This is a genomic window from Burkholderia sp. Ax-1724 (assembly GCF_011752995.1).
Lineage (GTDB): Bacteria > Pseudomonadota > Gammaproteobacteria > Burkholderiales > Burkholderiaceae > Paraburkholderia.
The window spans coordinates 170,452-212,914 of the sequence record NZ_VWWL01000012.1; the positions used below are offsets into that span (position 1 = coordinate 170,452).

General features: G+C 65.4%; 36 protein-coding genes (1 of these 36 cut by a window edge). 14 read left to right on the top strand and 22 right to left on the bottom strand.

Features of this window, described 5'->3' with window-relative positions; translation table 11 throughout:
* The 5 genes from iolD to F3J19_RS16510 form a co-directional block, all read right to left on the bottom strand.
* A protein-coding gene (iolD, locus tag F3J19_RS16490) for a 3D-(3,5/4)-trihydroxycyclohexane-1,2-dione acylhydrolase (decyclizing) (protein WP_167043179.1) crosses the window boundary here: on the bottom strand, positions 1-235 show its 5' portion. 1,769 nt of this gene lie to the left of the window's left edge; only the first 235 of its 2,004 coding nucleotides appear in the window; the start codon lies at positions 233-235; its stop codon lies beyond the left edge, outside the window.
* Entirely contained in the window at positions 232-2,268 is a 2,037-nt protein-coding gene (gene iolC / locus F3J19_RS16495; protein ID WP_167043181.1) for a 5-dehydro-2-deoxygluconokinase, read from the bottom strand. Before iolC ends, iolD begins: the two co-directional genes overlap by 4 nt.
* A gap of 73 nt (positions 2,269-2,341) precedes the next feature.
* Complete coding sequence (locus F3J19_RS16500) at positions 2,342-3,148, bottom strand: ATP-binding cassette domain-containing protein (protein ID WP_167043249.1); 807 nt, start codon at positions 3,146-3,148, stop codon at positions 2,342-2,344.
* A gap of 22 nt (positions 3,149-3,170) precedes the next feature.
* Positions 3,171-4,376, bottom strand: coding sequence for an ABC transporter permease (locus tag F3J19_RS16505; protein WP_167043183.1), 1,206 nt, complete (start codon positions 4,374-4,376; stop codon positions 3,171-3,173).
* A 120-nt stretch (positions 4,377-4,496) separates the two neighbouring features.
* A complete protein-coding gene (locus F3J19_RS16510) occupies positions 4,497-5,543 on the bottom strand; it encodes a sugar ABC transporter substrate-binding protein (RefSeq protein ID WP_167043185.1) in 1,047 nt (348 codons plus the stop codon).
* Positions 5,544-5,822: 279 nt separating this feature from the next.
* Between F3J19_RS16510 and F3J19_RS16515 the strand changes: the two genes are divergently transcribed.
* The 4 genes from F3J19_RS16515 (at position 5,823) to F3J19_RS16530 (ending at position 9,201) form a co-directional block, all read left to right on the top strand.
* Positions 5,823-6,707 carry a MurR/RpiR family transcriptional regulator gene (locus F3J19_RS16515; RefSeq protein ID WP_167043187.1) on the top strand — a complete coding sequence of 295 codons (885 nt, stop codon included), beginning with the start codon at positions 5,823-5,825 and terminating at the stop codon, positions 6,705-6,707.
* The gene (iolG, locus tag F3J19_RS16520) at positions 6,700-7,716 is read left to right on the top strand and encodes an inositol 2-dehydrogenase (RefSeq protein ID WP_167043188.1); all 1,017 of its coding nucleotides are present in this window, start codon (positions 6,700-6,702) and stop codon (positions 7,714-7,716) included. The genes F3J19_RS16515 and iolG overlap by 8 nt, the downstream gene beginning before the upstream one ends.
* The gene (locus F3J19_RS16525; protein ID WP_167043251.1) at positions 7,716-8,762 is read left to right on the top strand and encodes a Gfo/Idh/MocA family oxidoreductase; all 1,047 of its coding nucleotides are present in this window, start codon (positions 7,716-7,718) and stop codon (positions 8,760-8,762) included. The genes iolG and F3J19_RS16525 overlap by 1 nt, the downstream gene beginning before the upstream one ends.
* Before the next feature lie 211 nt (positions 8,763-8,973).
* Positions 8,974-9,201: a sulfurtransferase TusA family protein gene (locus F3J19_RS16530; protein ID WP_075301700.1), complete on the top strand. Its 228-nt coding sequence runs from the start codon at positions 8,974-8,976 to the stop codon at positions 9,199-9,201.
* A 206-nt stretch (positions 9,202-9,407) separates the two neighbouring features.
* On the opposite strand, the gene galU is transcribed toward F3J19_RS16530, so the two are convergent.
* Positions 9,408-10,289, bottom strand: a complete 882-nt coding sequence (galU, locus tag F3J19_RS16535; protein WP_167043190.1) for a UTP--glucose-1-phosphate uridylyltransferase GalU — start codon at positions 10,287-10,289, stop codon at positions 9,408-9,410.
* A 68-nt stretch (positions 10,290-10,357) separates the two neighbouring features.
* Positions 10,358-13,237 (bottom strand): valine--tRNA ligase, encoded by a 2,880-nt coding sequence (locus F3J19_RS16540; RefSeq protein ID WP_167043192.1) that lies wholly within the window; start codon positions 13,235-13,237, stop codon positions 10,358-10,360.
* An 819-nt stretch (positions 13,238-14,056) separates the two neighbouring features.
* Between F3J19_RS16540 and F3J19_RS16545 the strand changes: the two genes are divergently transcribed.
* Both F3J19_RS16545 and F3J19_RS16550 read left to right on the top strand, forming a co-directional pair.
* Positions 14,057-16,408: a UvrD-helicase domain-containing protein gene (locus F3J19_RS16545; protein ID WP_167043194.1), complete on the top strand. Its 2,352-nt coding sequence runs from the start codon at positions 14,057-14,059 to the stop codon at positions 16,406-16,408.
* Complete coding sequence (locus F3J19_RS16550; RefSeq protein ID WP_240158997.1) at positions 16,405-17,289, top strand: 5'-methylthioadenosine/adenosylhomocysteine nucleosidase; 885 nt, start codon at positions 16,405-16,407, stop codon at positions 17,287-17,289. The genes F3J19_RS16545 and F3J19_RS16550 overlap by 4 nt, the downstream gene beginning before the upstream one ends.
* A 289-nt stretch (positions 17,290-17,578) precedes the next feature.
* Here the strand turns inward: F3J19_RS16550 and F3J19_RS16555 are convergent, their stop codons facing one another.
* Positions 17,579-19,495, bottom strand: a complete 1,917-nt coding sequence (locus F3J19_RS16555) for a propionate--CoA ligase (RefSeq protein WP_167043196.1) — start codon at positions 19,493-19,495, stop codon at positions 17,579-17,581.
* 490 nt (positions 19,496-19,985) lie between these two features.
* Between F3J19_RS16555 and F3J19_RS16560 the strand changes: the two genes are divergently transcribed.
* Both F3J19_RS16560 and F3J19_RS16565 read left to right on the top strand, forming a co-directional pair.
* Positions 19,986-20,375, top strand: coding sequence for a tlde1 domain-containing protein (locus F3J19_RS16560; RefSeq protein ID WP_167043198.1), 390 nt, complete (start codon positions 19,986-19,988; stop codon positions 20,373-20,375).
* 1 nt (position 20,376) lies between these two features.
* Complete coding sequence (locus F3J19_RS16565; protein WP_167043200.1) at positions 20,377-20,628, top strand: hypothetical protein; 252 nt, start codon at positions 20,377-20,379, stop codon at positions 20,626-20,628.
* Positions 20,629-20,766: 138 nt separating this feature from the next.
* Here F3J19_RS16565 and F3J19_RS16570 read toward each other — a convergent pair whose 3' ends face one another.
* From F3J19_RS16570 to F3J19_RS16595, 6 genes are all read right to left on the bottom strand, one after another.
* A complete protein-coding gene (locus F3J19_RS16570; protein ID WP_167043202.1) occupies positions 20,767-21,336 on the bottom strand; it encodes a lysozyme inhibitor LprI family protein in 570 nt (189 codons plus the stop codon).
* A gap of 257 nt (positions 21,337-21,593) precedes the next feature.
* Entirely contained in the window at positions 21,594-22,844 is a 1,251-nt protein-coding gene (locus tag F3J19_RS16575) for an MFS transporter (RefSeq protein WP_167043204.1), read from the bottom strand.
* Positions 22,845-23,208: 364 nt separating this feature from the next.
* Complete coding sequence (locus F3J19_RS16580; RefSeq protein ID WP_167043206.1) at positions 23,209-24,084, bottom strand: HlyD family secretion protein; 876 nt, start codon at positions 24,082-24,084, stop codon at positions 23,209-23,211.
* 13 nt (positions 24,085-24,097) lie between these two features.
* Entirely contained in the window at positions 24,098-24,298 is a 201-nt protein-coding gene (locus F3J19_RS16585; RefSeq protein WP_167043208.1) for a DUF1656 domain-containing protein, read from the bottom strand.
* A complete protein-coding gene (locus F3J19_RS16590) occupies positions 24,288-26,507 on the bottom strand; it encodes an FUSC family protein (RefSeq protein ID WP_167043210.1) in 2,220 nt (739 codons plus the stop codon). Before F3J19_RS16590 ends, F3J19_RS16585 begins: the two co-directional genes overlap by 11 nt.
* A gap of 8 nt (positions 26,508-26,515) precedes the next feature.
* A complete protein-coding gene (locus F3J19_RS16595; protein ID WP_167043212.1) occupies positions 26,516-28,210 on the bottom strand; it encodes an efflux transporter outer membrane subunit in 1,695 nt (564 codons plus the stop codon).
* A 255-nt stretch (positions 28,211-28,465) separates the two neighbouring features.
* Here F3J19_RS16595 and F3J19_RS16600 point away from each other — a divergent pair, with 255 nt between their 5' ends.
* Complete coding sequence (locus tag F3J19_RS16600; RefSeq protein ID WP_167043214.1) at positions 28,466-29,404, top strand: LysR family transcriptional regulator; 939 nt, start codon at positions 28,466-28,468, stop codon at positions 29,402-29,404.
* A gap of 151 nt (positions 29,405-29,555) precedes the next feature.
* Entirely contained in the window at positions 29,556-29,798 is a 243-nt protein-coding gene (locus F3J19_RS16605; RefSeq protein WP_167042892.1) for a hypothetical protein, read from the top strand.
* Positions 29,799-29,870: 72 nt separating this feature from the next.
* Here F3J19_RS16605 and F3J19_RS16610 read toward each other — a convergent pair whose 3' ends face one another.
* The 4 genes from F3J19_RS16610 to wrbA all read right to left on the bottom strand — a co-directional run bounded on the left by F3J19_RS16610 (position 29,871) and on the right by wrbA (position 33,509).
* Entirely contained in the window at positions 29,871-30,683 is an 813-nt protein-coding gene (locus F3J19_RS16610) for a metallophosphoesterase (protein WP_167043216.1), read from the bottom strand.
* Positions 30,684-30,734: 51 nt separating this feature from the next.
* A complete protein-coding gene (locus tag F3J19_RS16615; protein WP_167043218.1) occupies positions 30,735-32,153 on the bottom strand; it encodes an FAD-binding oxidoreductase in 1,419 nt (472 codons plus the stop codon).
* A gap of 60 nt (positions 32,154-32,213) precedes the next feature.
* Entirely contained in the window at positions 32,214-32,636 is a 423-nt protein-coding gene (locus F3J19_RS16620) for a DUF2069 domain-containing protein (protein ID WP_345889879.1), read from the bottom strand.
* Positions 32,637-32,906: 270 nt separating this feature from the next.
* Entirely contained in the window at positions 32,907-33,509 is a 603-nt protein-coding gene (wrbA, locus tag F3J19_RS16625) for an NAD(P)H:quinone oxidoreductase (protein WP_167043222.1), read from the bottom strand.
* Positions 33,510-33,664: 155 nt separating this feature from the next.
* On the opposite strand from wrbA, the gene F3J19_RS16630 reads away from it, so the two are divergent.
* Positions 33,665-34,978, top strand: a complete 1,314-nt coding sequence (locus F3J19_RS16630) for a YihY family inner membrane protein (RefSeq protein WP_205192931.1) — start codon at positions 33,665-33,667, stop codon at positions 34,976-34,978.
* A gap of 86 nt (positions 34,979-35,064) precedes the next feature.
* Here the strand turns inward: F3J19_RS16630 and F3J19_RS16635 are convergent, their stop codons facing one another.
* The 3 genes from F3J19_RS16635 to F3J19_RS16645 all read right to left on the bottom strand — a co-directional run bounded on the left by F3J19_RS16635 (position 35,065) and on the right by F3J19_RS16645 (position 37,852).
* Entirely contained in the window at positions 35,065-35,385 is a 321-nt protein-coding gene (locus tag F3J19_RS16635; RefSeq protein WP_167043226.1) for an Mpo1-like protein, read from the bottom strand.
* Positions 35,386-35,639: 254 nt separating this feature from the next.
* Entirely contained in the window at positions 35,640-36,464 is an 825-nt protein-coding gene (locus F3J19_RS16640; protein WP_167043228.1) for an alpha/beta hydrolase, read from the bottom strand.
* Positions 36,461-37,852 carry an O-acetylhomoserine aminocarboxypropyltransferase gene (locus F3J19_RS16645; RefSeq protein ID WP_167043230.1) on the bottom strand — a complete coding sequence of 464 codons (1,392 nt, stop codon included), beginning with the start codon at positions 37,850-37,852 and terminating at the stop codon, positions 36,461-36,463. Before F3J19_RS16645 ends, F3J19_RS16640 begins: the two co-directional genes overlap by 4 nt.
* A 287-nt stretch (positions 37,853-38,139) precedes the next feature.
* Between F3J19_RS16645 and F3J19_RS16650 the strand changes: the two genes are divergently transcribed.
* From F3J19_RS16650 to aroC, 3 genes are all read left to right on the top strand, one after another.
* Positions 38,140-38,604 carry a CBS domain-containing protein gene (locus F3J19_RS16650; RefSeq protein WP_167043232.1) on the top strand — a complete coding sequence of 155 codons (465 nt, stop codon included), beginning with the start codon at positions 38,140-38,142 and terminating at the stop codon, positions 38,602-38,604.
* 154 nt (positions 38,605-38,758) lie between these two features.
* On the top strand, positions 38,759-40,696 hold the full coding sequence (locus tag F3J19_RS16655) for an MFS transporter (protein WP_167043234.1): 1,938 nt from the start codon (positions 38,759-38,761) through the stop codon (positions 40,694-40,696).
* A 216-nt stretch (positions 40,697-40,912) separates the two neighbouring features.
* Positions 40,913-42,013, top strand: a complete 1,101-nt coding sequence (gene aroC, locus F3J19_RS16660; protein WP_167043235.1) for a chorismate synthase — start codon at positions 40,913-40,915, stop codon at positions 42,011-42,013.
* 262 nt (positions 42,014-42,275) lie between these two features.
* Here the strand turns inward: aroC and F3J19_RS16665 are convergent.
* Positions 42,276-42,463, bottom strand: a 188-nt coding sequence (locus F3J19_RS16665) for a 4Fe-4S dicluster domain-containing protein (RefSeq protein WP_205192933.1), incomplete at its 5' end; no start/stop codon positions are given.

A 42,463-nucleotide genomic window follows, 5' to 3' on the forward strand; every position in this document is an offset into this window, starting at 1 on the left:
CGACGTTGCCGTGGCCGAAGATCGCGAACACGCCGCCGAACAGCGGCTCGGTGCCGCTGCCGTCTTCGCTGGCGACGCGTTGCGCGGCGAGATAGCGCACCAGCGCCTGGGCCATCGTCAGGCGCAGCGTGGCGCCGGCATTCGCGTGCGCCTGTGCTTGCTCCTGTGTTTGCGCATGGGTCTGCGCGGCGCTGCTCGCCGATAAGGCGTCGTCCTGCATGATGCGTTCGTTCATGCGGCCTGCTCCTGATGAACCTGATGCGGCGTGCCTTGAGCGGCTTGCCAGGCGGCGATCAGCGTTTCGAACGTATGGCGCACGCGCGCGATCAGTTCGTCATCGCCGATTTCTCCGGCCAGCCACGCCTGACTCGGGTCGTGAAAGATCGTGCGGCCGACCGTAAAGCCGCGGCACGTCGCCGACCGCGCGGCCGCGCGAAAGCCCTCGCTCAACTGCTCGACGGCCGCCGACAAACCGAGCAGCACGACGCCACGGCAATACGGGTCGCGCTCGGCGATCAGCGTATCGATGGCGTGCCATTGCGCGGCGTCCATCGGTTCGAGCTTCCACCACTCGGGATAGATGCCGAGGTTGTAGAGACGCTTGAGCGCGCGATACACGATGTCGGGCCCCTGCGGCAGCGACGCGTGCTTCGGCGGAATCACCTCGAGCAGCAGTTCATGGCCGCTCGCCTGGGTCGCATCGTAAAGCGCGCGCAATTGCGCTTCCTGTTCGAGGCGCTGCTCGATCGGCTCGTCGGGATGAAACTGCACGAGGCACTTCGCAACGTGCTCCTTCGGCCACGCGAGCAGCGTCGTGCCGATCGAGCGGCCCTGATCGAACACGAGCGGCACCGAACCCGGCAGCTCGACCGGGCGGCCGATCCACCAGCCGCGGCCGGTCGCGGCATTGAGCGCGTCCTGACCGTAGCGGTCGTCGATCAGCACGCCGATGCGGCCTTGCAGATGCAGCGCGTGTTCGGTCTGCGCGACCGCTTCGACGAACAGGTTCTTCAGATGTGCAACGCGCGCTTCGTCGGCGCCGGTTTGCTGCGCCAGTTCGAAAAACTGATTGCGATGATCGAACGCGAAGCCGAGCACTTCATGCCAGGGCTTGCGTGCCGGCGATACGCGATGCAGGCGCGCGAGCTTCGCGTCGCGGTCGGGCCGGCGCATCCGTTGCGGATCGGCTTGTGCTTCGCCAAGGAAGTAGTCGAGTTCGGCGGGCGTCGGCATGGCCGGGGCACAGCCGTGCCGCGAGACCACCAGCGCGCCGCTCGCGTTCGCGGCGCGCGCGCAGGCGTCGAGCGGCCGGTCGCGCAGCCAGCCGGACAGAAAGCCCGACGCGAATGCATCGCCCGCGCCGAGCACGTTCAGCACCTCGACTTCGACGCCGCCGTGAACCGGCATCTCGTCGAGCGAAGCCGGCACGTTGCCGTCGATGATCTGGCAGCCGAGCGGCCCGCGCTTGAGCACGAGCGTGGCCGGTGTGACCGCGCGTACCATCGCGAGCGCGTCGATCAGCTCGCTCTTGCCGCCGGCGATGCGGAATTCTTCCTCGGTGCCGATCACGAGATCGAACAGCGGCAGAATGCGCTGCAAATGCGCGGTGACGCCTTCGCTCGCGACGAAACGCGTCTCGCCGTCGGCCTTGCCGGTGAGTCCCCACAGCACCGGACGATAGTCGATGTCGAGCACCGTGCGCACCTGGTTGCGGCGCGCGTAGTCGAGCGCGCGGCGGCTCGCGCGGTTCACCTGCTCCGTCGAGAAGTGCGTGCCGGTAATCAGCAGCGCTTTCGACGAGGCGATAAAGGCCTCGTCGAAATCGGCCGCGTCGATTGCCATATCGGCGCAGTCGTCGCGGTAGAAGATCAGCGGGAACGTGTCGCGGTCCTTGAGGCCGAGCAGCACGAGCGCGGTCAGCCGCTGGCGATCGACGCGCACGCGGCTCACGTCGCAGCCTTCATTCGCGAGCGTTTCGGTGAGAAAGCGGCCCATGTGATCGTCGCCGACGCGCGCGAGCATCGCCGCATCGAGTCCGAGCCGCGCGCAGCCGAAGGCGATATTCGCCGACGAACCGCCGAGATACTTCGCGAAGCTCGATACGTCTTCGAGCCGCGCGCCGACCTGCTGCGCGTACAGATCGACGGCGAGACGGCCGAGGCAGATGATGTCACGCGCGCGTCCCGGCGCGAAGCGGCTGCCGCGCGCGGTGCCCGCACCGGTATCCGAACCCGGCGCGGTCGCACGCGATATGCTGGAATGGTTCATGAAGAATCCTGAATAACGGGGCGCGGTGGAAGGCCACGCGGGTTAGGCGGACGACGTGCGATCCGCGCGAAGCTCAGATGGTCGCGCCTTCGAGTTCACCCATCATTTTCTGCATCTCGGCACCGCCGGCCATCATGTCGAGCACCTGGTCCTTGCTGATCGTTTCCTTCGTGAACGTGCCGAGCGATCTGCCGCGATTGAGCAGCGTGAACGAATCGCCGATCGGATAGGCGTGATGCACGTTGTGCGTGATGAAAATCACCGAGATTCCCTTGGCGCGCGCCTTGTGAATCAGCTTCAGCACGTTGAAGCTCTGCTTCACGCCGAGCGCGGCGGTCGGTTCGTCGAGAATCAGCACGCGCGCGCCGAAGTGGATCGCGCGCGCGATCGCGAGACATTGCCGCTCGCCGCCCGACATCGTGCCGATCGGCTGATGCGGGTCGCGCACGTTGATGCCCATTTCGGCGAGCTTGTCGCGCGCGGTGCTCGCGCAGGTGTCGAGGTCCATCACGTTCAGGAAGCCGAATAGTTTCCTGTTCGGCTCGCGGCCCATGAAGAAGTTGCGCGCGACCGACAGCAGCGGCACCAGCGCGAGGTCCTGATAGACGGTCGCGATGCCGAGATCGAGCGCGTCTTTCGGCGAGGTGAAGCGTACCGGCTTGCCGTCCACCAGATAGGTGCCGGCGCTCGGCTGATGGACGCCCGCGAGCGTCTTGATCAGCGTCGATTTGCCGGCGCCGTTGTCGCCGAGCAGGCAGTGCACCTCGCCGCGTTTGAGGCGCAGCGTGATGTCGTTCAGCGCGATGATGTTGCCGAAATAGCGGCTGACGTTTTCGAGCGCGAGGATGGTGTCGTCCGCGTTCTGTTCGAGGTCGGTCATCATGAACTCCTTGCCGGGCGCGTTAGCGCGATGCGGCGACGCGGCCGCGCACGTAGTGATTGAACAGCACGGCGAACAGCAGCATCACGCCGAGGAACACGCGGAACCAGTCCGAGTCGACATTGGTGTAGGTGATGCCGATCTGCACCACGCCGAAGATCAGCGCGCCGAAGCAGGCACCGACCACCGAGCCGTAGCCGCCCGTGAGCAATGTGCCGCCGATCACGGCCGCGATGATCGCCTCGAATTCGGCTTGCAAACCACGGTCGGCGGCCGCCGAGCCGATATCGCACACCTGCAGCACCGCATACAGGGCCGAGCAGAACGCGGTCAGCACGAACAGCGAGATCTTCACGCGGCGCACCGGCACGCCGACGTTCTTGGCCGCGTTGGCGTCGCCGCCGACCGCGAAGATCCAGTTGCCGAAGCGCGTTTTCGCGAGCGTGAACGCGCAGACCACGGCCAACGCGAGCCACCACAGCAGGACCTTGGGAATGCCCGGCACGAGCGGCGTGCCGTTGTCGAGCATCTTCACGAGGCCGAGATGGCCGAGCGAGACGAACAGCCCTTTGAAGGCGACGCCCTGGAAGAACGTGTGCGCGAACCAGTCCTCGCGCGCGACGTCGCCGACGCCGGAAATGATCGTGCGGTCGGCGAACATCACCGAGAGCGCGAGCGTGAGGCCGCGCAGAATGAACAGGAACGCGAGCGTGACGATGAACGACGGCAGCCGCGTGCGCATCACGAGGTAGCCGTTGAGCGCGCCGAGCAGCATCGAGCCGGCGAACGCGAACAGGATCGCGAGCCAGATCGGCCAGTGGAAGTACATGGTCGGCAGCGCGACCATCATGCCGGCAAAGCCGATCATCGAGCCGATCGACAGGTCGAACTCGCCGGCGATCATCAGCATGCACGCGCCGACCGAGATCAGGCCGAGATAGGCCGCGACCTGCGACCAGTTCATGATGCCGTCGAGGTTGAACATCCCCGAGTTGCCGGCCGCGAGGCCGAACACGAGGAACACCATCACGGTGCCGGCCAGCGCCGCGAATTCGGGGCGGTTCAGCAGGTGCCGGAACCACGATTCCTCGCGCACGCGTTCGTCCGGCGCGGTGGCCGACGTGGCTGCTGAGGTGGCCCCTGAGGTGGCCGCTGATGCAGCCGGGTCCTGCGGATCGGACGCGGGCGGTTTGCGGTGATTGGGATGGAAAAGATCGGCGACACCCATTGAAGCTCTCCTTGATACGCCGGCAAGCCGATCGACGCGGCACCGCGGGCGTTGGAACTGATGAATTCAACCGTGGGCCGCCGGCGCGGCGGCCTGCTCAGGCGCTGCGTTGCCGCGCAGTCAGCGATATTGCCCCGCGTATTTGAGTACCTTGTCGACGTTGGCCTTCGTGATGAAGCCCGGACCCGAGCCGATATTGCGCGGCCCATACGACGGCGCGAGCCCGTAGGTGTCGAGCCGCTCCTTGAACTTCGGATTCGCCTGCAGAATCTCGCGGATCTTCACCGGATCGGTCGTCTGGTTCTTCTTCGCGATCGCGAGCACGGCAACCGGGATATAGCCCTGCAAATACGGCTGCTGGTCGATCGCGAACTGGATCGTGCCGTTCTGGATGCCCTTCGCGATGTCGCTGTCGAAGTCGAACGTGGCGAACCAGAGCTTGCCGGCAAGGCCCATCTGTTGCAGCGCCTTCAAGGTCGGATCGGCCGACAGCGGGCCGAGCGCGAGCACCGCCTGGGTGTCCGGATGATTGCGCAGGAACGCGCTGACTTTGGACTGCACGCCGGTCGGGTCCTGGCCCGCGTCGAGCGTCGAGGTCTTGACGTCGGCGCCGATCGCCTCGGCGAAACCGCGGCAGCGTTCGAACGAAGCCGGGTTCGTCGCATAGTGGTTCACGCACAGGAACGACTTGATGCCGGCGGCCTTGGCCTTTTCGCCCGCCGCCTTGCCGGCCGCGTATTCGGGCTGGCCGACGTGCATGAGCGCGCCGAGCTTGGCGCTCTGTTCTTCGGTGCCCGAATTGATCGTGACGAGCGGAATGTGCTTTTCGGTGACTTTCGCAATCGAGCTCTTCAGCACGTCGAAGTCGGCGATCGAGACGATCACGCCGTCGTAGTTGCGCGCGGCCGCCTGTTCGACGAGACGCGCCATGTCGGCAATGTCGCCGTTCGGCGGATTGCGGTAGTCGGTCTGAACGTTGAAGTCCTCGTCGGCCTGTTTGATCGCGTTCTTGATCGTGTTCCACCACGAATCCGAATCGGGCGCATGGCTGATCAGCACGAAGTGAGCGTCCGCCGCGCGGGCTGCCGTCGCCGCGCCGAATCCCGTTGCCAATGCCAACGCCGTCGCCAGAATCCTGAGCGCCGCCTTGCCTTTGCCAAGTCTCATGGTCTCCACCTTTCTCGATCTGTCGTTTGTCATTGAAGGCGCGCCTCGCGGATGGTTGCCCATTTCCGTGTAAATCCGCACAACAGGGCCGAAGCGGCACCGCTCAGGACCAAGAGTAGGCCATCTTTCGATGTCTTGCAAAGAAAATTTCACGAAAAATAAAAATGGAAAATATGTTCCATTTGCTTGGGGCGCTGCCTATAATCGGCAGCGTCGGAAGCACGAGCGGGAGGCCGCGAGTGCTTCTGCCGCATAGCAAAAAACACTCGAGGGGCAGACATGGCGGAACCGAACACCGAAGAAACGTTGCCGGGCGTCGAGGATTTGATGCGGCGCATCGCGGACAACTACGAGACGCTGCCGCGTCAGCTGAAGAGCGTCGCGACCTATATCGAGCAGCATCGTTCGAGCGTGATGATGGACCGCACGAGCGACATCGCCGCGAACTGCGGCGTGCATCCGTCGGCGGTCGTGCGCTTTGCGCAGCGCTTCGGCTTTTCCGGCTTCTCCGATCTGCAGGCGGTGTTTCGTCAGGCTTATGCGGAGCAGGGCGTGTCGTCGCCGAGCTATCAGCAGCGCATTCGCCGGCTGATCGACGAGAAGCCCGGCACCTTGTCGGGCGGCTCGGTCGCGCGCGAGTTCATCGCGGCGTCGCGCGGCGGCCTCGAAGAACTCGAGGCAGGCCTCGACGACAAGCAGTTCGACGCCGCCGTGAAGATGCTGCAGCAGGCCGACAACATCTACGTGGTCGGCGTGCGGCGCTCGTTTCCGGTCGCGAGCTACATCGTCTACGCGTTGCAGCACACGCCCAAGCGCGTGCATCTCGTGTCGGGCTTCGGCGGCATGTACCGCGAGCAGATTCGCAGCGTGAAGAAGGGCGACGTCGTGATCGCGATCAGCTTCGCGCCATATGGCAAGGAAACGCAGTACTGCCTGCGCGTCGCGCATCATCTTCAGGCGAAGACGCTCGTCATTACGGATAGCCAACTATCGCCGCTCGCGCGCTACGCGAGCACGCTGTTGTATGTGAAAGAGGGCAGCGCGTTCGCGTTTCGCTCGCTGACCAGCACGATCTGCCTGTGCCAGGCGTTGTTCATTGCGCTCGCGTACAAGCTCGAACTGAACGTTGAAGAATCCCACGACCCTGGAGGCTACGATGACTGACGCGGTAAACACGATCGACGTCGCGCTGTTCGGCGCGGGGCGCATCGGCAGGATTCATGCGGCTAACCTTGCGCGGCAGCCCGGCGTGCGGCTCAAGTACGTGGTCGACGTGAATCGCGAGGCCGCCGGGGCGCTGGCCGAGCAGCATGGCGCGCGGGTTGCCGATATCGATGGCGCGCTCGGCGACGCGTCGATCGGCGCGTCCGTGATCTGTTCGAGCACCGACACGCATGCGGACCTGATCGTGAAGTCGGCGGCGCAGAGCAAGCACGTGTTCTGCGAGAAACCGGTCGATCTCGCGCTCGAGCGCGCGCGCCTGTGCGCGCAAGCGGTGGAGCGCGCGGGCGTGGTGTGCATGATCGGTTTTCAGCGCCGTTTCGATCCGACGTTTGCGTCGCTGAAAGCGCGCCTCGACGCGGGCGAGATCGGCACGCCGGAAATGCTCGTCGTCACGAGCCGCGATCCGGGCGCGCCGCCGCTCGAATATATCCGGCACTCGGGCGGCATCTTCAAGGACATGCTGATTCACGACTTCGATATTTTCCGCTGGATTCTCGACGACGAAGCCGACACGCTGCACGCCACCGGCAGCTGCCTTGGCGATCCGGCGATTGCCGAGGCGGGCGACATCGATTCGACGGCGGTCACGATCCGCACGAAGCGCGGCCGGCTGTGCCAGATCAACACCGCGCGCCGTGCCGCTTACGGCTACGACCAGCGCTTCGAAGTGCTCGGCAGCGGCGGCATGCTGCAAGCCGGCAACGTGCGGCCGACCGAAGTCACCGCGTACTCGAAAACCGAGGTGTCGACCGACGTGCCCGAGGCGTTCTTTCTCGAACGCTATCGTGCGGCCTACGCGCTCGAAATCGCGCATTTCTTCGATGGGGTCAGGCATGGCAAGCCGGTGCGCACGACCGTCGCCGATGGTCTGAAAGCGCTCGAACTCGCCGAAGCGGCGACGCGTTCGTGGCGCGAAGGCCGCGCGATCCAACTCGGCGAGGTGGCGTGATGAAGCCGGCTACGCAGCAGGTGCGCCTCGGCGTGGTGGGCCTTGGGCGGCTCGGCAAGCGGCACGCCGAAAATCTCGCGTATCGCGTGCCGGGCGCCATGCTCGCGGCCGCCTGCAGTCCGTTGGAAGACGAACTCGCATGGGCTCGCGATGCACTGCCCGAGCCGCGTCTTTACACCGATTACGCAGACCTGCTCGCCGATCCGCAGGTCGATGCGGTGTGGCTCGTCACGCCGTCGTCGCTGCACGCGCAGCAGATCGTCGACGCCTTGCAGGCTGGCAAGCACGTGTTCTGCGAAAAGCCGCTGTCGCTCGACGTGGCCGAATGCGAGCGCGTGCTGGCGGTCGCGGCGCGCTATCCGCACTTGCAGGCGACGATCGGCTTCATGCGGCGCTTCGATCCGAGCTACAAGGACGCGTTCGACAGGATCGCGATGGGCCAGATCGGCCGGCCGTTTCTCGTGCGCTCGCAGACCACCGACAAAAACGATACCGACGGTTTCTTCGTGCGCTTCGCGGCGACCTCGGGCGGCATCTTTCTCGACTGCACCGTGCACGACATCGACGTCGCGCGCTGGCTGCTCGGCAAGCCGCGTGCGACGCGCGTGTTCGCGGCGGGGGCCGTTGCGTTGCACGAAGGCTTGCGTGAATTCGGCGACGTCGACAACGGCGTCGCGATCTGCGAATTCGAGGGCGGCAAGCTCGCGATGTTCTACGCGTCGCGCACGCAGGCGCACGGCAACGACACGCATAGCGAAGTGATCGGCACGGCGGGCGCGCTCGCGATCGGCCGCAATCCGCGCGCGAATCGCGTCGAGATTTATGACGCGAGCGGGGTTCGCAACGAATGCACGCCGAACTTTTTCGACCGTTTCGAGGATGCATTTCTGCACGAGGCACGCGCGTTCGTTGCGGCGGTGCAGGGCGGGGTGGCTCAACCCGAGTCGGCGCAGGCGGGGGCGACGCTGGCCGATGCGCTCGAAGCGACGCGGATTGGCATGGCGCTGCGCGAGTCGCTGCAAAGCGGGCAGGCGGTGATGCTGTAGCGGCGCGGGTTGCCGCTCGGGGGCCGGTGAGGCGGGGGAAACCTTGGGGGCGAACCTTGGGGGGAGGCGAGACGAGGCGGGGCGGATCGTGTCGAGGCGGTGACACGCACCGTCGCAGGCCCGGGCGGCGAAACACCGCCTGCTGTAGAATTTGGCCCTCTGTCCGGCGTCGCGAGCGACGCCCTCGTCCCGAAGGTCATCGTCGATGCAAATTCAGATTCACAAGGAAGTCGATGCGCGCGGGCTCATGTGCCCGCTGCCCATCCTGCGCGCCAAGAAGGCGCTCGCCGACATGGAAAGCGGCCAGATTCTCAAGGTGCTCGCCACCGATCCCGGCTCGCAGCGCGATTTTGCCGCGTTCGCGAAGCAGACCGGCAACGAGATTGTCGAAAGCTCGGCGCAAGACAAGGTGTTCACGTTTCTGATGCGGCGGCGCTAGGCAGTCAAACCCGCCAGAACCCGGCACTCGGCCAAACCCGCCGCGCGAGGCGGTACGCAAGAAGCAGAAAAGGCGCTGTGCCCGCGAATGCGGGGCACAGCGCCTTTTCGTTTTGAGCGCACCGAGCGCACCCGAGGGCACGCTCAGCGGTGTGGCGCGCGTTGCGTTGAATGGCCCCGCGGCCCGCAGGCCGCGAAGCGAATCCGTCAGCCTTCCAGCACCGGCGAACGCGTGCGCAGATACTGCTCGAAATCGGCGGCCACTTCCGGGTGACGCAGCGCGAACTCGACCGTCGCCTTCAGATAACCGAGCTTGCTGCCGCAGTCGAAACGCGTGCCGTGATACTTGTACGCGAGCACCTGTTCGTCGGCGAGCAGCGACTGGATCGCGTCCGTCAACTGCAATTCGCCACCCGCGCCGGGCTTGATCGAGCGCAGATGATTGAAGATGCGCGGCTTGAGCACATAGCGGCCGACCACGCCGAGGTTCGACGGCGCCACGCTCGGCTCCGGCTTTTCGACGATGCCTGACATCTTGATGATCGAATCTTCCCACTCCTTGCCGTCGACGATACCGTACGACTTCGTGTCTTGCGGCGGGATCTCTTCGACGCCGATCACCGAGCTGTGATAGTGATCGAACACCTCGATCATCTGCGTCATCACGGGCGGCGTGCCGTACAGCAGGTCGTCCGCGAGAATCACGGCGAACGGGTTTTCGCCGACCAGCTTTTCTGCGCACAGCACCGCGTGGCCGAGGCCGAGCGCTTCGGCCTGGCGCACGTAGAAGCAGTCGACATGGCTCGGCTTGATGCTGCGCACGAGTTCGAGCAGCTTGTCCTTGCCGCGCGCCTCGAGTTCGGCCTCGATTTCATAGGACTTGTCGAAATGGTCCTCGATCGCCCGCTTGCTGCGGCCCGTGACGAAGATCATTTCGGTGATGCCGGCTGCCATCGCTTCCTCGACTGCGTACTGAATCAGCGGCTTGTCGACGATCGGCAGCATTTCTTTCGGGCTTGCCTTCGTGGCAGGGAGGAATCGGGTGCCAAGACCGGCTACCGGAAATACCGCCTTTGTAACTTTTAGCATGTGATTACCCTGAGTCCTCTGGTTTAAGGCCTTGCCCACCGCGGCGGCGGTGGGGCAAGACGTGTCGATCAGACCGGCAAGCGATCCAGTTGCGCTTTCAGCTTGCCGACGGTAGCTTCGAAATCGGCGAGACGTTTTTGTTCCTGTTCAACGACCGCCGGCGGCGCCTTGGCAACGAAAGCCTGATTCTGCAGCTTGCCGTTGCATTTGGCGATTTCGGCGGTGAGACGCGCGATCTCTTTCGACAGGCGTTCCCGCTCGACGGCCACGTCGATTTCGACCTTCAAGACGAGCTTGTCGCTTCCTACGATAGCAATCGGCGCGCCATCCGCCTGCGCATCGAGCGTAGCCTCGTCGGCGATGATCTGCACTTCGGACAAACGCGCCAATGCCTGGGCGTATGGCGCGAAAGTGCGAAGCCGCTCCGCGTTGCCGGTGGCGAGCAACGGCACCTTCACGGCCGGCGACAGGTTCATCTCGCCACGCAGATTCCGGCACGCGTCGATCACAGCCTTGAGGTCGGCGGCCCAGCGCTCGGCGTCTTCGTCGAGCTTGGCGGGCTCGGCGATGGGGTACGGCTGCACCATGATGGACGCTTCGCCTTCGGCCTTGCCCTCGGGGTAGCGTGCCGCGAGCGGCGCCACTTTCTGCCACAGCGCTTCGGTAATGAACGGAATCACCGGATGCGCGAGGCGCAGCACCGTTTCGAGCACGCGCAACAGCGTGCGGCGCGTGGCGCGCTGCTGGTTCGGCTGTCCCGTCTGGATCTGGACCTTTGCAAGTTCGAGATACCAGTCACAGTATTCGTCCCATACGAACTTGTATAGGGCATTGGCGACATTGTCGAAGCGATAGTCGGCAAAACCCTTGGCGACTTCGGCTTCCACGCGTTGCAGCAGCGACACGATCCAGCGGTCGGCCGGCGAGAAATGCAGATGGCCTTCCGGCCCGCATTCGCCGCATTGCGCCGGCTGGCCGAAACCGCAGTCGTGGCCTTCGCAGTTCATCAGCACGAAGCGCGTGGCGTTCCACAGCTTGTTGCAGAAGTTGCGATAGCCCTCGCAGCGCGCGAGGTCGAAGTTGATGTTGCGCCCGAGCGTGGCCATCGAGGCCATCGTGAAGCGCAGCGCGTCGGTGCCGAACGCCGGAATGCCGTCCGGAAACTCCTTGCGGGTTTTCTTTTCGATCGACGCGGCCTGCTTCGGATTCATGAGGCCGGTGGTGCGTTTCGCGACGAGCGCGTCGAGGCCGATGCCGTCGACGATATCGATCGGGTCGAGCGTATTGCCCTTGCTCTTCGACATCTTCTGGCCTTCGGCGTCGCGCACGAGGCCGTGCACGTAGACCGTGTCGAACGGCACCTTGCCCGTGAAGTGCGTGGTCATCATGACCATGCGCGCGACCCAGAAGAAGATGATGTCGAAGCCGGTGACGAGCACCGACGACGGCATGAAGTGCTTCAGTTCCTCGGTTTCGTTCGGCCAGCCGAGCGACGAGAACGGCACGAGCGCCGACGAGAACCACGTGTCGAGCACGTCTTCGTCGCGTTTCAACGCACCCGTGTAGCCGGCCGCGGCGGCTTTCGCGCGCGCGTCTTCCTCGGTCTTCGCAACGAAGATTTCGCCGTTCTCGCCGTACCACGCCGGAATCTGATGGCCCCACCAGAGCTGACGCGAGATGCACCAGTCCTGGATGTTTTCGAGCCACTGGTAGTAGGTGGTGGTCCAGTTCTCCGGCACGAATTTGATCTGGCCGTTACGGACCACGTTCAGCGCGGTTTCGGCGATCGACTTGCCCGGGTTGAACGTGCCCTCGGGAGCCGGCTTGCTCATCGCGACGAACCACTGGTCGGTCAGCATCGGCTCGATCACGACGCCGGTGCGGTCGCCGCGCGGCACCATCAGCTTGTGCGGCTTGACCGATTCGAGCGCGCCGAGCGCTTCGAGATCGGCGACGACCTGCTTGCGGGCGTCGAAACGATCGAGGCCGCGGTATTTTTCGGGCGCGTTGTCGTTGATCTTCGCGTCGAGCGTGAGGATTTCGATTTGCGGCAGCTGGTGGCGCAGGCCGACCTGGTAGTCGTTGAAATCGTGCGCGGGCGTGACCTTGACGACGCCGGTGCCGAATTCGCGGTCGACGTAGTCGTCGGCGATGATCGGTACTTCGCGGTTCGACAGCGGCAGCGTGACGGTCTTGCCGATCAGGTGTGCGTAGCGTTCGTCTTCGGGATGCACCATCACGGCGGTGTCGCCGAGCATGGTTTCCGGACGCGTGGTGGCGACGGTCAGATGGCCCGAGCCGTCGGTGAGCGGATACTGGATGTGCCACAGGTGGCCGTTTTCTTCCTCGCTGACCACTTCGAGGTCGGAGACGGCGGTGAGCAGCACCGGGTCCCAGTTGACGAGACGCTTGCCGCGATAGATCAGGCCCTGTTCATACAGGCGTACGAATACGTCGCGCACGGCGGCCGACATTTTGTCGTCCATCGTGAAGTATTCGCGCGACCAGTCGATCGATGCGCCGAGACGGCGCACCTGGCTCGTGATGGTCGAGCCCGACTGCTGCTTCCATTCCCACACGCGCTCGACGAACTTGGCGCGGCCGAGGTCGTGGCGCGACACGCCCTGCGCGTCCAGTTGCCGTTCGACGACGATTTGCGTGGCGATCCCGGCGTGGTCCGTGCCCGGCACCCACAGCGTGTTTTCACCGAGCATGCGGTGATAGCGCGCGAGGCCGTCCATGATGGTCTGGTTGAACGCGTGGCCCATGTGCAGCGTGCCCGTGACGTTCGGCGGCGGCAGCTGGATCGAGAAATCCTTGCGATTGGAGTCGAAGGAGGGCGCGGCGTAGGCGCGCTTTTCCCATTCCGGGCCCCAATGGGCTTCGATGGTGTGGGGTTCGAAGCTTTTGGCAAGCGTCGAGGTGGGGTCGCTCGAGGTGTCGCTCATGTTTCTGGTTAAAGGCAGGATTTTGGATGCGGAGGATTGGAGATTATAGCTGGGAGGGGGAGGGGCCTGCGTGGGGCGGTTTTTTTCGTTTTTCTGGCTTTGTTGGCCTTTCCTTGTTTTCTTGTCGGTCTATTGGCGTTGCCCCTGTGCGGGGCGGCACCTACTTTCTTTGCGGCTGCAAAGAAAGTAGGCAAAGAAAGCAGCTTCACACCGCCAATTCTGAAGCGGGTCCCCTGGCTTGGAGGGGATCGTGGTGCATCTGGAATCTGTCTCCTCGCGCATTCCGCGTCAGTGACAAGGCCGTCATTCTTCCGGCGGCGCTACGCGCGCCGAAGCCCGGCTCAAAAACCATCGGTTGTTTCGGCGTGTCGCCGAGGTGCAGCCGATGGCCCCCGTTGCGCGAACGAACCCGCGGGTTCTCCTGGCAGACCCGTCCGCGACGCACGCAGTGCGGAGTGGGAGCGGATGATGGCTTTTGTCACCTGCATTGAATGTGCGAGGGCACCGATTCCAGATGCACCACTGCCCCCTCCGAGCCAGGGGACCCGCTTCAGAATTAGCGGTGTGAAGCTGCTTTCTTTGCCTACTTTCTTTGCAGCCGCAAAGAAAGTAGGTGCCGCCCCGCACAGGGGCAACGCCAATAGACCGACAAGAAAACAAGGAAAGGCCAACAAAGTCAGAACAACGACAAAGAAGCACCGCCCCGCCCAAGGGGCCAACACCCCAAGAACAACGACACCCCCCAATCCAGACCAACAAAAAAATCCCGCCCCGCACAGGGGCCTATAATGTCATTCGCCCTGCCGTCCGCCAGAGAAAATGCCCGATCTCCTCGCCAATCTGAACCCCGAACAACACGCCGCCGTCACGCTCCCCAATGAGCCCGCACTGATCCTCGCAGGTGCCGGCAGCGGCAAAACCCGCGTCCTGATCACCCGCATCGCGTGGCTCATCCAGCACGGCCTCGCGTCTCCCGCGACCGTGCTCGCCGTCACCTTCACGAACAAGGCCGCTCGCGAAATGATGGCGCGCCTCTCGGCGCTTCTGCCCATCGACACGCGCGGCATGTGGATCGGCACCTTCCACGGTCTCTGCAACCGCATGCTGCGCGCGCATCACCGCGACGCGGGCCTGCCCGCCACGTTCCAGATTCTCGATACCGCCGACCAGCTTTCCGCGATCAAGCGCCTCATGAAGGGCCTCAACATCGACGACGAAAAGTACCCGGCGAAAAATCTCCAGTACTTCATCAACAACGCGAAAGAGCAGGGGCTGCGGCCGAAAGACGTCGACGCCACCGACAACTTCAATCGCAAGTTCGTCGAACTCTACGAAGCCTACGACCAGCAGTGCCAGCGCGAAGGCGTGGTCGATTTCCCCGAGCTGCTGCTGCGCTGCCACGAACTGCTCGCGCACAATCCGCCGCTGCGCGCGCATTACCAGGCGCGCTTCCGGCATATCCTCGTCGACGAGTTCCAGGACACCAACAAGCTGCAATACGCGTGGCTCAAACTGCTCGCGGGTCAGCACAACGCGATCTTCGCGGTCGGCGACGACGACCAGTCGATCTACGCATTCCGCGGCGCGAACGTCGGCAACATGCGCGATTTCGAGCACGAGTTCAACGTGCGCAATCTGATCAAGCTCGAACAGAACTACCGCTCGCACGGCCATATTCTCGATGCCGCAAACCAGTTGATCGCCAACAACTCGCGGCGCCTCGGCAAGAATCTGCGTACCGACGCGGGGCACGGCGAGCCGGTGCGCGTCTACGAATCGGCAACCGATTCGCAGGAAGCGGGCTGGATCGTCGAGGAAATCAAGGCGCTCATCAGCACCGGCACCTCGCGCAGCGAAATTGCCGTGCTCTATCGCAGCAACGCGCAGTCGCGCACGATCGAGCACACGCTCGTGAACGCGGGCATCGCGTATCGCGTGTATGGCGGCCTGCGCTTTTTCGAGCGCCAGGAAGTCAAGCACGCGCTCGCCTATCTGCGTCTGATCGACAACCCGAACGACGACACCGCGTTCGCGCGCGTCGTCAATTTCCCGACGCGCGGCATCGGCGCGCGCTCGCTCGAACAGCTCGCGGACGCGGCGCGCCTGTACAACTGCTCGATGGCCGCGGCAATTCCGTACGTTGCGGGCAAAGCCGGTTCGAGCCTCGCCGCGTTCGCGAACCTGATCGGCAGGATGCGCGCGGAAACGCAGCAGATGAGCCTGCCCGAAACCGTCGAGTACGTGGTCCGCACGAGCGGTCTCGCGGAGTTCTACCAGAACGAGCGCGAAGGCCAGGACCGGCTCGAAAACTTGCAGGAACTCGTCAACGCGGCGGCCGCGTTCGTCAGCGAAGAGGGCTACGGGCTCGATACGCCCGCGCGCTCGATTCCGCTGCGCCCCGGTGCGAGCGCCGCGCCCGAACTGGCGGTCGCGACCGACGATCCGAACACGGTCGTGCTCGATGCGCCCGATCTCGCCGAGCCCGCGCAAAACCCCGACACGATGACGCCGCTCGCCGGTTTTCTGTCGCACGCGTCGCTCGAAGCGGGCGACAACCAGGCGCAGGCCGGCCAGGAAGCCGTGCAGCTGATGACGGTACACGCGGCCAAGGGGCTCGAATTCACCGCGGTGTTCATCACCGGTCTCGAAGAAGGGCTGTTCCCGCACGAGAACAGCGCGATGGAAACGGACGGCCTCGAAGAAGAACGGCGCCTCATGTACGTGGCGATCACGCGCGCGAAGGAGCGGCTCTATCTGTCGTTCGCGCAGAGCCGCATGCTGCACGGCCAGACGCGCTACAACATCCGCTCGCGCTTTTTCGACGAACTGCCGCAGGACACGCTCAAGTGGCTCACGCCGAAGGTCGAGGCGGGTTCGCGCTGGGGCGGCCGCTCGGACAACGCCGGCTATGGACGCGACTGGTTCGCGCGGCCTGGCTACACGGGCCCCGCCTCGACGACCCCGGCCACGCTGCCCGCTTTCGCGAACGAGCAGCGCGCGGCGGAAACGGGCTTCCGCGTCGGTCAGCAGGTGTTCCACACGAAGTTCGGCGAAGGCACGATCACCGCGCTCGAAGGCGGCGGCACCGATGCGAAGGCGCAGGTCAAGTTCAAGCGGCACGGCGAGAAGTGGCTGGCGCTCGCGGTGGCTAAATTGCAGGCGGTCGAATGAGCGCACCCACGACGACTATCCCGGGCGCGGCTCCCGAGGCCAATCTCAATGCTGTTCCGAATGCAGGCGCTAATGTAGTCACCAGCGCCGATGCGCGGCGTCCGCTCGGCGTGCTGGCCGCGCTGCCGCAGGAACTCGGCGATCTGATCGAAGCGATGCGCGCCGAATCCGGCGTGCGCACGGTCACGCACGGCCAGCGCGATTATCACGTCGGCACCGTGCGTGGCACGCCGTGCGTCGTCACGCTCGCGCGCGTCGGCAAGGTCGCGGCGGCGGCTACTGTCAGCGCGCTGATCCATGCGTTCGATGTCGAAGCGATCGTGTTCACCGGGGTGGCCGGCGGCGTCGGCAGCGAGGTGCGGATCGGCGATATCGTCGTCGCCGATACGCTGCTGCAGCACGATATCGACGCGTCGCCGCTGTTCCCGCGCTTCGAGGTGCCGCTGCTCGGCGTGTCGCGTTTCGGCGTCGATGCGACGCTCGCCGACCGGCTCGCCGCCGCCTGCGAGCGCTTCGCCGCCGAGGAAGGCGCGGCTTGCGCGGCGCGCTTCGGCACGCGCGAGCCGCGCGTGCATCGCGGGTTGATCGTCAGCGGCGATCAGTTCGTCGCGAGCGCGGCGGCCGTCGCGGCATTGCGCGAAGCCTTGCCCGATGCGCTCGCGGTCGAGATGGAAGGCGCGGCGCTCGCGCAGGTCTGCTACGAGTACGGCGTGCCGTGTGCGGTCGTGCGCACCATTTCCGATACCGCCGACGATCATGCGCCGACGTCGTTCATGTCGTTCCTCACCGAGATCGCGGGCACGTATTCGAACGCGATTCTTGCGCGCTTTTTCGAAGCGCATGGCGAGGCGGGGGAGCGGGCAGGGACGGCGCGAGGGTAAGTAGCGAAGCCGCGCGCGAAGTTGGCCGGCTGACTTGCTGGTGACGCGGGTAAAGGCGCGCTACAGCGGCGGGTTGGCGATACGGCGGACGCGAATGCGGGGCTCGCTGATTTTTTGCCGCGGGGCGCGCGTTGCTCGCGCTGACGTTGCGCGTCGGCGCTTCGATACTCGCGCCTTAGCCGTCGCCGCTGCTTGACTCCAGCGCTCCAAGTGCTGCACACCCGCACCTCACGCCGGCCTCATGTCAGCTTCACGCCCGGCTCCCGCAGCAATTCAGCCTTGTCCGCTCTCATTCGAGCCCACCACCGAGCGCATCGCGCACCTGCTGTAGCGCGGCCGGGTCTTCGATCGTCGGCAGGTCGCCGGGCTCGCGGCCTTCCGCGAGCGCCGCGATTGCGCGGCGCAGCAGTTTGCCGGAGCGCGTCTTCGGCAGCATCGACACCATCACCACGCGCGTTGGCCGCGCGATCGTGCCGAGTTGGCGATCGACCGTCGCCAGCAGTTCGGCTTCGAGCCGCGCGCGCTCGCTCGGGTCGCGGCCGCCAGGATCGTTATCGGGGCGCGCGCCGCGCAGCACGACGAAGGCCATCGCGGTCTGCCCCTTGAGCGCATCCGTCACGCCGACCACCGCCACTTCCGCGACGGCCGCGTGGCTCGACAGCGCTTCCTCGATCTCGCGCGTGCCGAGCCGGTGGCCGGCGACGTTGATGACGTCGTCGGTGCGGCCGAGGATCGTCACGTAGCCGTCCGCATCCTGCACGCCCCAGTCGAACGTCGAATAGACCTGATGGTTCGGAATGCTCGACCAGTAGGTGCTGACGAAGCGGCGGTCGTCGCCCCACACCGTCGACATGCAGCCCGGCGGCAACGGATGGTCGAGCGTCAGCACGCCTTTTTCGCCGACTGCGCACGGCTCGCCCGTCAGTTCGTTGCGCAGCGTCAGGCTGAAGCCGGCCGACGGCACGCCAGGCGAGCCGAGCTTGGTCGGCAGCGCTTCGACGCCGCGCGGGATCGCGAGCATCGGCCAGCCGGTTTCGGTCTGCCAGTAGTTGTCGATGACGGGTTTGCCGAGCGCGCCGGAAATCCATGCGGCGGTCGGCTCGTCGAGCGGCTCGCCGGCGAGAAAGAGCGTGCGCAGGCTCGACAGATCGGCCGCCTTCAGCAGCGCCGGGTCCTGCTTCTTCAGCACGCGCAGCGCGGTCGGCGCGGTGAACATCAGGTTGATCCTGTGCCGCTCGACGAGCCGCCACCAGATGCCGCCGTCCGGGCGAATCGGCGTGCCGTCGTACATGACGGTGGTGAGACCCGCGATCAACGGCGCGTAGACGATATAGCTGTGGCCGACCACCCAGCCCACGTCGGAAGCGGTGAACATCGTGTCGCCGGGCTTGCCCTCGAAGATGTATTCCATCGAGGCCGCGAGCGCGACCGCATAGCCGCCGACGTCGCGCTGCACGCCCTTCGGCTTGCCGGTCGTGCCCGAGGTGTAGAGCACATAGGAAGGCTCGTTCGATTCGAGCCATTCGCACGGCACGTGGGCGTCGAAGAACTGCTCGCGCAGCGGCTCGTAGGCGACGAGATAGGGCGCGTTCAGGCGCTCGGGCGCGAGTTGCCGGTCGATCAGCAGCACGTGCGGTGTCTTGTGCGCGGCGCGCGCGAGCGCTTCGTCGACGAGCGGTGTGTAGTCGATCACCTTGCCGCCGCGTGCGCCGGCGTCGGCGGTGACGATCAGGGCGGGTCTGGCGTCGTCGATACGGGTGGCGAGGTTCGGCGCCGCAAAGCCGCCGAACACGACCGAGTGAATCGCGCCGAGGCGTGCGCACGCGAGCATCGCGAACAGCGCCTCGGGGATCATCGGCAGATAGATCAGCACGACGTCGCCGCGCTTGACGCCGAGCGAGCGCATGACCGCGGCCATGCGGTTGATTTCCGCGTACAGCTCGGCGTAGGTGTAGTGCCGCTCGATGCCGGTTTCCGTCGATACGTAGACGAGCGCGTTCTGCTGCGCGCGCTCGGCGAGATGCCGGTCGACCGCGTTGTGGCACAGATTCGTGCGGCCGCCGACGAACCAGCGCGCGAACGGCGGATTCGAGCGGTCGAGCACGCTGTCGAACGGCGTGTGCCAGTGGATGCGCTTCGCTTCGTCGCCCCAGAAAGCCTCGGGGTTCTCGATCGAGCGGCGGTGGAAATCGCGGTAGCGGGTCATCGGCGGCGATCCTCGTGCGGCGTGGTGGAGGGGGGCGGATGAAACAGTCGCGCAAATTCCGCGCCCGAGGGAGGCGCGGGTGTCCGCATCAGCATAGACAGGCATCGTGGGGTGGGTAATGCGGGTTGACCATGAGGGGCGGGCGCGGGCGTGGGCTGCGGGCGGGAGTGATGGGGTTTGCGGGGTGCGGGGCGGTTGTGTGGTGCAGCTCGCCGCCTGTCTGGTTCGGCTTGCTCCGGCTGAGCTGCAGAATCATCCGTCGCCCATATCTTATTCGGTCGTTGCCTGGTAATTTACGGGCCTTGCCGGTACAGGTGCTGTGAATCGAACCGATTGTCTCAGGCAGTTTCTATTTCGGCCCGGTCATCTTTTTCATTTCAAATGAGAGGTTTGCGTGTCTGATCGATATGCCGCTGAGCACGGTATTCCGACTGGCCCTGTTTGAGCCAGATCGCAGGTATCCCTTGACTTTAGCGGTCGCTTTCTGACTATGAATGGTCCCGTTTTTCGGACTTATGCGGCATCGTCGGGCAGCGTGGCTGACAGACGAAGTTTTGATTACTCGCCGGCTCGCCAGCGTGAGCACAATACGGGTCCTATTCCTTCCGGCCGATACTGGATACTGCCGTCGCAAATGTGGGAAAACCACTGGTATAGCCTTGCTCCTCGAGCGGCGTGGGGTGATCATCGGATCACGATTCACATCTATCCAGGAACACAGACGTACGGGCGGGGTGGTTTTTTTATTCACGGCGGCACACATGCAGGTAGCGCTGGGTGCATCAACCTGCACATCGAAATGGAGGCATTTGCGAGGGATCTGAATGAGTGGGTCGCGTCGTCGCCGGACTGCTACATCCCGCTAACCGTCAGGTACTGACATGTCGAAAATCCCGGTTGCGCGTCTTCTGACGGGCGCTATTCTGTTTGCCTTCGTCGCTGCAGTTGTTGCGTTTAATCTCGTGAACCTGAACGAAGCATATGGCAGTGGCGAACCGTACTATTCGCGCACGACAAACATGGACAAGTGGAGCGATCCGCTTCCCGTTCTCGCTGTCGTTGATGGCGTCGCTGTTCTCGCGGTTGCGGCATGTTTTTTTCTGTGGAGACGTGCTTCGAGAACTATGCGTTGAACGTCGCGTCGGAAGGCTTGGTGCTTCACCTATGCCAACAAGCAGGCGAAGTACTGGAGCGGGTAAGGCTGACGCCAGCAGGCAAGCCATCGCAGGAGCAGGTTAGGCGAAAACCCGCATGCCGCATTCGTTGTGCTCTTAGGGATTGAGAAATTTTTCTAGCTGTTTGATTCGGTCCTGAGTAGCTCCTTTCATGCAGTCCCAAAAGTAAATGTAGCGCGCGGATGCTTCGCCCATTGCATAGACATAGGCGTAACAGTAACTATCGCGATACTTTATCCAATTATCCTGTGCGCTGATGAAAGCAGGTTCGGCGAGAGGATCGCCGGATGCCCTCGATTCTTTATCGATTTCCTTTATTTCCTTCAGAACCTGCGAGTACCTCGAACTGAGCTCCGAGTTCAGATGTTCGAAGTCTCGCTGTTCGCATGCGGCGATATCGTCATTGGAAGCATGCTTGGCTGTCTGGCAGAAGTGGTCGATCTCTTTGGGTATATTCCCAGTGAAATGGATCGACGACGAAGGAAATTTTTCATAATCAAAGGGCACCGAATAAACGGTTTTCCCATAGGCGAATGAGCCAAAAGTCAGTAAGAAAATAACGTGTGATGAAATTAGCGTAGCCAAATAGTGGGTTCCCAAACCCCGAATTCTTTTGCTCGCGTGTATTTTTGTTTGTGCCGTCGCGTGGACAGTGATCGGGCTCATTCGCGACCTTCATGTAGTGTGCATTGCGTCTTGCGATCCTAAACGGGGACCACCTCTAACTCTCCTCGGCGTTAAAGCAAACTTGCCTCCAATACAGTCGGATAACTCTGAAATTTGCTCGCAGATCTTGCAAAGCGGATAAGCGCTTCGGGACCCATACCCTCAAGACATCACCCATCCCGACCGTTCCAAAAGAAAAAGGCGCCCCAAGGCGCCTTTCCCTCGCATGCAACCGCATGCAGCATCCACTCAAACCATCACGCTTTCGCGCGCTTCCCCTCGATATCCGGCAGCAGCACCGTCAGCACGCCGATCAGCGGCAGGAACGAGCAGACCTTGTAGACGAACGCGATGCTCGTCGCGTCGGCGAGCTGGCCGAGCACGGCCGCGCCGACTCCGCCCAGGCCGAACGCGAAGCCGAAGAACAGCCCCGCGACCATGCCGACCTTGCCGGGAATCAGTTCCTGCGCGTAGACGAGGATCGCCGAGAACGCCGAGGCTAGCACCACGCCGATCACGACCGTCAGCACGCCGGTCCAGAACAGGTTCGCGTACGGCAGCAGCAGCGTGAACGGCGCGACGCCGAGGATCGACACCCAGATCACGTACTTGCGGCCGATCTTGTCGCCGATCGGCCCGCCGATCACCGTGCCCGCCGCGACCGCCGCGAGGAACACGAACAGATGGATCTGTGCGGCCTGCACCGACAGATGGAACCGGTCGATCAGATAGAACGTGAAGTAGCTGTTGATGCTCGCGAGGTAGAAGTATTTCGAGAACACGAGCAGCACCAGCACGCTCATCGCCATGACGATCTTGTTGCGCGGCAGCGTCGCGTGGGTCGCCTGGCCGCGCGCTTTCTTGACCGACGGATGACGCTTGTACCAGCGCCCGATCTGCGTGAGCACGACGATCGCGACGAGCGCCGCCGCCGAGAACCACGCAATGCTGCCCTGGCCGTGCGGATACACGATCAGCGCGGCGAGCAGCGGTCCGAGCGACGAACCCGCGTTGCCGCCGACCTGGAACAGCGACTGCGCGAGCCCGTGGCGGCCGCCCGAGGCCATGCGCGCGACCCGCGACGATTCCGGATGGAACACCGACGAGCCGCAGCCGACCAGCGCGGCGGCGATGAGCAGCACGCCGAAGCTCGACGCGACCGACATCAGCAGCAGGCCGGCGAGCGTGAAGCCCATGCCGACCGGCAGCGAATACGGCTTCGGATGCTTGTCGGTATAGCTGCCGACGAGCGGCTGCAGCAGCGACGCCGTGATCTGGTAAGTCAGCGTGATGAGGCCGATCTGCCCGAACGACAGCGAGAAGTTCTCCTTGAACATCGGGTAGATCGCGAGAATCAACGACTGGATCATGTCGTTGAGCAGGTGCGAGAAGCTGATCGCGCCGAGCACGGAGTAAACCGTGCGCTGGACTTTGGCGACGGCCGGCGCAGCGGCAGAGGGGGAAGGGGGCGCGCCGGCGAGGGCGTTTTTATCGAGGCTCGTTTCCATACGCTAGATGAAGGAGATCAAGGCACACAGTGAAGGTGAGAAACCGGCGGCCGACGCGTGCGGGGCCTGGCGTGTGCTCTTCATGCCCCCTTCATGCTCCCTTTTGTCGTCTTCAGGGTTTTTTTGCGGTCTTTGTCGGTGTCTCACGCGAAATCCGCGGCGTGGGGCCGCGTCAACCAATGTTTGTAAGCATGGGTCGAAGTGTAATGTGGCTTGAGCGAATTGTGCGGACAAGTTTTGTCGCGAATCGGACGCACAAGCGAAGGCGGCAGGCGATTCGGGTTTCGATTCGCCTGCCGCTCTCGCTGCTTTCCGACGCTGCTTGATGTTCCCCTGCGCTCCCCGCCGCCCCGCGGCGGCCCGATCAACTCGCCTTGCGCGTCGCCGGCCGCACGATCACCGTGCAGGTCGTGCCCGCGGCCAGCATCACGTCGTCGGGCACGGAATCGATCTTCACGCGCACCGGCACGCGTTGCGCGAGGCGCACCCAGTTGAAGGTCGGGTTCACGTCGGCGAGCAGTTCATGGCTTTGCGGATTGTCGCGGTCGTAGATGCCGCGCGAGATGCTTTCCACGTGGCCTTGCAGCGTGCCGCCGCTCATCAGCTTCACTTCGGCCTTGTCGCCGATGCGCACGTGCGGCAGCTTGGTTTCCTCGAAGTAGCCGTAGACCCAGAACGAATGGCTGTCGACGATCGCGAGCTTGGCGGCGCCCGCGGTCGCGTAGTCGCCACGGAACACGCTGAGGTTCGTCACGTAGCCGTCGACCGGCGAGACGACGCGCGTGCGTTCGAGATTCAGCTTCGCGGCGTCGAGCGCGGCGAGCGCCTGCTGGTAGGCGGCCTCGGCGGCCGACGCCGTATGCGTCGCGTTTTCGCGGTTTTCCTTCGACACCACGAGCGCATCCATGTCGGCGCGCCGTTGCGCGTCGTCGCGCCTCATCTGCAATTCGGCCTTGCGTGCGGCAACCGCCGCCTGCGCCTGCTCGACGGCGATCTGGTAGTGCGACGGATCGATCTGCATCAGCAGGTCGCCCTTCTTCACGAGCTGGTTGTCCTTGACCGGCAGATCGACGATCGCGCCCGACACGTCGGGCGCGACGTTGACGATCTCGGCGCGCACGCGCCCGTCGCGGGTCCACGGTTCGTCCATGTAATGGACCCACAGCACGCGGCCAATCAGGATCGCGACGATAAAAATGACGGCTGTCGCGACGAAGCCCACAAGATTTCGGATGGTCATGATTCGACTCTGGTCAACGATAAACGGCGAGGCCGAGAAGGCCGCACACGGACACGAGCAAGCTGGCCCGGAACAGGGAGGGGTGCCACACCACGCGATAGAGGCCCGTATAGGCGAGCACGCGGTCGAGCACCCAGGTCAACGCGGAGCCCGCGATAAAAAGCAGCACGATGGCCGGCACGTAGGCATCGAGTACGGCGATATCACGTGGCATGAGGAGCTCCTTCTTCTGACGCGCCGCTTGCCCCATGCCGTGCGCCGATCGCCGAGGCGAGCGGCGACTGCGGATCGAGCAGCGCGGTACGGATGAAATGCAGTTGACTGAGAATGCGCAGCAATTGGTGGCGTTCTTCGCGCGTCGGCGTGAAGCGGCTCATCATCTGCTGCACTTCGGCGATCGCGTCGGCGGTTGCAGCGAGCGCGCGCTCGAAGCGGTCTTCGCGCGGCCGCTCGAAGAGCTCGTTCAAGGCCTCGAGCAGGCCGCGCAGCGCGACGCGCCACGGCGTCGAGCGGTCATGGCGCGGCTCGGCCGGCAGCGCCGCCACTTCGCCGCGCAGATCGATCACCGCGTTGCCGACTTCGAGCACCGAGAACAGCCAGCGCAGCGTGTCGCGCTTCGTTTCAGGCTCGTTCGGCGAGAGCGCGTTGATCTGGCACATCAGATCGCGCGCGCCGCTCTCGAAACGCGAACGCACGTGGCGCATGCCCGCACTGCCGGCGAGCACGACCTGGCGGCGCAGATCGACGAGCAGGCGGTTGCGCAGCCACGGCGTCGACGGCGGCAGCAGCACCGCGAACGCAACCGACGACACGAGCATCGACAGCACGAGCGCGAGCGCGTCGTTCATGAACGCGCTCGGGTCGTAGTGCATGACGTTGTCCGGGCCGGCGAGAAAGCAGAAGAAGATGCAGTAGCCCACGCCGTAGCCCGCGAGCGCCGGGCGCGTGGTCATGAACACGCCGAGCAGCAGGAACGGTGTGAGCGCGGCGCACAGCAGCGCGAAGCCGTCGATGTGCGGATACACGCCGAATACCACGATCATGCCCATCAGCGTCGCGAGCACCGTGCCGCCGGCCATCTGGAACGCGGAGCGCTTCGGGTCCGGCGTCGATGCCACGAGCGCGCTGGTGGTTGCCGCGTTCAGCGTCAGCGTCGCACCGCTCGGCCACGCGGTCGCGATCCAGAACGCGCCGACCACGACCATCACGATTGCGGCACGCAGACCGGCGACGCCCGCTGCGATCGCGTTGGTCTTCGGCTCGTAGCGCTCGATCCAGCGTTCGCGCTCGTGCGTGTCGACCACCAGCGAGGCGTAGGTGGCCGCGTAGGCGTGCAGATCGTCGATGAAGCGGTAGAGCAGTTCGGCGGCGGTGTCGAAGTCGAGCAGCGGCGCGTCGGGCTGCGTTTCCAGTTCGCCGCGCGTCGCGCGCACGCGCTTCGGCAGTTCGGCCTTGTAGGTCTCGAGCTGGGCCGCGGCGTGCGCGGCATCGGTCGCGGTGAGCACCGGCTCGCCCGACTTCGCGAGCAGCGGCGCGATCTCCCTGAAGTACGGCTCGAGCGCCGCGATCGCGATCGCGGCGCCCGGCGTGCCGCTCGCGTGCAGACGGTTCATCAGCTGATGCAGCGCGTGAAAGCGCGTCGAGGCGGTCATGAACTCGCTGTTCAGACGCGCGAGCCGGCCGCCGCGCATGCGCGAGTAGTGCCCCTCGAATACGGCGATGCTGCGCGCCGCCTCGAAGCCGACGATATCGGCGACGAAGCGCGCATTGGTCGCCTCGATCTGCGCGCGGTCGTTGCGCCCGGCGAGCGACGCCGACACGTAGTCGACGAAGGCCGAGAAACGCGCGCGCACGGTGCTGCGCATCTGCAGGCCGGCGAACTGCGGGAACACGAGGCCGCTGACCGCGCCCGCGCAGACGATGCCGACCACGACTTCGACGACCCGCGTGAGCGCGCTGAGGAACGCGCCGTCCGGGTGCTGCGAGGCGGGAATGCCGATCAGCGAGGCCGTGTAGCCGGCCAGCACGAAGCCGTACGAGCGGAAGTTGCGGTTGCGCGCGGCGCCCGCGGTGCAGATGCCGATCCAGATCGCCGTCGAGAGGATGAACAGTTCGGGCTGCTGCGCGAACAGGCCGATCAGCGCGAGCATCACGACGAGACCGACGAGCGTGCCGCAGATCCGGTAGAAGCTCTTCGCGAACACCGCGCCGCTTTGCGGCTGCATCACGATGAACACGGTGGTCATTGCGGTGCGCGGCTGCGGCAGGTCGAGTTTCATCGCGATGCCGAGCGCGAGAAAGCACGCGGCGAGCGCCTTGAACATGTAGATCCACGTGAGGCCGTCGGTGCGCGCCCAGTCGGCGGCCGCCGCGTACCACGTGGCGAGCGAGGCCGGGCGGGCGGTGGTGGGAGAGGTGGACATGGCCTTTCTCACTCGGGCGCGGGCGCGTGGGCCGCGCGCGTGGTGACGGCGGCGGGAGCATGGGTGGCGCTGCGGCTGGCTGCGTGGTTTGCCGCAGCCGTTGGTTGGGCTGCTGGTGTCGTTGCCTGTGCCGCCGCTTGCGTTACTGCTTGCGTCGCTGCCTTCGCATCCGTCCCGGCGTCGGTGCTCTTTGCGGCGTCGCTCTTGCCTTTACCCTTGCCGTGCGCCGGCAGCGTCTCGCTGTCCTGCGGACCATCGGCCGGCTCGTCGAGTCCTCCGCCGAGCGCGGTCATCAGCGACGCATGCGCGCCGAGGCGCTCGGCCTCGATCGTCGCGACGCCTTCCTGTGCGCGCAGCAACTGGCTTTGCGCGACCAGCACGTTCAGATAATCGGTCAGGCCGCGCCGGTAGCCCTCGCGCGACAGCTCGTAGTTCTTGCGGGCCGCGGCGACCGAGCGGTCGGCATCGTCGGCCTGGGTCGCGAGCGAACGCATGCGGATCACCTGGTCGGAGATGTCCTTCAGCGCGCCCACGATCGACTGGTTGTAGCGCTCGACCGCTTCGTCGTAGCCCGCCGAGGCCGCGCCGAGCTGCGAGCGCAGCCGGCCGCCGTCGAAGATCGGCAGCGACAGCGCCGGCCCCACGCTCCAGCTATGCGACGGATTCTTCAGGAACTGGAACAGCGGCCCCATGGCCGCGTAACCGCCGATCGACGCAAGCAGGTCGATGTCCGGATAGAAATCGGCCTTGGCGACGTCGATGCCGCGAGCCTGCGCGGCGACGGTCCAGCGCGCCGCGACGACGTCGGGCCGGTGGCCGATCAGGTCGGCGGGCAGCGCGGCCGGCAGACCGGCGGGCGCCGCGCCCAGCGCGAGCGTCGGGCGCGTGATCGCATCGCCCGCGCCCGGACCCTTGCCCGCGAGCGCGGCCAGCTGATTGCGGCCGAGCGCGATCTTTTCCTCGAGTTCGTCGATGCGGCGCTCGTACTCGGGCATCGGCGTCTCGGCCTGGCTCACTTCGAGCTGCGTGCCGATGCCGCCCTTGAGACGCCGGTTCGCGAGGTCGACGATTTGCTGCTGTTGCTGCAGCGTTGCCCTGGCGATGTCGAGCAGCGCGTAATTCATCGACATCTCGATATAGGTGCGCACGACGTTGGCCTGCAGTTCGAGCAGCGCGGCGCGCGCGTCGGCGGCACTCGCGTGGGCGAGGTCGAGCGCGCGCTCGGCGGCGTTCCTGTCCTTGCCCCAAAGGTCGAGGTGATAGGCGAGGGCGAGCGTGCCGGTGTTGTTCCACGACTGCTCGCCCGCGAGCGGCCCCGGACCGTAGAACACGTTGTCGGCCCACCGCTGACGCTGGATCGACAGGCTGCCGTTGACCTGCGGCGCGAGCGCCGCGCGCGCGACGCCGGCCATCGATGCCGCCTCGCGCACGCGCGCCTGCGCGACCGCGAGGCTCGGGTTGCCGGCCTGCGCGTCGGCGATCCACTGGTTCAACTGCGGATCTTGATAGGCGCGCCACCAGTCGGCGGCGGGCCACTGCGCGTCGGCATTCGCGGCGCGGATCGCGTTGCCCGCGTCGAGCGATGCCGGGGCGACCGCGTTCGCCTGCGGTGCGATGCCTCCGGTACTTGCGCATCCCGCGATTGTTATTAAGATCGTAAGAACCGCGGCTGCGGCGATCCCTCTGGGTACCGGAGACTGCACGATTTCCTCCAAAATTGACTATAGAACCTTGTGCGCAATTATATTTTTTGATTGATTGGGGAATAACCGGTAAAGGTGCAAGGCATCGTTGCGCTACATGAGACAATTGCCTTTGCGGATCGTGTAACAATCGCGGCCAATTAACCGGCATTGTTCGGCGCTGCCTTGCAGCGGGCCGGAACGGATGCCGGGGCGTCTATTCCGGGGCGGCGGCCGAAGCGCCGCTCACGCCGGATCGACAGAGGGGGGAGGAGTATGGACACGCTTCAAAACATGCGCGTATTCGTCCGCGTCGTCGAGGCGGGCAGCTTCACGGGCGCCGCGCAGCATTTGAATACGACGACGGCCTACGCGTCGCGCGCGGTCTCCGATCTGGAAACGCATCTGCGCACGCGGCTCCTGAACCGCACGACGCGCCGCATCGCGCTGACCGAGGCCGGCGAGCGCTATCTGCAACGCTGCGAGCAGATTCTCGCGTACGTGGATCAGGCCGAGGCCGAGGCCAGCGACGCGCACGCGCGCCCGTCCGGCAAGCTCAAGGTTCACGCGATGACGAGCTTCGGCCAGCACTACGTGGTGCCGGCCGTGGGGCGTTATCAGGAGCGCTACCCGGACGTGCATATCGAGTTGACGCTCGCGCAGCGCATGCCCGATCTGCTCGACGAGGGCTTCGACGTGTCGTTGACGCTCGCGACCGGCCTGCCCGATTCGGGCCTCGTGTCGCAGCGCCTCGGCAGCGCGTTCAGCATCGTGTGTGCGTCGCCCGCGTATCTGGAGCAGCATGGCGTGCCGCAAACGCCGGCGGACCTTGCGCGCCATACGTGCCTGCAAATGATCGCGCCGGTGTTTCCGCCCGACAAATGGACCTTCGACGGTCCGAACGGCGAGGAAACCGTGGCGCTCGGCACGACCCCGTTCCAGGTGAACGTGGCCGAGGCGATGGTCGTGGCCGTTCGCCAGGGCATGGGCATCGGCCTGATTCCGATCTATTCGGCGATCAGCGGTTTGCGCAGCGGCGACCTCGTGTGGTTGTTGCCCGAATACACGTCGCAGGAAATGAACCTGTATGCGCTGTATCCGTCGCGGCAGTATCTCGACGCGAAGATTCGCACGTGGGTCGAATTCCTGCGCGACGAATTGCCGGCGACGCTCGCCGCCGATCACGCGGAGTTGCGGAAGTTCGCGCGTTCGTGAGAGGGCGCCGCGCCCTGAGCGCTTCTCGCGCATGCGCGCGCCCTGCCTGATGTAGGGGAACGGCGGGGCGCCGCGTGGCGTGACAGCCTGTTACATACGCGCTGCGCCGCAACACTTCCTTACTTTTCGCGCGCGGGTGATTTGCTAACGTGTGGTTCACGCGCTGCCGCTCTTGCAGCAGGCGCTGGATTCGCCGCCGTTCGGCACCTCGCAACCACTGAAGGACGACAAATTCATGGATACGCACCTGATGATCGGCGTGGCCGTCATGTTTGGACTGATCGGCATCGCGGCATCGCGCGATCTGCTGCGCCGCATGCGCGAACAGCAGCCGCAACTCGTGCCGGTCGAGATCGAACCGCAGGATGCGCAGCGCCAGCGTCGCGAGCATTGAACGCTTGAACCAGGCCGCGCGGTTCGGCGCATCCGTGCGCCGGATTTCAACCCGCGCTGTCAAGCGCCGATTTCAACCACCGATTTCAATCACCTTATCCCACGCAAACTGCGGATTCTCCCACTGCCCGTTGCGCCGGTCGAAATAGCCGCGCGGATTGCACACGACGCGCGTGCCGCCCACCGTATAGTCGAACGACGTATGCGTGTGGCCGTGAATCCATAGCGCGACCGGCGCGCGCACGAGTTCCGGCAAATGATTGACGAAGCCCGCCGAGACGCGGTCCTCGGCATAGCGCCCAGCGAGACTCAGCCGATGCGGCGCATGATGCGTGACCACGATCGTCTTGCCGGCGAACGGCTTCGCCAGTTCGGTTTCGAGCCACGCGCGCGACCGACGGTGCAGCGCGAGCGAGTCGGCAGGCGTGAAGTCGCGCGCGGCGTCGTGCGTGTCGTGCGGCCAGTTCATCTGGATCAGCCCGCGATAGTCGAGCATCACGCGGCGCGCGGCCTCGATCGACTCTTCGATTGCCTCGGGTGTCGCGCCGTATAGCGCGAAGTCGGTCCACAGCGTCGTGCCGAGCACGCGCCAGCGGCCTTGCGGGTCGACGAGCGCGGCGTTGTTCAGCACGTGCACGTTGTCGACCTGCGCGGCCGCGTCGATGAGCGCGCTTTCGAGCGCGCCGAATTCACCGTCGTAGTACTCGTGGTTGCCGGGTACGTAGACGACCGGCACCGTGTCGTCGAAGGTTTGCGCGGCCCAGCGCGGACCGGCCGCATGGTTGTGGATGTCGCCGGCCAGCACGATGAGGTCCGCATGCGCATGCGGAACCAGTTCGGGTTCGTCGTTTTCCAGGTGCAGATCGGACAGCACGCGAATCTTCACGGACGCGACTCCTGCAAGCGCCTGCGCACCGGAGCGTGCAGGCTTCGAACCCTAGCGTAGCACCTTGCCCGGGTTCATCAGATTGAGCGGATCGAGCGCCTGTTTCACCGCGCGCATCATCCGCACCTCGACGTCCTGCTTGTAGTGCGCCGCCTCGTCGATTTTCAACTGGCCGAGCCCGTGCTCCGCACTGATGCTGCCGCGATGCGCGTGCACGCTGTCGTAGACGATCCGGTTGATCGGGCTCTGGTATTCCTGCAGAAACGCCTTCGCGTCGAGGCCCTCGGGCGCCTGCACGTTGTAGTGCAGATTGCCGTCGCCGAGATGGCCGAACGTGACCATGCGCGCGCCCGGCGCGGCCTCGGCGATAGCGGCGTCGGTCGCCTCGATGAAGTGGCCGATGCGCGAGATCGGCACCGCGATGTCGTGCTTGATGTTCAGCCCTTCCTCGGCCTGGGCGAGCGGAATGTGCTCGCGTAGATTCCAGAACGCGCGCGACTGCGCGAGGTTTTCCGCGACCACCGCATCTTCGACGAGACCCTGTTCGAGCGCCGTTTCCATCAGCCCCTCGAATAGCGTGCGCGCGTGTTCCTCGCTCTCGCTGTCCGACAGTTCGAGCAGCACGACCTGCGCGTGCGGTTCGGCGAACGGATAGCGCATCTGCTCGAAATGCCGGCCGACGAGACGCAGGCAGAAATCCGACATCAGTTCGAAACCGGTCAAAAGCGGCCCGGCGACGCTTTGCGTGAGCGCGAGAAAATCGAGCGCCGCATGAGGAGAGGCGAGCGCGGCGAGCGCGGTCACGCGCGCGGCCGGCTGCGGATGCAGCTTCAGCACCGCCGCGGTGATGATGCCGAGCGTGCCTTCCGCGCCGATGAACAGATCGCGCAGATCGTAGCCGGTGTTGTCCTTGCGCAGGCCGCGCAGACCGTCCCACAGCTCGCCTTGCGGCGTCACGACTTCGAGGCCGAGGCACAGCTCACGCGTGTTGCCGTAGCGCAGCACGCCGGTGCCGCCCGCGTTGGTCGACAGATTGCCGCCGATCGTACAACTGCCTTCGGCGGCAAGGCTCAGCGGAAACAGACGTCCGGCCGCTTCGGCGTGCTTGTGCACCTCGGCGAGGATCACGCCGGCTTCGACGGTGATCGTGTTGTTGTGCGGATCGATGTCGCGCACGCGGTTGAGCCGCCGCAGGCTGAGGACCGCCTGCGCGCCGCTCGCGTCGGGCGTTGCGCCGCCGGCGAGCCCGGTGTTGCCGCCTTGCGGCACGAGCGCGATGCGATGCTCGGCGGCGAGTTTCACGAGCGCCGCGACTTCCGCGGAGGTGGCCGGGCACAGTACCGCGCACGCGGCGCCCGTGTAGCGGCGGCGCCAGTCGGTGAGATAGGGCGCGGTGTCGTGCGGGTCGGTCAGGACGTGGGCCGCGCCGATGGCGTCGCGGCAGGCGGTGAGAAAGTCGGTCGGGGTCATGGGGGCAGCTCGGTCAGGTTGAGGTGCGGGGCGTGGGACAAGTCGTTCGGGGCGGTCTGCTCAGTCATGCCGGGTTTCGCTGCCAGCGGTGCCGTTGGCCGCCTCGGCGGCCGCCTGCTTCGCCCGCCGTTTCGCCGCGCGCTTGAACGGTCCGACATACGCGAGTGTGCTCGCAAAAAAAATCACCGCGAGCACGGCTTGCAGCCAGCCGAGACGCGCGCTGAGTCCGTGATCGCTCCAGCCGCGCACGACACCTTCGGCGAAATACAGCAGGATCAGCATCGACGCCCATTGCAGCGTATAAAGCCGGCGCCGCCACACGCCCGGCAACGCGGACAGCAACGGCAACGCCTTGAGCACGAGCAGCGAGCCGCCCGGACGCAGCGGCGCGAGCCACCCTTCCCAGGTGACGGCCAGCGCGATCATCGCGACGAGCGTGACAGCGGCGACGCGCGCGGCGGTGGTTTTCGGCTGCACGGGCACGGCGGTGGCGTGCAACGATGCGCCGGCCGCGAGGGGAGCGTGCGGCGCCTGCGCTGCGTGCGCCGCATTCGCGGCGTGGCCGGGCGGGTTCGCGGCCCGGGATTCGGCACGGTGCGCATGCGTGGCTCGACGGCTATCCTCGCGCTCGGCTGGCTGCAGATCGGGATCGTTCACGGCTTTTCGCTCACGCTTGGTTGCTCGCTTGATTGCCTGCTTGCTTGTTCGCTCGCTCGTTTATCTGGCTACCTGGCTACCCAGTCAGTCACTCGCTCACGGTCTTTCGGTCAGCGACGCCGCCGTGCGCGCGACGCGTGCGCCGAGCGCCATCGCGAGCGTTTTCTCGTCGGCGGAGATGCCTTGCCCGGCCGTGCCTGCGCGCGCGAAATGCGATGCGCCGTAGGGCGTGCCGCCGGTTTGCGTGGTCGAGAGCGCGCTCTCGGTGTACGGAATGCCGACGAGCAGCATGCCGTGATGCAGGAGCGGCAGCATCATCGAGAGCAGTGTGGATTCCTGGCCGCCGTGCAGGCTGCCGGTCGACGTGAACACGCAGGCCGGCTTGCCGGCGAGCGCTCCCGAGAGCCACTGCGGCGTGGTGCCGTCGAGAAAATATTTGAGCGCGGCCGCCATGTTGCCGAAGCGGGTCGGCGAGCCGAGCGCGAGGCCCGCGCATTCATCGAGGTCGCGCAGCTCGACGTAGGGCGGCCCTTCGGCGGGGATGTCCGGCTCGCTCGCCTCGCAGACCGTGGAAACCGCCGGCACGGTGCGCACGCGCGCCTGCATGCCGGGAACGCTGTCGACGCCGTGCGCAATCGCGAGCGCAAGTTCGCGTGTGGCGCCATGACGGCTGTAATAAAGCACGAGAATGTCTTTCATAGGCCTCATCGGTGAACGGGTATTATAGGGGCTCGGTCCGCTGCACAGGCCGCTCATGGCCATTCGGCCAGGTGCGTTCGGCCTCGCGCCGCGTGCGGTCCGCGCAGTCCCGCGGTAGTGGTTTATCTGGCGGTTCAGTCAGCAAGGAGGCAGGTTTGTTGTCCAGGGTGCGTTTCGATCTCGACACGCTCAGGCGGCTCGCGCAGTTTGCCGCGCAACGCATCGGCGAGGACCGGATTCCGCAGGTCGCGGGCAGCCTGACGTTCACGACCATGCTCGCGCTCGTGCCGCTCGCCACGGTGGCGTTCGCGCTGTTCACCGCGTTTCCCATCTTCAGTTCGTTCCAGGCGTCGCTGCAGTTTTTTCTCGCCGACCACCTGATGCCCGCGCAGCTGAACGACCAGATTTTCAAGTATCTGAACCAGTTCGCCTCGAAGGCCAAGGGGCTGACGACGATCGGCATGATCATCCTGTTCGTCACCGCGGTCATGACGATGATGACCGTCGAATCGGCGTTCAACGTGATCTGGCGCGTGCGCAAGGCGCGGCCCGTCGCGCAGCGCGTGCTGGTCTACTGGGCGATCATCACGCTCGGGCCGATCCTGATCGGCGTGAGCCTGTCCATTTCGTCGTATCTGTTCACGCAATCGATGTCGTTCTCGGCCGCGCAGCGCATCACGCCGCTGATCGAATGGGCGCTCGCGGGCGCCGCGCTGCCGCTCACCGCGCTCGCGTTCACGATTCTTTACGTTTATCTGCCGAACTGCCGTGTCGAATGGCGCGACGCGGTGATCGGCGGCGTCATTGCGGCGGTCGCCTTCGAACTCGGCAAGCGCGGTTTCGGCTATTACGTGCGCCGCATTCCGACCTATACCGCGGTATATGGCGCGTTCGCCGCCGTGCCGCTGTTCCTGCTGTGGATGTACCTGTGCTGGTTCATTACGCTCACGGGCGCGATGATCTCGTCGGCCTTGCCGGCGATCCGCATCGGCCAGTTTCACCGGCCCGTTTTCAACGGCAGCAATCTGTTCGATTCGCTCGAACTGCTCGCGCGGCTCTCGGAGGCGCGCGAGGCCGGCAAGCCGGGCTACACGATGCCCGAGCTCGCGCGCATGCTTCGCCGCGATATGGACACGACGCTGATGCTGCTGCAGCGGCTCGAGGAGATCGAGTGGATCGCGCGCCTGCAGGAAGACCGGGCCGGGCCGCACTACGTGCTGGTCGTGAACCCGGCACAGGCCACGGTGCAGCGGCTCTTCGATCTGTTCGTGATCGACCGCGCGGAACTCACGTATCAGCTCGAACTCGAGTCGACGCGCGTGGACAGCGAGATGCTGCTGGCGGCGCTCGATAACGACAGGCTGAAGCTCACGCTCGCCGCGCTGCTGGCGGCACGCGCGGCCACAAGGTCGGCCCGGGCAGCGGGAAGCGCGCGCGAGGCGGCTTCGCTGCCGCATCCGGCGGCGTGAGGTTGCGGTTCGCAGCGGTGGGTTTTTGCCGCAACGACGGCACGCAACGACGGCTCGAAGCCACAACACGCAATTGCAGCACGCAACTACAGCGAGATTTTCCCCACGCAGATGTCCTTGAACATCACCCAGTCTCCCATCAGGCTGTAGAGCGGATGGCGGAAGGTGGCCGGCTTGTTCTTCTCGAAGAAGAAATGGCCGATCCACGCAAAGCCGTAGCCGCAGATCACCGCCGCAGGCAGCCATAGCCAGTCGCCGGTGGCGAGCGCCATGGCGAGGCAGCCGATCACGCCAAGCGAGCCGACGAAGTGCAGCCGCCGCGAGACCGGGTTGCGATGCTCGCTGAGGTAGTACGGGTAAAACTCCGCGAAATTCGCGAAGTGATCGGTGTGCGCTGTATGAGCCATGGTGGCCTCCGGATAGAACGCAGCTTATGGATGCAGCCCGATTGCCGGCCCGCTGCCCGTGGTTGCCCGCCGTTGCCGCGAGTTGGTTTTACCGCGTGCCGGCCGTTATCGGACACGAGCTGAAGAAGACTGACTTCGAACATTTTCCGGCTGTCGCGCCTCGCGTGCAACCTGGCCATTCGGACGATGGCAGGGCGCGTTTGGCTCCGGTATCTTGACCATTCGCGACGACTTCCTCTGCGACACCGCGACACCTAGCGCGGCGCTCGCGAAGCGAAGCTGAACAGCGCATCGAGCGTTGCGTCGGGCTGCTCGGTCATCAAGGCGTGGCCCGCGTCGAGCGTGATCGTGTCGACCGGCGTGCCGGCCTGCGCAAGCGCGCCGGCGATTGCCTGCGCGGCGAGCGGCGGCGTCATCGCATCGCGCCGGCCGACGATCAGCCGCGTCGCGCAGCGCACCTGAGCCGCGCGGGCGAGGCCGTCGGCGTAGGTGTGGCAGGCGGTGAAGTCGGTATGGAACAGGTGCGGTTCGCCGCTCGCCGAAACGTGTTCCATGAGCCGCTGGTTCATGCCGTGCAGCCAGAAGCCCGGGCCCGGGCAGGACGGCTTGGCCGCCAGCGTCGAGTGCGACCACTGGTTGACCATGCCGATCGCCTCGGGCTCGCGGTTGAGTGCGGCGTCGAGCAATGCGTCGGAGACGGCCATCGGCATCGCGGTCGCGAGCAGCGCGAGATGCGTCGCGCGTTCGGGGTAGCGGCCCGCGAAGTCGAGCGCGATCAGCGAGCCCATGCTGTGGCCGGCCACGAACGCACGCGCCACGCCCACGGCGTCGAGCAGCGCGGCGAGCCAGTCGGCCATCGCCGGCACGCTCGTGAGCGCGGGGCCGGCACTGCGGCGGTGGCCCGGCAGGTCGACCGCGAGCACGCCGAAGCCGTGGTGCGCGAAGTAGCGGCTTTGCAGCGCCCACACGCTGTGGTCGTGCTCCGCGCCGTGAATGAACACCGCGGCGGGCAGGCTGGCGTCGAACGGTTTGCCGCCGGTATAGGCGTAGGCGGCTTGGCCCTGAACGGTGACGATCATGCGGACTCCGGGCGGGACGGGGGCGTGGCGCCAGATGGGGTGCGGCTCGCGGCGGCGTTCTGTTGCGCGGCGCCCGCGCGCGGCGTCGCGGCGGCCTGCGCCCCGGCTTTCTGGGCGGCCTTCAGCGCGCGCTTGAGATCGTCGATCAGGTCGTCGGGGTCTTCGAGACCGATCGACAGGCGGATCGTGCCTTCCGTGATGCCCGCCTCGGCGAGCGCGGCGGCGTCCATGCGGAAATGCGTCGTCGAGGCCGGATGGATCACGAGCGAGCGCGCGTCGCCGACGTTCGCGAGGTGCGAGAACAGCGACAGCGCTTCGATGAACGCGCGCCCGGCCGCGCGGTCGCCGCGCAGATTGAAGCTGAACACCGCGCCGGCGCCGCGCGGCAGCAGCCGCTGCGCGAGCGCGTGATCGGGATGCGTCGGCAACTCGGGGTAAGCGACCGTTTCGACCGCGGCGTGAGCGGCGAGGAACTCGACCACGCGCCGCGTATTGGCGACGTGCCGTTCCATGCGCAGCGGCAGTGTCTCGATGCCTTGCAGCAGTTGCCACGCGGCCTGCGGATGCAGGCACGCACCGAAGTCGCGCAGACCTTCGCGGCGGGCGCGCAGCAGGAACGGCGCGACGGTGCTTTCCTCGGCGAACACCATGCCGTGAAAGCCGTCGTAGGGCTCGGTCAATTCGGGAAAGCGGCCCGAGGCGTCGAAGTCGAACGTGCCGCCGTCGACCAGCACGCCGCCGATCGTCGTGCCGTGGCCGCCGAGAAACTTGGTCGCCGAGTGATAGACGAAGTCGGCGCCGTGCTCGAAGGGCCGTAGCAGATAGGGCGTCGTGAAGGTCGAGTCGACCAGCAGCGGCACGCGGTGTGCGTGCGCGATCTGCGCGAGCGCGGCGATGTCGAGCACGTCGAGGCCCGGATTGCCGAGCGTTTCGCCGAACAGCAGGCGCGTATTGGGACGTAGCGCCGCCCGCCACGCGTCGAGGTCGCCGGGCTTGACGAAGCTCGTCTCGATGCCGAAGCGCCGCAGCGTGTAGTGCAGCAGATTGTGCGAGCCGCCGTACAGCGCGCTCGAGGCGACGATATGCGAGCCGGCGCCCATCAGCGTGACGATCGCGAGGTGGAGCGCGGCCTGGCCGCTCGCGGTGCCGATCGCGCCCGCGCCGTTTTCGAGCGCGGCCACGCGTTCCTCGAATACGGCGACGGTCGGGTTCGAAATGCGCGAGTAGACATGGCCGGCGCGCTCCATGTTGAAGAGCGCCGCGGCGTGATCGGGATCGCGAAACGAAAACGAGGTAGTCTGGTAGATAGGCGTGGCGCGCGCGCCGGTGACGGGGTCGGGCGCGGCGCCGGCGTGCAGCGCAAGCGTATCGAAACGGTTGGCGGACATCGTGGGCGGCGGGGCCACGGGCGGCCTCGCAAAGGATGAGGGTGGCCGGCCATCGTATCACCGGCGCGCGCCGTATCAAGCGCGGCTTTCCCGCGGGGCTGTCCGCGAGTCCGCCGGCCTGTGCCCGGAGGGCGGAGCGCGACGCGTTCATGCCGGCGCACGGATCCGGCATGATGCAAGCGCCGCCGCGCCAGGCCGGGCGGCCCGCTTTCCTTTTATGGGCCTTTCCGCTAGGATCGAAAAATCATTTCATGCATTGCCAGACGAGTGGTATCAGGAGATAGATCATGCGAGTCAGCGACATTCTTAAGGTCAAGGGCAACACCCTTTTTACGGTCACGCCGGATACCGCGCTGCATGAGGCCGTCAATACAATGGCCGAGCACGATATCGGCTCGCTCGTGGTGATGGAGTACGGCGATCTCGTCGGCATGCTGACGTTTCGTGAAATCATCATGACGTTGAGCAAGAATGGCGGCAGCGTCGGTACCTCCACGATCCGCAAGGTGATGGACGATCATCCGCTCACCTGCACGCCGGAAACCGACGTCAACGAAGTGCGCCGCATGATGCTCGAACACCATGTGCGTTATCTGCCGGTCATGGAAAGCCGTACGCTGATGGGCGTGATTTCGTTCTACGACGTCGCGAAGGCGGTGGTCGAAGAGCAGGGTTTCGAGAACCGCATGCTCAAGGCTTATATCCGCGACTGGCCGGAAGAACAGCAGCAGGAGCAGCAGCCGACGCGCTGATGCGTGTCGATCCGGCGTCGCGCCCGGGCTCATGCCGCGGGCGCGAATCTGCTCACAGAGCGTGCGCGCAGGCGCGCGCTTTTTTTCTGCCCGATTTTCTGCCCGGTCGCCGGACGGGCAACGCGCGATTTTCCCGCGCCCTTTCCCCAACCTCATGAACGATCGTCCCTTGCCTGCCGCCCGTCGCGCCGCTCGCGCGCATGAAGCGCACGAATCCCAGTTCCGTCTGCTGCGCCAGCGCCGTTTCGCGCCGTTTTTCTGGACGCAGTTCCTCGGCGCGATGAACGACAACGTCTTCAAGATCGGCTTCACGTCGCTCGTCACGTATCAGGCGGCGCGTTTTTCCGGCGTCGATCCGAAAACCGCGGCGTTCCTGATCTCGGCGATCTTCATTCTGCCGTTCGTGCTGTTCTCGGCCACGTCCGGCCAGATCGCCGACAAGTACGACAAGGCGAAGCTCACGCGGCTCGTCAAGAGCTTCGAGATCGTGGTGATGCTGATCGGCGGCGCGGGCTTCTGGCTGCATGCCGCGCCGCTGCTGTATCTGTGCACGTTCCTGATGGGCGTGCATTCGACCGTGTTCGGGCCGGTCAAGTACTCGTATCTGCCGCAGCATCTGTCGGAGGCGGAACTGGTCGGCGGCAACGGCATGGTCGAGATGGGCACCTTCGTCGCGATCCTGATCGGCACGATCATCGGCGGCGCGGGCGCGGGGATGGTCGGGCACGGCGCGCTGGTGCTCGCCTGCGCGTGTATCGCGATCGCGCTGGTCGGCCGCGTCGTGTCGGGCTTCGTGCCGGCCACGCCGGCGCCGCAGGCCGATCTGCGCATCAACTGGAATCCGTTCAGCGAAACGTGGCGCAACCTGAAGCTCGCGCGCGAAAACCGCACCGTGTTCCTGAGCCTGCTCGGCATTTCGTGGCTGTGGTTCATCGGCGCGACGTTCCTCGCGTCGTTCTTCAATTTCGCGAAAGACGTGCTCTCGGCCGATCCCGACGTCGTGACCGTGCTGCTCGGCACCTTCTCGATCGGCATCGGCATCGGCTCGCTGCTGTGCGAACGGCTCTCGAAGCGGCGCATCGAAATCGGCCTCGTGCCGCTCGGCTCGATCGGCATGAGCGTGTTCGCCATCGACCTCTTTTTCGCAAGCCATGCGCTGCCGCCGGCCGGGCATCTGCTGAGCGTCGGCGAGTTTCTCGGCCGCTTCGCGCATTGGCGCGTGCTCGCCGACCTGTTCCTGCTCGCGCTGTTCGGCGGCCTGTACAGCGTGCCGCTTTATGCGCTGATCCAGAGCCGCAGCCAGCCGAGCCATCGCGCGCGCATTATCGCCGCGAACAATATCCTCAATTCGCTGTTCATGATCGTCTCGGCGCTGATGGCGATGGTGCTGACCTCGGCCGGCTTCAGCATTCCGGCGATCTTCCTCGTCACCGCGCTGCTGAATGTCGTGGTCGCGTGCTACATCTATTCGCTCGTGCCCGAGTTCCTGCTGCGCTTCATCGCGTGGCTGCTCGTGCACACGTTCTACCGGATCCGGCTCGTGCACGCCGAGCGGATTCCGCAAGAGGGCGCGGCCGTGCTCGTGTGCAATCACGTAAGTTTCGTCGATGCGATCGTGATCATGGCCGAGAGCCCGCGGCCGATCCGCTTCGTGATGGATCATCAGATATTCAAGTCGCCGTTCGTCGGCTGGCTGTTCCGCGATGCGAAGGCGATTCCGATCGCGCCCGCGCACGAGGACGCCGCGTTGCTCGCGCAAGCCTACGACCGTTGCGCGCAGGCGCTCGCCGAGGGCGAGCTCGTCTGCATCTTCCCGGAAGGCAAGCTCACGCGTACCGGCGAGATGAATCCGTTCCGTCACGGCGTGACCGAGATCGTCAAGCGCACACCGGCGCCAGTCATTCCGATGGCGCTGCGCGGGTTGTGGGGCAGCGTGTTTTCGCGCGCCGTCGATACGCACTGGCCGCGGCCCATCGGGAAGGGGATGATGAGCCGGCTGAGTCTCGCGGTGGGCGAGCCGATCGAGCCGGAGCAGGCGACGCCCGAACGGCTGCAGGAAATCGTGAGCGAGCTGCGCGGTGCGCGGAAATAGTGTGGGGCGCGATGGCGGCGGCCGCGGTGTCGATTGTCGCGGCCGACCCGATTTCTTTTTCCCTCCCGGTGGCGGACCGCCTATGACGTCGCAACCCACCCGGCTTTTCGGCGCGTTTTCGCGCCGATCGTTCCGTCAGGCCTGATCGGCGATGGCCGGTCAAGCCCGGCGGGCTGGCATAATAGCGGCTTCCCCGCATTTCTTTGGACGACGCTCATGTCCGGCAACACGCTCGGTACGCTTTTCACTGTCACGACCTTCGGCGAATCGCACGGCCCCGCTATCGGCTGCGTGATCGACGGCTGCCCCCCGGGCATGGCGCTCAACGAAGCCGATATCCAGTTCGAACTCGATCGCCGCAAGCCGGGCACGTCGCGCCACGTTACGCAGCGTCAGGAAGAAGACAAGGTCGAGATCCTGTCGGGCGTGTTCGAAGGCAAGACCACCGGCGCACCGATCGCGCTGCTGATCCGCAATACCGACCAGCGCAGCAAGGACTACGGCAACATCGCCGACACCTTCCGCCCAGGTCACGCCGACTACACCTACTGGCAGAAATACGGCATTCGCGACTATCGCGGCGGCGGCCGTTCGTCGGCGCGGCTGACGGCGCCGACAGTGGCGGCCGGCGCGGTCGCGAAGAAGTGGCTGCGCGAGAAATTCGGCACCGAAATTCGCGGCCATATGGCGGCGCTCGGCGATATCGACGTGCCGTTCGTCGACTGGGCGCAGGTGCACGAGAATCCGTTCTTCGTGCCGAACGCCGACATCGTGCCGCAACTCGAAGCGTATATGGACGCGCTACGCAAGGACGGCGATTCGATCGGCGCGCGCATCAACGTGGTGGCGTCCGGTGTGCCGGTCGGTCTCGGCGAGCCGCTGTTCGATCGCCTCGATGCCGACATCGCGCACGCGATGATGGGCATCAACGCGGTGAAGGGCGTCGAGATCGGCGCGGGTTTCGCGAGCGTGGCGCAACGCGGCTCCGTGCATGGCGACGAGCTGACGCCGGAAGGTTTCGTCGGCAATAACGCGGGTGGTGTGCTCGGCGGTATTTCGACGGGGCAGGACATCACGGTGTCGATCGCGATCAAGCCGACGTCGAGCATCCGTACGCCGCGTCGTTCGATCGACAAGGCGGGGCAGCCAGCCATCGTCGAAACGTTCGGGCGGCATGACCCGTGCGTCGGCATTCGCGCGACGCCGATCGCCGAGTCGATGCTCGCGCTCGTGCTGATTGATCATGCGCTGCGGCATCGGGGGCAATGCGGCGATGTTTCGGTGAGCACGCCGAAGATCGCGGCGAGCGCGCCTTAACGCGGGTCCCGCTGATGCGGCGCCGTAAGCGCGTCGCGCAGCGGACTACCGTATCGACGATTTCAGGATTGAATGGATTGGCGGGCCGACCGGGCGAGACCCGGTCGTGCACGAGCCATCGTCATAAGAGAAAACGGCGAAGGGGCAGCGAAACGCGGAAGAGAGCGTATAGGCGATAGCGCGAACGCACTATCGAAACTTGCCCCCGCAACACAGTCCTTCTGTTCCGAACAGTGCGCCGCGAAGGCAAGCCAAACATCAATCACATATTCGGGTAGTTCGGCCCGCCACCACCTTCCGGCGTGACCCATACGATGTTTTGTGTCGGGTCCTTGATGTCGCAGGTCTTGCAGTGCACGCAGTTCTGCGCATTGATCACAAGCCGCTCGTTGCCTTCATCGTTCTTGACGAATTCATACACGCCAGCGGGGCAGTAGCGCGACTCCGGAC

Bases quoted from the DNA above. Each gene is read 5' to 3' on its own strand.
- F3J19_RS16550 (WP_240158997.1), top strand. From the start codon at position 16,405: ATGAGCGCACCCACGACGACTATCCCGGGCGCGGCTCCCGAGGCCAAT.
- F3J19_RS16540 (WP_167043192.1), bottom strand. From the start codon at position 13,237: ATGAGCGACACCTCGAGCGACCCCACCTCGACGCTTGCCAAAAGCTTC.
- F3J19_RS16515 (WP_167043187.1), top strand. From the start codon at position 5,823: ATGGCGGAACCGAACACCGAAGAAACGTTGCCGGGCGTCGAGGATTTG.
- F3J19_RS16635 (WP_167043226.1), bottom strand. From the start codon at position 35,385: ATGGCTCATACAGCGCACACCGATCACTTCGCGAATTTCGCGGAGTTT.
- F3J19_RS16555 (WP_167043196.1), bottom strand. From the start codon at position 19,495: ATGACCCGCTACCGCGATTTCCACCGCCGCTCGATCGAGAACCCCGAG.
- iolG (WP_167043188.1), top strand. From the start codon at position 6,700: ATGACTGACGCGGTAAACACGATCGACGTCGCGCTGTTCGGCGCGGGG.
- F3J19_RS16565 (WP_167043200.1), top strand. From the start codon at position 20,377: ATGTCGAAAATCCCGGTTGCGCGTCTTCTGACGGGCGCTATTCTGTTT.
- F3J19_RS16525 (WP_167043251.1), top strand. From the start codon at position 7,716: ATGAAGCCGGCTACGCAGCAGGTGCGCCTCGGCGTGGTGGGCCTTGGG.
- F3J19_RS16575 (WP_167043204.1), bottom strand. From the start codon at position 22,844: ATGGAAACGAGCCTCGATAAAAACGCCCTCGCCGGCGCGCCCCCTTCC.
- F3J19_RS16510 (WP_167043185.1), bottom strand. From the start codon at position 5,543: ATGAGACTTGGCAAAGGCAAGGCGGCGCTCAGGATTCTGGCGACGGCG.
- F3J19_RS16650 (WP_167043232.1), top strand. From the start codon at position 38,140: ATGCGAGTCAGCGACATTCTTAAGGTCAAGGGCAACACCCTTTTTACG.
- F3J19_RS16560 (WP_167043198.1), top strand. From the start codon at position 19,986: ATGAATGGTCCCGTTTTTCGGACTTATGCGGCATCGTCGGGCAGCGTG.
- F3J19_RS16615 (WP_167043218.1), bottom strand. From the start codon at position 32,153: ATGACCCCGACCGACTTTCTCACCGCCTGCCGCGACGCCATCGGCGCG.
- F3J19_RS16545 (WP_167043194.1), top strand. From the start codon at position 14,057: ATGCCCGATCTCCTCGCCAATCTGAACCCCGAACAACACGCCGCCGTC.
- F3J19_RS16570 (WP_167043202.1), bottom strand. From the start codon at position 21,336: ATGAGCCCGATCACTGTCCACGCGACGGCACAAACAAAAATACACGCG.
- F3J19_RS16505 (WP_167043183.1), bottom strand. From the start codon at position 4,376: ATGGGTGTCGCCGATCTTTTCCATCCCAATCACCGCAAACCGCCCGCG.
- F3J19_RS16600 (WP_167043214.1), top strand. From the start codon at position 28,466: ATGGACACGCTTCAAAACATGCGCGTATTCGTCCGCGTCGTCGAGGCG.
- F3J19_RS16655 (WP_167043234.1), top strand. From the start codon at position 38,759: ATGAACGATCGTCCCTTGCCTGCCGCCCGTCGCGCCGCTCGCGCGCAT.
- F3J19_RS16585 (WP_167043208.1), bottom strand. From the start codon at position 24,298: ATGCCACGTGATATCGCCGTACTCGATGCCTACGTGCCGGCCATCGTG.
- wrbA (WP_167043222.1), bottom strand. From the start codon at position 33,509: ATGAAAGACATTCTCGTGCTTTATTACAGCCGTCATGGCGCCACACGC.
- F3J19_RS16640 (WP_167043228.1), bottom strand. From the start codon at position 36,464: ATGATCGTCACCGTTCAGGGCCAAGCCGCCTACGCCTATACCGGCGGC.
- F3J19_RS16590 (WP_167043210.1), bottom strand. From the start codon at position 26,507: ATGTCCACCTCTCCCACCACCGCCCGCCCGGCCTCGCTCGCCACGTGG.
- aroC (WP_167043235.1), top strand. From the start codon at position 40,913: ATGTCCGGCAACACGCTCGGTACGCTTTTCACTGTCACGACCTTCGGC.
- F3J19_RS16645 (WP_167043230.1), bottom strand. From the start codon at position 37,852: ATGTCCGCCAACCGTTTCGATACGCTTGCGCTGCACGCCGGCGCCGCG.
- iolC (WP_167043181.1), bottom strand. From the start codon at position 2,268: ATGAACCATTCCAGCATATCGCGTGCGACCGCGCCGGGTTCGGATACC.
- F3J19_RS16500 (WP_167043249.1), bottom strand. From the start codon at position 3,148: ATGACCGACCTCGAACAGAACGCGGACGACACCATCCTCGCGCTCGAA.
- galU (WP_167043190.1), bottom strand. From the start codon at position 10,289: ATGCTAAAAGTTACAAAGGCGGTATTTCCGGTAGCCGGTCTTGGCACC.
- F3J19_RS16580 (WP_167043206.1), bottom strand. From the start codon at position 24,084: ATGACCATCCGAAATCTTGTGGGCTTCGTCGCGACAGCCGTCATTTTT.